Origin of the sequence: Streptomyces sp. HNM0574 (assembly GCF_012726235.1) — a bacterium.
In the GTDB taxonomy this organism is placed as follows: Bacteria; Actinomycetota; Actinomycetes; order Streptomycetales; family Streptomycetaceae; genus Streptomyces.
Genome location: NZ_JAASAH010000002.1, coordinates 115,343 through 173,013, shown reverse-complemented (window position 1 = coordinate 173,013; position 57,671 = coordinate 115,343). Strand labels below are relative to the sequence as shown.

Genomic DNA, 57,671 nt, shown 5'->3' with positions numbered 1-57,671 from the left:
CTTGCCAGTCGAGCGGGGCGACGGTCAGGCAGATGTGGTCGACGTTCCCGCCCTGAGGCGCCCCGCCGGGCGCGCGGACGAGGTCGATGATCGTCGTGGCGCTGACCCGGACGGACGGGAAGGGGACCTCGCCCGCCCGCCATTCCGCCAGCCGTACCGGCGCGAGGCCGAGCCTGTCCCGGTAGAACGCGAGCGAGCGCTCGACGTCGGAGACGTTGAGGACGAGGTGGTCGAACCCGGTGACACGCATGCTTCCTCCACAGCCGTGATGCCCTTGGCACGCCGGCGGCACCGCGCCGGCCGACCCGTAGATGGTGCCCGTGGCGCGAAGCACACGCCGCACGGGGAAGACCGGGACCCGGCGCGCGGTTGTCGTCCCCGGAAGCAACGGACGCAGCAGACGCATCAGGGGAGAGGCAGGGCCACGGTGGGCGACGACGCACAGGGCACGAGCACCGGAGCGGCAGACGGCGGGCACGGCACGCACCGCGGCCCGGCCGGAGAGCGGCACGACCCCGTCCGCGGACGCGCGAAGGGCACCGCACCGGCCGCGCTGTCCGTCCTGGACCTGGTGAACGTCGGCGTCGGGCAGAGCGCGCGGGACGCGCTGCGCGCCTCCGTCGAGATGGCGCGGACGGCCGAACGGCGCGGCTTCACCCGCCACTGGGTCGCCGAGCACCACTCCATGCCGGGCGTCGCGAGCTCCTCGCCCGCGGTGATCCTCTCCCACCTGGCCGCCCACACCGACCGCATCCGGCTCGGCTCCGGCGGCGTGATGCTGCCCAACCACGCGCCGCTCGTCGTCGCCGAACAGTTCGGGACGCTGGAGGCGCTCGCGCCCGGCCGGATCGACCTCGGCCTGGGCCGCGCCCCCGGCACCGACGGCGCCACCGCCGCCGCGCTGCGCCGCACCGACCGGCTGAGGGAGGGCGCCGACGAGTTCCCGCAGCAGCTCGCCGAGTTGATCCGGTTCCTCGACGACTCGTTCCCCGACGGCCACCGCTACGCGCGCATCCACGCCGTGCCAGGACCGGTCCAGGGCGGGGACACCGGCCGGCCCTCGGTCTGGCTGCTCGGCTCCTCCGGCTTCAGCGCCCAGCTGGCCGGCAGCCTCGGCCTGCCGTTCTCCTTCGCGCACCACTTCTCCTCGGCCAACACGCTGCCCGCGCTCGACCTGTACCGGGAGCACTTCCGCCCGTCGGCCGTCCTCGACGAGCCGTACGCGGCGATCGGGGTGGCCGCGCTGGCGGCGGAGGACGAGAAGGAGGCGCGGCGTCAGACGCTCACCGGCGCCCTGTCGATGCTGCGGCTGCGCACCGGACGGGCCGGTCTGATGCCGACGCCGGAGGAGGCGGAGGCGTACGAGTTCAGCGCCGCCGAGCGGGAGTTCGTGGACAGCTGGTCGGGCAACGTCGTGCACGGCACCCCCGACGCCGTGCGCGAGGGGCTGGACGCGCTGACCCGGCGCACCGGGGCCGACGAGCTGATGATCACGGCGAACGTGCACGCGCCCGAGGCCCGCGTCCGCTCCGTCTCCCTGATCGCGGACGCGTACGGCATGCCGCACGAGGACTGAGCCGGCCGGGCGCCGGACGGGGCGCGGACGGCTGCGCGGGCCGGGGCCTCGCTCAGGGGGCCTCGGGCCCGGGCGGCGCGGGGTGTTCCGGCGGTGCGGGCTGGACGGCGAGCAGGGCGGAGACGCGGCGGGCCGCCATCGGCTTCGCGTAGTGCCAGCCCTGTCCGGTGTCGCAGCCGATCCGGCGCAGCCGTTCGGCCTGCGCGGGGCCCTCGACGCACTCGGCGGTGACGGTCAGCCCCAGCTGGTGCGCGAGCTGGACGAGGGCCGTCACGATCGTCTCGTCCGCCGGGTTCTGGTGCCGTGCGGCGCGGAACCCGCGGACGAACATGCCGTCCAGCTTCAGCACCCGCACCGGAAGCCTGCTCAGGTAGGCGAGGTTGGAGTAGCCGGTGCCGAAGTCGTCGATGGCGATGCGTACGCCCATCCCGCTCAGCGCCTGCAGGGCCTGGAGCGGCCGGCCCGCCGAGCCCATCACCGCCGACTCGGTCAGCTCCAGCTGGAGCCGGTCGGCGGGCAGCCCCGTCTCCTCCAGGACCCGCGCGACGTCCGCGACCAGATCCGCGTCCCACACCTGCCGCACGGCGACGTTGACGCTGACGAACAGCGGCACGTCCGGCCGCTCCCGCATCCAGCGCCTGGCCTGGCGGCAGGACTCCTCCAGCACCCAGCGGCCCAGCGGCACGATCGCGCCGTTCTCCTCGGCGAGCCCGACGAACCGGTTCGGCGGCAGCACCCCGAACTGCGGGTGCTGCCAGCGCACCAGGGCCTCGACGCCGCGCAGCCCGTCGTCGTCGAAGCCGACGATCGGCTGGTACTCCAGCAGGAACTCGCCCCGCTCGACGGCGCCGCGCAGCGCGCTGGAGAGCGCCTGACGGGTCATCCGGTGCGCGTTGCGCTCGGGGTCGAAGAGCGTCCACCGGGCGCGGCCGTCGGCCTTCGCCCAGTACAGCGTGGTGTCGGCGGCCTGCATCAGCTCCGTCGGCGTCGTGCCCTCGGCCTCGCGCTCGACGACGCCGACGCTCGCGGAGACGGCCATCCGCTGTCCGGCCAGCTCGAAGGGCGGCTGGAGCGCCAGGGTCACCGCCTGCGCGAGGCCGGAGAGCTGTTCCGTGCCGGTCGAGTTCTCCACCAGGATCACGAACTCGTCGCCGCCGAGCCGCGCCACCAGATGCCCCTGGCCGCCGCCGTCGCCGCTGTGCTCGTGGTCCTGCGAGCAGAGCCGCAGCCGCTGCGCGACCGCGTTGAGCAGCTCGTCGCCGACCCGGTGCCCGTGGGTGTCGTTGACCGCCTTGAAGCCGTCCAGGTCCAGGTAGCAGACGCCGATCCGGCCGGTCGCCGTCTCGGCCAGCGCCGTGGCGAGCCGTTCGAAGAACAGCGTGCGGTTGGGCAGCTTCGTCACCGGGTCGTGCATCTCCAGGTGCCGCAGGCGCTCCTGGAGGTCGCGGTGCTCGCTGATGTCGGTGACGGCGAGCAGCGCCTCGCCCTCCCGTTCGGTGGGGGTGACGGTCACCTCGGCCCAGAGGGTGTGCCCGTCGGTGTGCTTCAGGCGCCGGGTGCAGGTCATCCGGCCGCCGCGGCCGAGCAGCGTCTCGTGGTACCGGCGGCGCATCGGGTCATCGCCGCCGAGGCCCGTCAGGTCGGAGACGGTGGCCGAGGTGAGGGACTCGGGGCTGGTGCCGAGCAGCGTGCCGAGCGCCCGGTTCGCGGTGACCACGCGGCCGTCGCGGTCGACGATGGCCATGGCGAGCTGGGCCGCGCCGAACGCGGCCCGGAAGTCGCTCTGCGTGATCCGGGAGCCGCGGTCCCGGCGGCGTTGCCTGCTGCCGTTCCGCGGCGGTTCACGGTTACTTTCCGTTGTGTCCTGCGGTGCTGTTCGGGGTGTGTCGCCGGCGTTGTTGCCCGGTCCTTCGAGGGGTCCGTTCACCAATCGCTCCCGCGGGGGATTCGACTCGTACGGATCGGCCGGCCCCCGTCGGGGAGGAACGCCGTGCGGCGTCAGGAGGCGGATCCGCGCTGGAAATGTGCCGATCATAGAGGTTCGTGCGATCGCGGAGCCAGTGCCTTGGATGCGGGAAACGGCCATTGATGTCCGTGGGGCAAACGGGTCGGCCCACGGCTGAACATTTCTGCCCGGGCGGCGCCACAAGCTGATCGAAAGCCACGGAGAGTAGTGGAGTTAGTCGTACCGCGTGTGACTCACCCGGCCTACCGGAACAGGACTTCACGGGACATTGGCGACAGCGTGGGGGTCGTCCCTGCTTCCTGAAACGGTGAGGTCGAGACGTGGCGCGATCGCACATACCCGGGGGAGTGCACTGGGGGCGCGGCTGGCGCCGGACGGCGACGCTCGGGACCGCGCTCACCGCGTTCACGGGTATGGCCCTCGTCGCGGGCCCGGCCTCCGCCGCCACCGGAACCGTCCCCTGCGCGCTCCCGCGCACCGAGGCGCACCACTCGCTCGGCACCGACACCTGGAACGCCGACTACCCCCGCCCCGAGGGCTCGCTCGACGCCGCGATGATCTTCCTCGCGTTCCCCGACGCCCGCCCCTCCGTGCGCCCCCGGCAGCTCGCCGCCGACCACTTCCCGGCCACCTCCGACTTCTTCGACCGCGCCTCCTACGGCCGCTTCACCCTGCGCCCGCACACCTTCGGCCACTGGATCCGGATGCCCGCCGCCTCCACCTCGTACGGCATCCACCGGGACTGGGAGCCCGAGCTGCGCGGCAGGTACCTGCGGGACGCGGTCGCCGCCGCCGACCCGTACGTCGACTTCAGCCGGTACGACGTGATCTACCTCGTCGCCGACCCGGACGCGCGCGGCGTCAACTCGGACGCGACCAAGGTCGTCAATCTCGACGAACCGCTGGAGGCCGACGGCTCCGCCATCAAGCGGCTGGTCACCGTCTTCGAGCAGAGCCCGCCCGACCGGCACGTCCTCGCCCACGAGACCGGCCACGTCTTCGACCTCCCCGACCTCTACCACCGGCCCGACGGCGACGGTGCCGGTACGGGGACCGGCGACTGGGACACCTACGTCGGCGACTGGGACCTCATGGGCAGCCAGTTCGGCCTCGCGCCCGAACCCTTCGCCTGGCACAAGTGGAAGCTCGGCTGGCTCGGCCGCCCCCACGTCGACTGCGTCGCCGAGGCCGAGGGCAGCAGCACCCACACCCTGTACTCCCTCGACCGCACCCCGCTCGGCACCGGGGGCGAGGACAAGCGGCTCGCCGTCGTCCGCACCGGCGCCCGCGAGGCCCTCGCCGTCGAGGTGCGCGGCACCCGGAGCGCCGAGAGCGGGATGTGCCACGGCGGGGTGCTCCTGTACTGGGTGCGCAGCGACCGGGCGTCCACGCGCGGGCCGATCGAGGTCGTCGACGGCCACCCCGGCACCCGGAGCTGCGCCGACGGCTCCGTCTACCCGGCGCTCGCGGACGCCCCGCTCGGCGAGGGCGAGAGCTTCGCGACGGAACGCGGCGGGGGCGTACGGGTGGAGGTCACCGGCCGGGGCCAGGACGGCGGCTGGGACGTACGGATCACGCGGGGCCCGCTGGGGGAGGCCCGCGACTAGCGGCCCCGGGAACGACGAAAGCCCCTCGCTCTCACGAGGGGCTTTCGCCTGTCTGTACGCCGTCAGGGACTCGAACCCCGGACCCGCTGATTAAGAGTCAGCTGCTCTAACCAACTGAGCTAACGGCGCCTGCTGACGTCGTAGACATTAGCACCACCACCCGCCGGGATAAAAATCGATAGTCCTCCCGGCCCGGAGTCGTGACCCACGCCACGACCTGCGCCGACGGCCGGCACCCGCCGCGCGGCCCCGTCCCGGGCCTCCGGCGGGCGGTCCTCGCGGGAGAGCTCGGCGCGCAGGCACGCGCGCAGCAGCGCCTCGGCGCCGGGCAGCCACGGGTGCCGGACGTCCGGGGCGACCAGCCAGCGCGAGCCGGAGGCGGGGCCCGGGTCCTCGGGCGGGAGCGGCGACGGCACCGTCACCGCGTCCCCCCGGCCGTGGCAGAGCAGCGAGGCCAGGCCGGAAGCGGAACCGGGGGTGGCCGGTCCGGGGCGCGGGGTGCGCCACTCCTCCCAGTCGAGCAGCGCGGGCAGCCGGTGGGCCGTGCCCGGCTCGGCGAACAGCAGCATCCGGCCGCGGTGCGTGGCGACGGGGCCGCTGCCCGGGCCCGCCGACCACAGCCGGTCCAGCAGGCGGCGGCCGAACACCGGCGCGACGCTCACCACGTCGAAGGCCCGGCCGCAGGGCAGCACGCCGGGCGCGCCCGGGCGCAGCCGCCACAGGGCGTGGACGCTGCGGGGGAAGACGCTCGCGGAGGCGAGCCAGTCGGCACCGGCCGGGGTGACGCGCGCCGGCTCGGCCGCCGCGCCGCCGCGCCCGGCGGCCGTACGGGGACGGTCCGCCGTCCGGCCGGCGAGGTCGTGGACGTCCGGGTGCGCTCGGGAGGGACGCTCCCGGTCAACAGTGCTCATGGCACAGAGTTATCGGCCGCTGCGGGGCCGTTCGCCCGGAACGGCGGAAACCGGGACAAGCGGATCCGGCATCGGGTACCGTCCGCGCGTCCGGGCCGTGCACGGACGGGAGTTACTCCGCCGCGCCCTTGTCGGCGAGGAGTTCGCGGCCGAACTCGATCATCTTGCGCGCGTAGTCCTCGGTCCACTCCCCGCGCTCCGCGATCGCCGCCTCGGAGAGCCGGTCGAAGCGCTTCGGGTCGGCGAGCTGCGCGGCGGCCACCGCCTGGAACTCCATGGCGCGGTCGGCCGCCGAGCGGAAGGCGAGCGTCAGATCCGTCGCGCGGCCCAGCAGCTCCTTCGGGTCCTCGATCGACTCCAGGTCGAAGAAGTGTTCCGCGTCGGCCTCCGCCTCGGGCGGCTCGAAGAGCAGCGAGGCGGGACGGCGGAAGTGCTGCGCGCGCGGGGTGCCGCCGCGCGCGTCCTGAGCCGGTTCCGGCTCGGGCATGGGGACCTCCTCTGGTCACCGGTACGTCGTTCGGTCACGGACGGGCGTCCGTGGCCGTGGGGCTCGGGCCGCGTGGTGCCGCGCCTTCCATTGTCCTCCCCGGCGCGGGGGTCAGCGGCCCGGTTCGGTGCGCACGGTGTGCGCCGAGAGGTGGGACAGGACCGCCTGGTTGGCCTCCCAGCCGTCCGGGAACGCGACGGGCACGCCCAGCGCCAGCGGCTCCGTCGACGGGTGGTCGTCCAGCAGCTGGGGAACTCCCGCGCGGCAGACGACGACGCAGGCGTGCCGGTGCCGTGAGGTGAGCACGCACAGGCGGCCCGTCTCCAGGTGGAACGCCGTCGCGTCGGGGCGTCCGGAGAGCGGGTGGAGCACCACCGTGACGTCGAACTCCCGTCCCTGGAGCCGGTTCGCGGTGTCCACGGTGACCTCCGCCAGACCCTCGGGGGCGTCCTCGCCTTCGCACGCGGCCAGGGCGGCGCGGACGGCGGCCGCCTGGTCCCGGTGCGCGGTGCCGACGGCGACGCGGTCGGCGCCCAGCGGCGCAGGGACGTCGGAACGCTCGCTGGTGGACGCGCCGTTGCGGGCGAGCAGGCGGCGGACGACGTCGGCCACCGCGGCGACGGCCTCCGGGTCGGTGCGCGGGGTGCGCCGGGCCGGGAGCTCCAGCAGACCCCAGCCGGTACGGGCCGCCTCGTCGATCACGGCGTCGGTGGCCGAACCGTCCGCCGGCGTCGCGAAGGAGAGCGCGCGGTCGCCGGGTCCGGTGCCGCTGCGGAACGGGGTGTACGGGTAGAAGGCGTCCGAGACCAGGGGCGCGGCCGAGGCGGGCAGCCGCCAGGAGACCGGCAGCCGGTGCTGCGGCAGGTGCGGGTTGTGGGAGAGCAGGGTGGCCACGGCGCTGGCCGAGGGGTCGTACGTCAGCCCGGCCCACTGTTCGGCGCCGACCTGGCTGAACGGGTCGAGCTGCCCCGGGTCGCCCACGAACAGCGCCCGCTCGAACAGCCCGGCCACGGCGAGGAGCGCGTCGGACCGCATCTGGTACGCCTCGTCCACGATCGCGTGCGGCCAGGGCGAATCGACCGACACCCAGGCCCACTTGGCGGCGGTGGAGACGACCACCGGGAGCTGGAGCAGATCCGCCGGCTTGGCCGAGGTGACGACGGAGGCATGGCTGTCGAGCACCGGGTCGTACGGCCGCGCGTCGCTGCTGTGCAGGCGGCCGACGGGCAGTTCGGGGTCGGCGGTGGCGAGACGGTCGACGAGGTCGTCCACCTGCGCGTTCGTCTGCGCGATGATCATCAACGGGTGTCCGGCGGCGGCGAGTTCGCGGGCCGCGCGGACGACGAGCGTGGACTTGCCCGCGCCCGGGGGCGAGTCGACGACCACGCCGCGGTGGGTGCCGTGCAGGGTGTCGTGCAGGATCGCCGTCGTCGCGCGGCCGGCGGCCTCGCCCGGGGCCGGGGGCTCCGGGTCCGTGGCGTCCGTGGGGGCGGGGGCTGTCCGCGTCACCGGGTGTCCTTCCTCGTGCTGCGGTGGGTGCCGGGGCTCACAGCAGGTCCTCGGCGGTGACCGGGTCGGGCGCCAAGGCGCCCTGTCCTGCGGCCGGTTCGGGCGGCGGGCCGCCGTGCGTCCAGGGGGTGTCCTCGGGCTCGGGGAGCCCCGGGCCGCCGCGCGGCGCGTGCTCGAACAGCGTCCAGCACACCCGCTCGCCCGGCACCGGAACCGTGCCCGGGGCGGGCTCCTTGGCCCGGCCCATGCCGTTCACCAGGCGCAGCGTGAACAGCCCGGCCCCCGGGCTCGCCACGAACTCGGCGCTCTGCTGCGTCCCTTCGCCCGGCACCCCCAGCGCGCGGTGCACCTTCTCGCCCTCGGCCAGCAGCGGGCTGTCCTCGGTGCGGAGCGTGACCAGCGGGCGCGGCATCGGCCGCCGGCCCTCCGACCACGCCTCCTCCACGGACTCGACCACGCCCTCGAACGCCTCGCCCGTCAGCCGCCGGGCCGCCATCACCAGCGGATCGTCCAGCGCCTCCTCGGCCTCCAGCCTGGCCTGCGCCTGCTCGCGGGTGGCGAGCTTGTTCGCCGCCGTGACGGCGTCGTCCCGGCGGGGCTGCGGCGGCTCGCCCGCGCGGACCTTGTCCCGGTGGCCGGTGTACGACCAGCGGTCGCGCTTCCAGCGGCCCTCGACGCGCGGCCCCTCGGGCAGCGCACGCAGCAGGTCGACGCCCCGCCACATCGCGTCCCAGGTCGGCCGCAACTGCCCGGCGACCAGCTCCCGCACCTCGTCCTCGGCGCCCGGCACCCGCGCGTCGTACCGGGCGATCGCGGGCGCCAGCAGCCGGTTGTCGAAGGCCGGGTCCGTGGCGGGCCCGGCGGGCGGGAGCAGCAGCTGGCCGGAGGCGTCGCGGGCCGTCTCGGCGCGGAGCGCTGCCGCGGCGCCGTCGCCGTCCTCCGGCGGGTCCGTCCAGGCGAGCAGGGCGCCCAGGTGCTGGTCCTCCAGGCCGCTCTGGCCGGTGGCCCAGTGGCGGGACAGCAGCTCCGTCATCGACAGCAGCAGCGAGGCGCCCGGCACCCGGGCCCGCTCGCCGTAGTGCGTGAGCCAGCGGCCGAGCAGCGGTACGTACGGCGGCGCGGGGTGCGCGGCCTCCGGGTCGTCCTCCGCCGTGCGCCGGAAGCGCATCGAACGCCCCAGCAGGCGGACGAAGTCGACGCCCGGCGCGTTCGGCACCAGCAGCTGCGGCGCGTTCCGGCACAGCTCCACCTCGACCGGGACCTTCTTGCCCGTCTCCGGGTCCGTCTCCTTGCGCTGCTCGAACTCGACGTCGTCCGCGGCGGATGCGAAGTGCGGCAGCAGGACGTCGGCGAGCCGGGCCAGGAAGGCGAAGCGCAGGTCACGGTCGCGCGGCTGGGGCACCACCAGCAGCTCGGGCGCGTCACGGTCGCACCCGGCCAGGGCGCCCAGCGGCGCGCCCGTCTCACCGGCCGTGGTCAACGGGACGAGGACGAGCGGGTGTTCGGCCAGCCGGCGGTGCCGGACCGTGGCCAGCGGCTGGGCGCGGCCCGCGGCCACGGCCTCCATGCGGGCCAGCGCGGACATCAGCGACACGGGGCGTCCTCCTCGGTCTTCTCTCCTCCGGCGGCCGCGCCCGCCAGGGCCTCGGCGCGCAGCCGCGCCGCGCGGCGCAGGGCCGCGACGGCCGGGTCCGGGTGCGCGGCCTCGCCCTGGCCCGGGGCCGCCGCCTCCAGGACCTGGCCGACGGTGCGCAGCCCGCCCAACTCGCCCCGCACCGAACGCCCCAGGGACTCGACGGCGCCCTCGGCGCGCGCCCCGGAGCGGCAGTGGAACGCCAGCTCGCACCCGGCCAGGCACTCCGGCGCGTACGCGGCGGGCACCGTGTCCACCGCGGCCCGCAGTTCCTCGGGCGGGCGCGCGGGGTCGAAGGAGATCCCGTCCGGGAGGGCGGCCGCGATGTCCTCGACGCGGGTGAGCCGGTCGAGCTGGCGGCGGGTGGCGGCCCGGGGCTTGCGCAGGTCGACGTGGTCGGCCGTGGGCACGTTGGAGAAGTCCTTCGGGCAGACCAGGAGCGCCTGCTCGCGGACCCGGAGGCGCAGCCCGGAGCGCTCCAACGCCAGGGCGTACACGGCGGCTTGGCGGGCCGCGGCGCCGACCTTCGCCGGGTCGGCCGCGCCGTCCAGGATCGGGAAGGACTTGATCTCGACGACCGTCAGACTGCCGTCCGGGTGCACGGCGAGCGCGTCCGGCTCCAGGTACGCCGTCGTCCCGGCGACGTCCAGGGCCAGCATCGGGTGGTCCAGCAGCGCCCAGCCGCCGGCCGACTCCTCCAGCGCGAGCCTGGTGCGCTCCGTGCGGCCGGCCGGGCCGTCGGCCGTGAGCTCCGGAACCCTCACCTCCGAGGGCTCGGGGCAGGGCTCCCCCGTACGCGCGCACAGCAGCGCCATCAGCCCGGCGCTGCCGTCTCCCTTGACCTTCGCCTCGAAGGCGTTGCCCCGTACCAGCGCGAACTGCGACTGGCCGAAGGAAGCGGGCGCCCCCATGGCCTCGGCGACGGCGCCCTTGTCGACCCCGGCGCCGTCCAGCAGGGCGCGGCGGTGGCAGCCCGGATTGGCGGCGAGCGCGGCCAGGGCGCGGGCGTCCAGCGGGCGGGGCGGGACGGAGGGGCCGCCGCGCAGCTCGGCGAGCCGCCGCCGCAGCCCGGGGGCGCGGGGCGCCGGGACCGGCTGTGCCGTGGTGGCCGCTGTGCCGCTGTCGGGGTCGGGGGAGGGGTTCATCGGTGTGAGCCTCGCGGGAGAGTGCAGTACCGGCCGAAGTCTGGCATCCCCCGCCGACAACCGGGGCCGGGAGACCGGCCCGGCGCGCTGTATCCGCGTGCGCTGCGCGAAGATGGACGGGACAGAAGCGGAAGAACAGGCTGAAGAGGTTCCCCCATGGCAGCGCGCGTCCTGCTCGTCCGGCACGGTCAGACGGAGTGGTCGGTCACCGGCCAGCACACCGGCCGTACCGACATCCCCCTGCTCGAGGAGGGCCGGCGCGGCGCGAAGCTGCTCGGCGAGCGCCTGCACCGCGCGCCCTGGGACGGCCTCCCGGACGTCGAGGTGCGCACCAGCCCCCTGGTGCGGGCCGCCGAGACCTGCGAACTGGCCGGCTTCGGCGAGGCGGCCCGCCCCTGGGACGCGCTCATGGAGTGGGACTACGGCGCGTACGAGGGCCTGACGCCCGCGCAGATCAAACAGCGCGCGGGCGAGGACTGGTTCATCTGGCGCGACGGCGTCGAGGACGGCGAGGCGCTCGCGTCCGTCGCCGCGCGCATGGACGAGGTCGTCGAGTGGGCCCGCTCGGCCGACCGCGACGTCCTCCTCTTCGCGCACGGCCACGTGCTGCGCGTCCTCGGCGCCCGCTGGCTCGGCTACGACCCGTCCTTCGCGGCCAGGCTGCGCCTCTCGCCCGCCTCCCTCTCCGTCCTGGGCTGGGCGTACGGCGCCCCGGCCGTCGAGCGCTGGAACGACACCGGGCACCTGGACTGACCCGGGAGCCGCCCGTCAGGCCGTCTTCGCCCGTTCCAGGAAGGCGGCGACGGACGGCTCGGCGCGGTAGGGGCGCAGCCGCCGTGCCGTGGTGCCGAGCATGCCGCGGATGCGCGAGGACGTGACGGGGCCGAGCAGCGCGAGCGCCCGGGTGCCCGCCTCGGCGGCCTCCTCGGGGCGCCGCTGCGCCGCCAGGTCGCCGGAGAGCTCGGCCGTGAACAGCGCCTTGTTGCGCACGAAATGGGGGTCCTGGAGGGCCACCGCGCGGCGCGCGTGCTCCACCGCGCGGCCCCAGTCGCCCAGCGCCGACCAGCACTGGGCCTCCAGCCCGGCCTGCTCGGCCTCGCCGAAGAAGGACATCCACTCCGGGTCGCCGTCCGCCGGGCCCCGCTCGAAGTGGTGGTGCGCCCGGGCCAGCGCCTCCTGGCAGCCCGTACGGTCGCCCAGCCCGGCCCAGCCGCCGGCCTCGCGCAGGCTGAGCAGCGACAGCAGCCGCGCGGAACCCAGCTGCGCCGCCGCCGACTGCCCGGCCTGCGCGGCCCGTACGGCCTCGCGGGGGCGGTCCGCGTCCCGCGCGAGGAAGGCGGTGTTGCAGAAGGCGTGCGCCTCCAGCGCCGCGTCGGAGGCGACGCGGGCCGTGGCGAGCGCCTCGGCGTAGTGCGAGCGCGCGTCGTCGAACCGGCCGGAGTCGTGCGCCAACCAGCCGACGGAGATGGCCAGTTCGCCCGCGCCGTTGTGCAGCCGGTCGGAGACGGAGCGGCGGTGCGCCGTGGACTCCAGCAGCTCGTACGCGGCCCGGAGCGAGTCCCCGGCGCGGCGGAACAGGCCGTCGGCGCCGTGCCGGTCGTCGAGCAGCCGGATGCGGCGGACGGCGCCCTCCACGGCGCTCGCCTCCGCCTCGCCCGCGCGGTGTGCCGCGACGGCGGTCCGCTCGGCAGCGGCGGCGGGCCGCGCCCGCACGGCGTCCAGCAGGGGGGCGCCGATCGAGGCGGCCGCCAGGGCGGCCGGGCCGCCGGTCATAAACGCGCGACGTAGCACGTCGCTCTCCTCATGCATCTCGGGACAGTCGGTGAAGCTGTGATGGGCGTCGGCGGAAAGCGGTTCCGCGCGGCGCAACGGGGCCTGCGGGGGCGCCTGTTCACCTCCGTGAGCGCGACGGTCGCGCGCCGCGCGGCCGCGCACCGTCTCCCGTGGGGCGAAGCCCATGTCGGCGAGCGAGGAGCCCGGGAACATGTGCAGGAACACCCGCTCGTACGCGTAGTTGGGACACCGGATCTCTCCGGCCTCCACGCGCCCGATGTACCGGGCGTCGCACGAGACCTGTTCGCCGATCTCACGTGCCGACCGGCGTACGGCCGCCGCGAATTCGCCCGGGGAGAGGGCGCCCCGCAGCCGGCGAAAGGCGGTGTTGGGTCCGCGCCGCGGGCCCTGTGACGCAGAAGGTGACGACGCCATGGCGGGACCGTACAGGCTGTGACGACGGTCACTGCGTGGAGTTTGGCTACAAAACGGATATCTCACCCAGCATTTGCCATGAAGTGCCATCCTTTGCGGCGTTCCGCCGCCGTAGCCCTTGACACGTTGCTCCGTTGAACTCGGTATGACCGCCGCGGAGGAGCTCGGAGGAGGCGTCCCCATGCTGGACACCGGTGCACACGCCGACAGTTCGGTCGGCCGGGCACCCTGCGATCTGGTGACCGTCCCGGCCCGCCAGGGGCTCGAAGCCGTCGACATCCTGCGGCTGCGCGACGGCGTGGGCCCGGTGCTGCACGACAGAGCGGGCGACACCCTGGGCTTCCTCGTCCCGCCCGGCACCGCCGAGCACTGGGACCTGCCGGGCAGCGCCTGCACCGAGACCTGCGTACGGCCCCGCGCCGCCGCGGGCGACCCGCCCGTCACCGGCACCCGCTGGCTGGTCCCGCCCGAGGGCGCGCACGTCGCGGCCAGCGAACCGGCCGGGCTGCGCGCCGCGCTGTCCGAGGCGGCCCGCACCATCGAGGCCGCCGACCGCTGCCGCTGAACCGCCGCCCCGGTGGCCTGCGGCGATGCGGGATACTGGGGCCGTGGCGAAGGGCAGGAAGCGGGAGCGGAGCGAGGCCGGCGCACGGGAGAACTCCCGGACGCGGCGGACGCGGCAGGCACGGCAGCCGGTGGGCGCGGCCGTCGACGGCGGGTACGCCGAGCTGCTGCCCGACCCCGAGCGGCCCCGCGGCTGGACCCTCGCCCTCGACGGCGCGCCCCAGTCGTACGTCGACCTCGACGACCCGGCGTACCTCGACTTCGCCTACCAGCGCAGGCTCGGCCACATCGCCGACCTCGCCGCGCCGCCCGGACGCCCGCTGTCCGTGCTGCACCTCGGCGGCGGCGCGCTGACCCTGGCCCGCTACGTGGCGGCGACCCGCCCGCGCTCCGCCCAGCAGGCCGTGGAGCGGGACGAGCGGCTGGTGCAACTGGTGCGCGCGGAGCTGCCGTTGGACCGGAACTGGCGCATCCGGGTACGCGGCGGCGACGCCCGCGAGGCGCTCGCGAAGCTCCCCGACGACTGGGCCGGGCTCGTCATCGCCGACGTGTTCAGCGGCGCCGTCACCCCGGCCCACCTGACGACCACCGAGTTCCTCGGCGAGGTCCGCCGGGTGCTGGCGCCCGGCGGGCAGTACGCGGCGAACATCACCGACGGGCCGACCCCGTCCCGTACGCCCGGCTCCGGCGGCGGTCAGCTGGAGCATCTGCGGGGCCAGATCGCCACCGCGCGGGCGGTGTTCGGCGAGGTCTGCGCGGTGGCGGACCCGGCGGTGTGGCGCGGGCGGCGCTTCGGCAACTGCGTCCTGCTGGCGGGCGACGGCGCGCTGCCCGTCGCGGAGCTCACCCGCCGCGCGGCCGGCGACCCGCACCCGGCCCGGGTGGAGAGCGGCCGCGCGCTCGCGGACTTCGCGGGCGGCGCGGCACCCGTGACGGACGCGGCGGCCCGCCCCTCGCCCGAGCCGCCGCCCGGCGCCTTCGACTGACGCCCGGGGCGCCCGTCAGCCGTTGAAGGTCTCGATGCGGGGCGCGGACTCGTCCCAGCGGCAGAAGACCGTCGAGGCGCGGTCGCCCTGGGTGAACGTCACCCGGATCCAGGTCTCGGTCTTCCACACCTGCATCGACCAGCCGCCGTGCGGGGTGGCCGAGACGAGCGTCGCCGCGTCCTCGCCGACGTCGAAGACGGCCCGGCCCCCGGTCACCGACGCGCTCCGCACCTCACCGCTCGCGTCCCGGGACCCGCCGCCCGTACCCGGGCCGTCCGGACCGTCGTCGCCGCCGTCGGGGCTCGCGCCGCCCGGCGGCTCGGCGCCGGTGCTCCCCGGGGAGCGCGTGGGTGCCTCGCCCGAGGGGGAGGCGTCCGGCTTCTCGTCCCGGTCCGGCGCTGAGGGGCCGGGGGAGCGGGAGGGCTCGGGGCGGTGGGTGGACGAGGCGCGGGGCGGGTCCCCGCCGGCGCCGGGGGTGCCGGAGACGGGCATCGCGCGCGGCGGGTCGTACGCCGTGCCCGCCACGACGGTGTGCACGCCGAACCAGGACACGGTCACGGAGGCGCACGTGGCCAGCACCCACGCCCCGCTCTGCACCCACTGTCGTCGTTGCATCCGGCTCACCCTAATGGCGTACGGTTCCGCCCATGCCAAGTGTGCTCGTCGTCGAGGACGACCAGTTCGTCCGGTCAGCGCTCATCCGGCACCTCACCGAGGCCTCGCACACCGTGCGCAGCGTGGGCACGGCGCTGGAGGCGCTGCGCGAGGTGGCACAGGTCGGCTTCGACGTCGTCATCCTCGACCTCGGCCTGCCGGACCTCGACGGTGCCGAGGCGCTGAAGATGCTGCGCGGGGTCACCGACGTCCCCGTCATCGTGGCCACCGCGCGGGACGACGAGACGGAGATCGTGCGGCTGCTCAACGACGGCGCCGACGACTACCTCGTCAAACCGTTCTCGGTGGAGCACCTGTCCGCGCGGATGGCGGCCGTGCTGCGCCGGTCGCGCCCCGGCTCCGCTGCGGGCGCCGGGGAGGACCGGGCACTGCGGGTGGGCGGCCTGGCCGTCGACCCGCTGCGGCGGCAGGCCGAGCTGGACGGGCGGCCGCTGGACCTGACCCGGCGCGAGTTCGACCTGCTGGCCTTCCTCGCCGGACGCCCCGGCGTCGTCGTGGCCCGGCGGGAACTGCTCGCCGAGGTATGGCAGCAGAGCTACGGCGACGACCAGACCATCGACGTCCACCTCTCCTGGCTGCGCCGCAAGCTCGGCGAGACGGCGGCCAGCCCGCGCTATCTGCACACCCTGCGCGGAGTCGGGGTGAAGCTGGAGCCCCCGGGTGACGTGAGCGCCCGGCCGTGAGATGGGCCCTGGTCAAGGTCTGCCTCGCGGTGACCGTGATGGTGGTCATCGCGTTCGCCGTGCCGCTCGGCCTCGTCGTCAAGGAGATGGCCGCCGACCGCGCCCTGTCGAACGCCGAACGCCAGGCCGCGGCCGTCGGCCCGGCGCTGGCCATCACCACCGACCGGCAGCAGCTGAAGCGGGCCGTGGCCAGCACCCAGGCGGGCTCGGACGGACGCATCGCCGTCCACGTCCCCGCCGCGCCCGCGGACGCCCGCGGCTCCGGCGCACGCGCGCAGCCCGCCGTCGAACTCGGCGACCAGCGCGTCCCGCAGGACCGGCTGGACCGGGCGCGGGAGCGCGGCAGCAGCGCGACCGTACGGGTGCCCGGCGGGCTCGCGCTGCTGCTGCCGACGGCGGTGGCCAGCGGGGAGGTGGCCGTGGTCGAGGTGTTCGTGCCGGACGCGGAGATGACCAACGGCGTCACCACCTCCTGGGTCGTGCTCGCCGGGGTCGGCCTGGCCCTGATCGCCGGCTCGGTCGCCGTCGCCGACCGCTTCGGCACCCGCATGGTCCGCCCCGCCGAGCAACTCGCGGACGCGGCACACGAGTTGGGCGAGGGGCGGCTCGGCGTCCGGGTGCCCGAGGAGGGGCCGAAGGAGCTGCACTCGGCGGCCGTCGCCTTCAACGCCATGGCCGACCAGGTCGTCCAGCTGCTCGCCAAGGAGCGCGAGCTGGCCGCCGACCTGTCGCACCGGCTGCGCACCCCGCTGACCGTGCTGCGGCTGAACGCGGCCTCGCTCGGCGAGGGCGACGCGGCCGATCAGACCCGCGAGGCCGTGGCCACCCTGGAGGGCGAGGTCGACCAGATCATCCGCACCGCACGCGACCGCAAGGCCGCACAGCCCCCGGGCCCCGGCGTCCCGGCGGGCTGCGACGTCGCCGAAGTCGCCCGCGAGCGGATGGCGTTCTGGTCGGCGCTGGCCGAGGACGAGGGCCGCGAGGTCCGGCTGTCCGGGGTGGAACGCCCGGTACGCGTGCCGGTGGCCCGTACCGAACTCGCCACCGCGCTCGACGCGATGCTCGGCAACGTCTTCCGGCACACCCCCGAGGGCACCGCCTTCTCCGTCGACGTCCACCACGGCGGCTCCGCCACCGACTCCGTGATCGTCCTCGTCTCCGACGCGGGGCCCGGCATCGCCGACCCGGACGCGGCGCTGCGCCGCGGCCACGGGGACGGCAGCCGCGGCTCCACGGGGCTCGGGCTGGACATCGTGCGCCGGGTCGCCGAGTCGACCGGCGGCGACGTCCGCGTCGGCCGGTCCGTGCTGGGCGGCACCGAGGTGCGGATGTGGCTGGCGCTGCGCCCGGCCGAGACCCGCGGCGCGCGCCGCCGCCACCGGGTGCGCCGGCACGGCCGCCGCGCCGCCACCTGATGCCCGTCCTTCGTCCGCCTTAAGCGGGCCATAAGTCCCGCTGCCCGCGCCCCGGTTGGTCCCCTTCGCCCGTTTCGGCGGCGCTAGCGTGCTGCCCGGTCGACCACACCCCCCACGGGATCGCGATCCGCGCACCGGACCCCACACAAGAGGCAGCACTCATGACGAACACCGGCACCCACCGCCGACGCGTGCACCGCAAGGTGAAGCTCGCCGGCGCGGCAGCGGCGGCGGCGACGGTCGCGGCCGGCGGACTGGCCCTCGCCGGGAACGCCAGCGCGGGCCAGGAGGACGCGCCCCGCGCGGCGGGCCCCGCCTTCGCGCCGTACGTGGACACCTCCCTCCAGCCCTCGTACGACCTGGTGAAGAGCGCGGGGAAGACCGGCGTCAAGGAATTCCACCTCGCCTTCGTCACCGCCGGCGACGGCAGCTGCGTCCCCAAGTGGGGCGGCACCCAGGACCTCGGCGAGAACGCCGTCGCCCGGCAGGTCGACGCGCTGCGCGCCAAGGGCGGCGACGTACGGATCTCCTTCGGCGGCGCCAACGGCTCCGAACTCGCCCTCGCCTGCGACTCGGTGGCCGAACTCACCGCCGCCTACGGCAAGGTCGTCGAGACCTTCGGCCTGAAGAAGGCCGACTTCGACATCGAGGGCGGCGCCCTCCCCGACACCGAGGCGAACACCCGGCGCGCCAAGGCCGTCGCCGCGCTCCAGAAGGAGCACAAGGACCTCGACGTCTCCTTCACCCTGCCGGTCATGCCCGAGGGCCTCACCCCCGACGGCGAGCGCCTGCTGAAGGACGCGAAGCGGAACGGCGTCCGGGTCGACGCGGTCAACGTCATGGCGATGGACTACGGGCCCTCCTACGACGGCGACATGGGCGCGTACGCCACCAGCGCGGCCAAGGCCACCCAGAAGCAGGTCAAGAGCGCCCTGGACATCACGGACGACGCGGAGGCCTGGGCCACCGTCGCGATCACCCCGATGATCGGCGTCAACGACGTCCCCGTCGAGATCTTCACGCCCGAAGACGCCGCCGAGGTACGAAAGTTCGCCGAGGCCAAGGGCATGGCCTGGGTCTCGATGTGGTCCGGCACCCGCGACAAGCAGTGCCCCGGCGGCGCCAAGGACCAGGCGGACCCGACCTGTTCGAGCGTCGAGCAGCAGCCGTACGAGTTCACCGAGGCATTCACCGGCTGACCCGCGCGACCCCACGGAACAACCCCCCACACAACCCCCCACAGCGGGGCCACCCCATGGGCCCCGCCAGGACGGGGCACGGCGGAATCCATCCCCCCACCCGCCGTGCCCCGTCCTCTTCGTGCTCGCCTGTGTACGCTCCGGAGCGACGCGCCCGGGTTCCGGCCGCCAACCGGCAGGCACACGGGTGTAGTTCAATGATCACGGATGTGCTCGGACGACAGAGGTCCGCTGGGCCGACGGGGGAGGCACAAGCACCATGGCAGCAACAGGCGCCGCACGGGACAGGGACGGACGCGTCGGCCGTGGCGAGGGCGGGGCCCGCAGGGCCACGCGCCCCGGAGCGGGCACCCGGCCGACGCTGGAGCAGGTCGCCGCGCTGGCGGGCGTCGGCAGGGGCACCGCCTCCCGGGTCATCAACGGCTCGCCCCGGGTCAGCGACCACACCCGCGCGGCGGTCGAAGCGGCCGTCGCCGAACTCGGCTACGTCCCCAACCGCGCCGCCCGGGCCCTCGCCGCCGGAAGCGCCGACGCGATAGCCCTCGTCGTCCCCGAGCCCGAGACCCGCTTCGCCGAGCCGTACTTCTCCGGCATCCTCCGCGGCATCAGCACCGAAGTCGCCGACAGCGACATGCAGTTGCTCTTCACCCTCATACGTGACAGCCACGAGCGCGACCGGTTCGCGCAGTACGCCTCGGCCCACCGCATCGACGGCGCCCTGCTGGTCTCCGTGCACACCGACGACCCGCTGCCCGACGTCCTGGAGAACCTCGGCACCCCCACCGTCCTGGGCGGCCGCCGGGGCGAGGACGAGACCGTCGCGTACGTCGACGCCGACAACCGCAACGGCGCCCGCACCGCCGTCGAACACCTCGTCGCCCGCGGCCGCCGCGCTGTCGCCACCATCACCGGGCCCGCAGACATGTACGCCGCCCGCTGCCGCCTCGCGGGCTACCGCGACGCGCTGCGCGACGCGGGGCTCGACGACGACGAACGCCTCGTCGAACAGGCCGACTTCACCGAGGAGGGCGGCCGCCGCGCCATGCGCGCCCTCCTCGACCGCAGCCCCTCCCTCGACGCCGTCTTCTGCGCCTCCGACGTGATGGCCTCCGGCGCCCGCGTCGCCCTGCGCGAGCGGGGACGCTCCGTCCCCGAGGACGTCGCCCTCGTCGGCTTCGACGACTCGGCCGTCGCCCGCCACATGGACCCGCCGCTGACGACGGTGCGTCAGCCCATGGAGCAGATGGGCCGCGTCATGGCCCGCACCCTGCTCGACCGGATCGCCCAGCCGACGCGCGCGGGCGCGGGGGCAGGGGTGCCCCAGCTCGTCCTGCCGACCCGGCTGATCCCCCGCGCCTCCACCTGACCGCGCCAACACCCCACGCGAGCAGGGGAGTTCCGCGCGGCAGGCGCTCCGTCCGGCGGCTTCCGGACCGTCAGCCCGCGCGCGGGCCACGGACATGACGGGCAGTGAGACATCCCCGGCGCTTCACTCCTGTGGACACCGCCCGCGTGCGTACCGGTGCCGGGTGCCCTTTGCTTCACAGGTATGACTGCAACAACTCGGCACGCAGCGCAGACCGCCCGCCGGATAGCCGCCGGCACCCTCACCGCGGCCCTCCTCGTCGGCGGCCTCACCGCCGCCTCGGCCGCCCCGGCACCGGCGGCGGACCGGGGCCGGGCAGCACTGTCGAACGCGACGGAACGCGGCGCGGACGCCGCACAGGCCCTGGGGCCGCGACAGCGCGCGGCCGCCCCGTCCGGCGGCTGGGCCCGCCCCGTGACCGGCAGATACCCCGTCTCGCAGAAGTACGGAATCCGCGGCAAGTGGGCGGCCGGCCACCACACCGGCGTCGACCTCGCCGTCCCCAGCGGCACCCCCGTCCGGTCCGTCGGCAAGGGCCGGGTCGTCTTCGCCGGAACCTCCGGCGACTACGGCAAGGCCGTCACGATCCGCATGGCCGACGGCAAGTACACCCTCTTCGCGCACCTTTCGAAGATCTACGTACGCGCCGGCGCCCCCGTCGGAGCCGGGACGCTGATCGCGAAGTCCGGGAACACCGGCCGCTCCTCGGGCCCGCACCTGCACTTCGAGGTACGGGCCAAGCGCGGCTACGGCTCGGACATCGACCCCGTCGCGTACCTGGCCCGCAAGGGCGTACGGCTGACGTGAGAGCCACCCGGCGGGACGTGTGACGTACGTCATGCGGCCGCCGCCGGGCCGAGGTTGGTCCCCGGCGCCGCGCGGCGCTTTCCCTGAGAAGGCGCGGCGCCGGGGGCCACCGCACATCTACGGCCGCACACACGAAGAAGGCCCGGTCCGTTTTCCCGGACCGGGCCTTCTCCCTGAGGGTGAATGACGGGACTTGAACCCGCGACTTCCTGGACCACAACCAGGTGCTCTACCAACTGAGCTACATCCACCGTGACCCGCGCTTTCCTGCGCGGCCAAGAGAGAGTCTACATGCTCCGAGGGGGTGCTCGCTGCCAGGTTTCCCCGGCCCCCCTCGGAAGGGGATCATTCCGCGCGGGGGAGCACGTGCTTCGCCGCGATCTTCTTCGCCGTCTCCGAGTCCGGGCCTGGCTGCGGCACGAAGACCGACTCCCGGTAGTAGCGGAGCTCGGCGATCGACTCACGGATGTCCGCGAGCGCGCGGTGGTTGCCGTTCTTCTCCGGGCTGTTGAAGTAGGCACGCGGGTACCACCGCCGCGCCAGCTCCTTCACGGAGGACACGTCGACGATCCGGTAGTGCAGATGCCCCTCCAGCTCCGGCATGTCCCGGGCCAGGAAGCCGCGGTCGGTGCCGACGGAGTTGCCGCAGAGCGGGGTCTTCCCCGGCTCCGCCGCGTACTCCTTGATGTACGCCAGGACCTGCTGCTCGGCGTCGGCGAGCGTGGTGCCGCCCGCCAGCTCCTCCAGCAGGCCCGAGGCCGTGTGCATCTGCCGCACCACCTCGGGCATCGTCTCCAGCGCCTCGGCGGGGGGGCGGATCACGATGTCCACGCCCTCGCCGAGGATGTTCAGCTCGGAGTCGGTGACCAGGGCCGCCACCTCGATGAGCGCGTCGTCGGACAGCGAGAGCCCCGTCATCTCGCAGTCGATCCACACCATGCGATCGTTCATACGTTTCACCCTACGTCGCTCAGCCCCGGCCCCGGCCACGCTGTCCCGGCAGCCTGGAGGTGTACAGGTCGGATTCGGGCTTACCCGGAGTTCCCGGGCTTCCCGGCACCCTTCCGGCCTCCCTGGCGTCCCGGAGATCCCGCGCGTCCCGGGGCTCGCGGAGATCACGGGGATCCCGCAGCTCCCGGCCGTCCCTGGCCTCGCGGCCCTGGACCGGCTCCCGGTACTCCCGGCCCTCCGGACGCGGCGCCAGGGCGGACTCGGCGCGCGACGCGGGGACCGCGCCGTAGCCGTGCCCCTGCGGATACCCGGGCAGATGACCGCCCTGCCCCGGGATGCCCGCCTGGGCCACGCCCGCCGGCTCGGTGTGCGCCTCGTCACCGTTGCCCCCGCTGTCGGGCCGCCTGGCCCGGTACGCGGCCCGGTACGCGGCGGGCGAGGAGCCCAGCTGACGCCGGAAGTGCCCGCGCAGTGCCACCGGCGAGCGGAAGCCGCAGCGGCCCGCGACCTCGTCGACGGAGTAGTCGGAGGTCTCCAGCAGCCGCTGCGCCTGGAGCACCCGCTGTGTGATCAGCCACTGCAGGGGAGCGCTCCCGGTGAGCGAGCGGAAGCGGCGGTCGAAGGTCCGGCGGGACATGTACGCGCGTGCGGCGAGGGTCTCCACGTCGAACTGCTCGTGGAGGTGTTCCAGGGCCCACGCGACGACTTCCGCCAGCGGATCGGAGCCGATTTCCTCGGGTAAGGAGCGGTCGAGGTGGCGTGCGTGGCCACCCGACTCCGCGCCGTTGCCGCGCCGCGGCGGGACGACCAGGCGGCGGGCGAGCGCACCGGCCGCCTCGGCACCGTGGTCGGTCCGCACGACGTGCAGGCACAGGTCTATCCCGGCGGCCGTCCCCGCGGAGGTGAGGATGTCGCCGTCGTCGACGAAGAGTTCACGCGGATCGACGTGGACGGAGGGATAGCGCTTGGCCAGCGTCGGCGCGTACATCCAGTGCGTCGTCGCCGGGCGGGTGTCCAGCAGTCCGGCCGCGGCGAGCACGAACGCGCCGGTGCACAGCCCGACGATGCGGGCACCCTCCTCGTGTGCGCGGCGCAGCGCCTCCAGCGCCGCGGCCGGCGGGGGCTGGGTGATGGAGCGCCAGGCGGGGACCACGACGGTTCCCGCCCGGGAGAGCGCCTCGAGCCCGTAGGGCGCGCTCAGTTGGAGCCCGCCGGTGGTGCGCAGCGGGCCGTCCTCCCCGGCGCACACCAGCAGTCGGTAGCGGGGAACTCCCGCGTCCTGCCGGTCGATACCGAAGACGGACAGCGGTATGGAACTCTCGAAGATGGGACCACCGCTGAAGAGCAACACCGCCACGATCTCGCGCCGGCGGCGCGCGGCCAGCTTGCGGGTCGTCGTCGCCGGGCCGTTCGTGGAGTCCTGGCTCATTGGAACTAAGCCCCCCTCAATCGTCGCGTCCTCTCGGTCCTGCACGTTTCCCCCGCGGCGATAGCCAAGATCGAATCTACTGCGTCGGATGAGGTCGGCGGGACAAGTTCGACACCCGGCGCTATGTCGATAAGGCAACTTGGCGTGAAGCATTCGATCACGAAGCGTTCCACTCGGCGGCTCCGCTGGGAAGTGCGCATGCCGTCCCTGCCCCGTCCCCGTAGGGCCCACACGTGCCCGGCGGTCCTTTCCTGCCTGGTGACAAGGGGGTTGCGGGGCCTCCGTGCAACAGGTGCCGGGCTTCCGGAAGTTGGCTGAAAATAGCGGGGCGCACATATGGGATCCGGCCGTCGGGACGTGCCGCCAGGATGCCGAACTCCGTGATTTAACGGCGACTTGACGCTCCGTCGGGTCCGCCGGACGAGTTCCCGCGAGCGGTCCGGGACGTCCAAGTGGTGGCTTGTCGGCCCCCGTTCGACGCGATCACGCCTCGCCGGCCCGGCGGCCCCCTCCCCGGCCGCCACCACGCGCCCCGGTGTGCCCGTGCGCCGCGGACGCGCGGCCCGCCCCGCGCCCCCGCCGGACGCCCCGCGCCCCCTGCCCCGCCGTCCCGCGCGGCCCCTGCGTACGGGACGGCGGCGTACGGCCGGGACCGCGCGTACGGGCGGGACCTGCGCGTACGGGGAGGCCGGCGGGGCGGGAGGCGCCGAGGGGGTGGCCGGGGGAGCGGTGTGCGCGAAGGGTGGGCGGGGCGGGTGGTGGTGCGGGGCGGCGCCCGGGCCGGGCGGGTGTGCGTCCGCGGTCACCTCCCGTGCGGGCGCGCGCGAGGAGCGTGACAGGAGGGCCCCGCACCCCGCGCGGCTCCGGGGCGGCGTCGCACGGACGGGTGGCCGTCGGGGACGGTGCCGGGGGCCGGGTGTGCGCGTGGTGGGGCGGAGATGGCCGGATTCAGGCCCGGGAACGGCTTCGGAGGGCCGTGTAAGGGGCGTTGCGGGGCATTGCGCAAACCGCGGGGCTGAGGCATGCTCCGGGGTCAGCGCGTGACCGGTCACCGCCCGCCGAGCCCTGGGCGCGGGGGGGGGAGTGCAGCCGTACCCTTGGGGTAGCAGCCAGGAGAGCATCCTTGGCGGATGCCCCCGAGGCTGTGCCCGTGAGCGCACGAGCCAACCGCCGTTCCCTCCGCACAGAGGCTCCCTTCGCCGAGATACCGATGGCCGGACACGAGATCCCTGACCCAGCGGACCGCAAGCGGGTCGCAGACGACCCGACGGTGGGCCCCGAAGCGGTGGACGACGCGCGCCATTCGTGCGACCCCGCCTTCCAGCACGGCGTGGTGGTGGGCTTCGACGGCTCCATGTCGAGCGAGCGCGCCTTGGCGTATGCCATCGGTATGGCCCACCGTTCGCATTCGGGACTGATCATCGTCCACGTCGCCAACCGGCTGCCGACGACGGTGTGGGCCGGCTGCGAGCCGCCCGTCTTCGTCGACGTGCCGGACCACCGCACCGAGGTGCTCGGCTTCGAACTCGCCTGTGCGGACCACCTGTCCGAGGTGCCCTGGGTCCTGGTGGAGCGCGGCGGCGACATCTGCCACGAACTGGAGGAGGTCGGGCAGGAGTACGAGGCGGACGCGATCGTCGTCGGCTCGACGCACGGCCTCGTGGGCCGGATGTTCGGCTCCGTCGCGGGACGCCTCGCGCGCAGGGCGCAGCGGCCCGTCGTGGTCGTCCCCTGAGCGGTCCGCCCGGCCGCCCCTCCCGTCCCGCGTGCGGCGCCGCTCACCCAACTCCCGTACTCCGGCGGGGTGTCCGGCGTGCGGTGGGTGTCACCCGAAGGTTCCGGTGTGTTCCCTGTGGGCAAATCCGTCCGGTCCCGGAGGTGGAATGTGCGTTTGTGAGGGGCATACAGGAAACACGAACGGCGTGCTGCGGAAGGGGAGGTGACGGTCCCCGGACGCAGCCACCCGCCGGCGTAATGGGCGACGCCGGCACAGGGGAGGCGGAATCCCGCACGGTTGGTGGCCCGTGCGGGATTCCGCCTTCCGCCTCCCCTGCGAAGGTCACTCGACGGTGACGGACTTCGCCAGGTTGCGCGGCTTGTCGATGTCGCGCTCCAGCTCCAACGCCGTGTGGTACGCGAGGAGTTGCAGCGGGATGCCCATCAGGATCGGGTCCAGCTCGACCTCGTTGCGCGGCACGATGAAGGTGTGGTCGGCCTTCTCCTGCTCCTGGTGCGCCACCGCGAGGATCTGACCGCTGCGGGCCTTGATCTCCTCCAGCGTGGCGCGGTTCTTGTCGAGCAGGTCGTCGTCCGGAAGGATCGCCACCGTCGGTACCGCGGGCTCGATCAGCGCGAGCGGGCCGTGCTTCAGCTCGGAGGCGGGGTACGCCTCGGCGTGGATGTAGCTGACCTCCTTGAGCTTCAGCGAGGCCTCACGGGCGACGGGGTAGCCCCGCACCCGGCCGACGAACATCATGCTCTTGGCGTGCGCGTACTCGGCCGCGAGCTTCTTCAGCTCGTCCTCGCGCTCCATGATCTCCGCGATCTGGCCCGGGAGTTGGCGCAGGCCGGAGATGATCCGCTTGCCGTCGGCGACGGACAGGTCGCGGATGCGGCCGAGGTGCAGGGCCAGCAGGCCGAAGGCGACGGCGGTGTTCGTGAAGCACTTGGTCGACACCACGCAGACCTCGGGGCCCGCGTGGACGTACACGCCGCCGTCCGTCTCCCGCGCGATGGCGGAGCCGACGACGTTGACCACGCCGAGCACCCGGGCGCCCTTGCGCTTGAGCTCCTGGACGGCCGCGAGGGTGTCGTAGGTCTCGCCGGACTGGCTGACCGCGATGTACAGCGTGTCCGGGTCGACGACCGGGTTGCGGTAGCGGAACTCGCTCGCGGGCTCGGCGTCCGCGGGGATGCGGGCCAGCTCCTCGATCATCTGGGCGCCGATCATGCCCGCGTGGTACGCGGAGCCGCAGCCGAGGATCTTCACCCGGCGCATCGAACGGGCCTCGCGCGCGTCCAGGTTGAGGCCGCCGAGGTGGACGGTCGCGAAGCGGTCGTCGATCCGGCCGCGCAGGACGCGGTCGACGGCGTCGGCCTGCTCCGCGATCTCCTTGTGCATGTAGGTGTCGTGGCCGCCCATGTCGTAGGACTCGGCCGCCCACTCCACGGTCTCCGGCGCGGCGGAGGTGCGGGAGCCCTCGGTGGTGTAGGTGCGGTAGTCGTCGGCCTTGATGGTGGCCATCTCGCCGTCGTCGAGGGTGACGACCTGGCGGGTGTGCGACACCAGCGCGGCGACGTCGGAGGCGACGAACATCTCGTGCTCGCCGATGCCCAGCACGACGGGGGAGCCGTTGCGGGCGACGACGATCCGGTCCGGGAACTCGGCGTGCAGCACGGCGATGCCGTACGTGCCCTCGACGTGCCGCAGCGCCTCCTGCACGCGCGCCTCCAGGGTGTCGGCCTGGGCGCGGGCGATGAGGTGGGTGAGGACCTCGGTGTCGGTGTCGGAGACGAACTCGACGCCGTCGGCGGTCAGCTTGGCGCGCAGCTCGGAGGCGTTGTCGACGATGCCGTTGTGCACGACGGCGACCTGCTCGCCGGGGTCGACGTGCGGGTGCGCGTTGACGTCGTTCGGGGCGCCGTGGGTGGCCCAGCGGGTGTGCGCGATGCCGGTGGTGCCCGCGAAGCGCTTCGGCAGGCGGTCCTCCAGGTCGCGGACGCGGCCCTTGGTCTTGGCCGTCTTCAGGCCCGCGCTCTTGCCCGTTCCGCTGCTGTGGATGGCGATGCCCGCGGAGTCGTAGCCGCGGTACTCCAGGCGCTGGAGCCCCTCCAGGAGAAGCGGGGCAACCTCACGCTTGCCGATATATCCGACGATTCCGCACATGTTGGCTGTCGCCTCTCCTTCTGTCCTGTGTGGTGCTGGTGCCGGTACCGGATCTTGCGGTTCCGGGGTGTGCCGTTTTCGGGTTCTGTGTTCCGGACTCGGGTTCCGGGTGCCGCGGTTCCGGTCCTCCGGTGCGCCGGGCTCCGTGCCGACGGTCCGTTCGGGTGCCGGGCGGCCGTGGTCCGACGGTGGCTGTTGTCCGGGCCCGGTGCGGTGTGCCACGCCGGGGCGGGGGTGCCCGTCGTCCGCGTCAGCCGTAGACCATGCGGCGCAGCTGGCGGAGCGAGAGCGAGGGTGGCGCCACGGCCCGGCGCGGCAGCTCGTCCGCGATCCGCTCGAAGGCGTCGGCGTTCGTCACGCCCCTGGACTGCAGTTCGCGGTGGCGGCGGCGGACGTATTCCTCGGTGGTCTCGTCGAAGTACGCCAGCACGTCGAGGACGACCCGGGCGGCTTCACCGCGCTGGAGCGGGGTGGAGCGGACCAGGTGGTCGATGAGGTCGTCGTGGACCGGCGTTCGGGCTTCGAGCACGCGTCGATACTGATCCTTCGCGGCGGGTTATGCAAGAAACCTGCCCGATATCGGGCAGGCGGGCGGCGAAAGGTGGCCGGGTGGCGCTCGGGAGAACGGGTGAGCGGCCTCGGGTGCTGGTCTATACCCTTGACCCTCCCCGAGGGGGCGGCCACAGTGTGACCGTTCGGTCGCAGCACGTACACACCTCCCGCATGCGTCGCGCACGTCGGCCCGTGACCGGCGCCGGTGCCCCACGGCTCGTGCCCACGCCATGCACGCAGCCCACCGAAGGGACCGCTCGTGAGACGACTCAGACCACTGCTGATCTGCGCAGCGCTGCTGGCCACCACCGTCCCCGCCTCCGCCGCCGCCGCGCCCCCGTCCTCCGGCGGCGCGGGGGAGCGGGTCAAGGGACTGGACCGGGTGATCCCGGCGCCCGCCTCCGTCACCCCCGCCGACGGGCACTTCACCCTCGACGAGGACACCCCCATCCGCCTCGGCGGCACCGGACGCGCCAGGGCCGAGGCGCGCGGGCCCGCCGGCCAACTGGCCGCGCTGCTGCGCCCGTCCACCGGCTACGCCCTGCCCGTCACCGCCGCACACGGCGAGGACGGCCTCCGGCTCCGGATCGTCGACGAACTCCCCGCGCCCCCGGGCGGGGCGAAGCGGGACGGCCTCGGCGCCGAGGGGTACCGGCTGACCGTCGACGAGAACTCCGCCGACCTCAGCGCCACCACCCGCGCCGGACTCCTCAACGGCATCCAGACCCTCCGGCAGCTGCTCCCCGACCGGGCCGAGTCCCGCACCGCGCAGGACGGGCCCTGGCGGATCGCCGCCGGCACCGTCGTCGACGAGCCGCGGTACGCCTACCGTGGCGCCCATCTCGACGTATCCCGGCACTTCTTCGGCGTCGGGACGGTGAAGAAGTACATCGACCGGATCGCGATGTACAAGCTGAACAAGCTGCACCTGCACCTCTCCGACGACCAGGGCTGGCGGATCGCCGTCAAGTCCTGGCCGCGGCTCACCGAGCACGGCGGGAAGACCGAGGTCGGCGGCGGGCCCGGCGGCTACTACACGCAAGCGCAGTACCGGGACATCGTCCGCTACGCCGCCGCGCGCAACGTGACGGTCGTCCCCGAGATCGACATGCCCGGGCACACCAACGCGGCGCTCTCCTCGTACGCCGAGCTCAACTGCGACGGCGTCGCGCCCCCGCCGTACACCGGGATCGAGGTCGGCTTCAGCTCCCTGTGCGTCGGCAAGGAGATCACCTACGACTTCGTCGACGACGTCGTCCGGGAGATCGCCCGCCTGACGCCCGGCCCCTACCTGCACATCGGCGGCGACGAGGCGCACTCCACCGACAAGAAGGACTACGCGGCCTTCATGGCACGCGCCCAGCGGACCGTCGCGAAGTACGGCAAGACCGTCGTCGGCTGGCACCAGTTGACCGGGGCCGGGCCGGCCGAGGGCGCCATCGCCCAGTACTGGGGCACCGAGGGCAAGGAGAAGGAGGTCGTGGAGGCCGCGAAGAACGGCACCCGGCTCATCCTCTCCCCGGCCAACCGCGCCTACCTCGACATGAAGTACAACAAGGACACCCCCTACGGGCTGGACTGGGCCGGACACGTCGAGACCCGGCAGTCCTACGACTGGGACCCCGGCAGCTACTTCAAGGGCGTGCCCGAGGAGGCCGTCCACGGCGTGGAGGCGGCGCTGTGGACCGAACGCATCGAGAGCATCGAGCAGATCGACTACATGGCCTTCCCCCGGCTGCCCGGCATCGCCGAGCTCGGCTGGTCCCCGGCGGACACCCACGACTGGGCCGACTACCGCGAGCGGCTGGCCCAACAGGCCCCGCGCTGGGACGCGTTGGGCATCACCTACTGGCGCTCCCCGCAGGTGCCCTGGCCGGACGCCTGACGTCCGCGTCCGATTCCCGACGCGGGAGCCGATTCAGGAGCAGGGCCGGGCGGTGGTCGCGGAGGCGGCCGCCGCCCGGCCCGCTCACGTTCCGGCGGTGAACGGGCCGCCGGAGTCCGTCAGCCGACGCCCAGCTCCCGGGCGATCAGCATCCGCTGCACCTCGCTCGTCCCCTCCCCGATCTCCAGGATCTTGGCGTCCCGCCACATACGGGCCACCGGGTACTCGTTCATGAAGCCGTACCCGCCGTGGATCTGGGTGGCCTCGCGGGCGTTCGTCACCGCGCACTCGGAGGTGTAGAGCTTCGCCAGCGCCGCCTCCTTCTTGAACCGTTCGCCCGCGAGCAGCCGCGAGGCCGCGTCCCGCCAGGCCACCCGCGAGGTGTGGGCCCGCATCTCCATGTCGGCCAGCTTGAACTGGATGGCCTGCTGGGCCGCGATCGGCTTCCCGAAGGCCTCACGGGTCTTCGCGTACGCCACGGACTCGTCGACGCAGCCCTGCGAGAGGCCCGTGGCGAGGGCCGCGATGGCGATGCGGCCCTCGTCCAGGATGCGCAGGAACTGGGCGTAGCCGCGGCCCTCTTCGCCCAGCAGATTCGCCTCGGGGACGCGGACGTCGGTGAACGAGAGCTCGCGGGTGTCCGAGGCGTTCCACCCGACCTTCGAGTACGGGGCCGCGACCTGGAAGCCCGGCGTCCCGGACGGGACGAGGAGGGTGGAGATGTGCGGCGAGCCGTCCTCCGCGCGGCCCGTCACCGCCGTGACCGTGACCAGTCCGGTGATGTCCGTACCGGAGTTGGTGATGAAGCACTTGCTGCCGTTGATCACCCACTCACCCGTCGCGGTGTCGCGTACGGCGGTGGTGCGGGTGCCGCCCGCGTCGGAACCCGCCTGCGGCTCCGTCAGGCCGAACGCGCCCAGCATCTCGCCCGCGCACAGCCGGGGGAGCCACTCGCGCTTCTGCTCCTCGGTGCCGAAGCGGAACACCGGCATCGCGCCCAGCGAGACGCCGGCCTCCAGGGTGATGGCCACCGAGGAGTCGACCCGGGCGAGCTCCTCCAGGGCGATGCCGAGCGCCAGGTAGTCGCCGCCCATGCCGCCGTACTCCTCGGGGAACGGCAGCCCGAAGAGGCCCATCTCGCCCATCTGCCGGACGATGTCGTACGGGAACTCGTGCCGCTCGTAGTGGTCCCCGATGACGGGGGCGACCACGTCGTGCGCGAACTGCTCGACCGTGCGGCGCAGTTGCTCGTGCTCGGTGGTCAGACGGTGGTCGAGGGACATGACGCTCACTGCTCCTTCTGCTCGCCGTCCCCGCGCCTCCCCGGGCGCCGGAGATCGTCCGGGCCGGGCGGGAGGCAGGAGGGGACGGCCGGCGGGGGCCGGGCGGGACGGGTGGTCGGGACGGTCAGGCGGGGTCCGGGGGCGACTCCTGGCCGGCGGCGAGCGCGCGGACCGTACGGGAGGGGCTGGGGCGGCCGAGCTGCCGGGCCATCCAGACGCTGGTGGCGGTGAGCCGGGCGAGGTCGACGCCCGTGTCGATGCCCAGGCCGTTCAGCATCCAGACGAGGTCCTCGGTGGCGAGGTTTCCGGTGGCGCTCCTGGCGTACGGGCAGCCGCCCAGGCCGCCGGCCGAGGCGTCCACCGTCCGCACGCCGTGCTGGAGGGCGGCGAGGGTGTTGGACAGGGCCTGGCCGTAGGTGTCGTGGAAGTGGACGGCGATCCGCCCGTCCGGCACGCCCGCCTCGTTCAGCGCCGTGAGCAGGGCTGTGACGTGGCCCGGGGTGGCCACGCCGATGGTGTCGCCGAGGCTCAGCTCGTCGCAGCCGAAGGCGAGCAGCCGCCGGCAGACGTCCACGACCTGGGCGAGCGGGACGGGGCCCTCCCACGGGTCGCCGAAGCACATCGACACATAGCCGCGGACCCACTGGTCGTGCTCCCGCGCGCGCTCCACCACGGGACGGAACATGGCGAGCGACTCGTCCAGCGAACGGTTGAGGTTCGCCCGGGCGAAGGACTCGGTGGCGCTGGCGAAGACGGCGATGTCCCGGCAGCCGTGGCCGAGGGCGCGCTCGTGCCCGCGCGCGTTCGGCACCAGGACGGGCAGCCGCAGCCGCTCGCGCTCCCGGGGCAGGTCGTCGAGCAGCGGGATCAGCGCTTCCGCGTCGGCCAGTTGGGGCACCCACTTCGGGTGGACGAAGCTGGTCGCCTCGACCGTGGTGAGGCCGGCCGCGTACAGCCGGTGGATGAACTCGGCCTTCACCTCGACCGGGACGGTCGCCTTCTCGTTCTGCAGGCCGTCCCGGGCGCCGACCTCGTGGATCCGCACCGAGGACGGCAGGCCCTCCCCGGCCGGGACCCGCATGGGCAGCCCCGAGGGGGCGCCGGCGGCGGGGCCCTGCGCGGGGGCCGTGCTCGCGGGGTTCTCCGTCACGATGCGCTCCTCTCCGGCCCGGGAGCCGCTCCGGCCGAGGGCTCCACGACCACCAGCACCTGGTCGATGGCGACGGCGCTGCCCGCGGTGACGTCCAGCTCGGTGACCGTCCCGTCGAAGGGGGCGGTGATCACGTGCTCCATCTTCATCGCCTCGACGACGAGCAGGCTCTGGCCCGCGGTGACCTCCTCGCCGACACCGGCCTTGACGAGGGTGACGGTGCCCGGCATCGGCGCCGTCAGGGCGTCCGCCCCGTGTGCCGTGGCGCTGCCGCTGAGTGCCGCGGCCACCGGGTCGTGGTCCTGGAGGTGCCAGCTGTCGCCGTCGAGGCCGATCCAGACGTCCGCTCCCTTCGTGCCCTGGGCGTGGTCCAGCCGGACGGTGGTGCCGTCCCACTCCAGGCTCGCGCTGGTGCCGTCCGGATGCCTGCGCAGCCGGGCGGGACGCACCACGGCCTCGTCCGGGCCCGCGTCCCCCGCCGAGCCGGGGCCGGGCTCGGGTCCGGAATCCGGGGCGGTGTCCGGGCGGGTGTCGTCCGGCGCGGTCGGGCGGATGCGGACCTCGGGCCCGTCCGGGCCGGTCCGTACGCCCACGGCGACCGGGTCGTGGCCGGGGACGCGGAGGTGGTGGACCGTCCAGGCGGGGGTGCCGCCGAGCCGCCAGCCCGTGGGCGCGGAGAACGGGTCCGTCCAGCCGGAGGGCTCGCGGTGCGGCTCCAGCGCGTCCTGCCGGAGCAGCGCGGCCGCCGCGTACACCGCGTCGGGGACGCGGCGCTCGACGAGCGAGGCCGCGTCCCGGTCGACGAGGCCGGTGTCCAGGGCGCCGGAGACCACGTCCGGGTGGGCCAGCAGGCGGCGCAGGAAGGCGGTGTTGGTCTCCACGCCGAGCACCGCCGTCTCCGCGAGCGCCGCCCGCAGCCTGCGCAGCGCGGTGGCCCGGTCCGGTCCGTGCGCGATGACCTTGGCGAGCATCGGGTCGTAGAGGGTGCCGACCTCGGTGCCCTCGGCGAGCCCCGAGTCGGTGCGGACGCCCTCCTTGAGCGGTTCGCGGAGCAGGCGGACGGTGCCGGCCGAGGGCAGGAAGTCGACCCGTTCCGTGCCGTCCGGCTCTGCGCCGACCAGGGCCGTCTCGGCGCAGAGCCGGGCCTCGACGGCGTGGCCGGTGAGGGTGATGTCCCGCTGGGCGAAGGGGAGTTGTTCACCGGCGGCGACGCGGAGCTGCCACTCCACGAGATCCGTACCGGTGATCATCTCGGTGACCGGGTGCTCCACTTGGAGGCGGGTGTTCATCTCCATGAAGAAGTGCGAGGCGGGATCGCGGCCGGGGACGATGAACTCGACCGTGCCGGCGCCCCGGTACCCGCAGGCGCGGGCCGCCTCGACCGCGGCCTCGCCCATGGCGGCGCGGGCCGTCTCGTCCAGCAGGGGGCTCGGGGCCTCCTCGATGATCTTCTGGTGGCGGCGCTGCAGGGAGCACTCGCGTTCGCCGAGGTGGAGGACGTTGCCGTGCCCGTCGGCGAGGACCTGGATCTCGATGTGCCGCGGGCTGTCGATCCAGCGTTCCAGCAGCAGGGTGTCGTCCCCGAAGGAGCCCCGCGCCGTACGGCGGGCGGCGGCGATCTCCTCCGCCAGCAGGGCCTCGTCCCGCACCAGCCGCATGCCCTTGCCGCCGCCCCCGGCCGAGGGCTTCAGCAGGACGGGCATGCCGATCTCCCGTGCCGCCTCGGCGAGTTCGGCATCGCTCAGGCCGCTGCCGGTGGACCCCGGGACCACCGGGACGCCCGCGGCGCGGACGGTGTCCTTGGCCCGGATCTTGTCGCCCATCGTCTCGATGGCGTCGGCGGGCGGCCCGATGAAGACCAGCCCGGCCTCGGCGCAGGCGCGGGCGAACGCGGCGTTCTCCGCGAGGAATCCGTACCCGGGGTGGACGGCCTGGGCGCCGCTGCGGCGGGCCGCCTCCAGCAGCCGTTCGGCCGAGAGGTAGCTCTCCGCCGCGGCGCTCGGGCCGATGCGCACGGCAGTGTCCGCCTCGCGTACGTGCAGGGCGCCGGCGTCGGCGTCGCTGTGCACCGCGACGGAACGGACGCCCATCCGCCGCAGGGTGCGGATCACGCGTACGGCGATCTCGCCGCGGTTTGCCACCAGGACGGTGTCGAACATCGTCATCTCGGCCCCCTCACATCCGGAAGACGCCGAAGCCCGGCGCGGTCGGATCCTTCTGCGGCAGCGGTGCGTTGGCGCACGCGGTGAGCGCGAGCCCCAGCACCGTTCTCGTCTCCAGCGGGTCGATCACGCCGTCGTCCCACAGCCGGGCCGTGGCGTAGTAGGCGCTGCCCTGCTCCTCGTACCGGGCGCGGACGGGGGCCCGGAAGTCCTCCTCTTCCTCGGCGCTCCACTCCTCGCCGCGCGCCTCCATCTGGTCCCGCTTGACGGTCGCCAGTACGGAGGCGGCCTGCTCGCCGCCCATCACGGAGATCTTCGCGTTCGGCCACATCCACAGGAAGCGGGGGCTGTAGGCGCGGCCGCACATCGAGTAGTTGCCCGCGCCGTACGAACCGCCGATGACGACCGTCAGTTTGGGCACCCGCGCGCAGGCCACGGCCGTCACCATCTTGGCGCCGTGCTTGGCGATGCCGCCCGCCTCGTAGTCCCGGCCGACCATGAAGCCGGAGATGTTCTGCAGGAACAGCAGCGGGATGCCGCGCTGGTCGCACAGCTCGATGAAGTGCGCGCCCTTCTGGGCCGATTCGGAGAACAGGATGCCGTTGTTGGCGACGATGCCGACCGGGTGGCCGTGGATGTGCGCGAAGCCGGTGACCAGCGTGGTGCCGTACTCGGCCTTGAACTCCTGGAAGCGCGAGCCGTCCACGACGCGGGCGATCACCTCGCGCACGTCGTAGGGCGTGCGGGAATCGGCGGGGACGGCGCCGTACAGGCCGGCCGGGTCGACGGCGGGCTCCTCGGGGGGCGTCACCGACCAGGGGAGCGGCGGGCGTTCGGGCAGGGTGCCGGCGATCCGCCGCACGATGCGCAGCGCGTGCGCGTCGTCCTCGGCGAGATGGTCGGTGACGCCGGAGACGCGGCTGTGCACCTCGCCGCCGCCCAGCTCCTCGGCCGAGACGACCTCGCCCGTCGCGGCCTTCACCAGCGGCGGCCCGCCCAGGAAGATCGTGCCCTGCTCGCGGACGATCACCGCCTCGTCGCTCATGGCCGGGACGTACGCGCCGCCGGCCGTGCAGGAGCCGAGGACGGCGGCGATCTGCGGAATGCCCGCGCCGGACATCCGCGCCTGGTTGTAGAAAATCCGGCCGAAGTGCTCGCGGTCCGGGAAGACGTCGTCCTGCATCGGCAGGAAGGCGCCGCCGGAGTCGACCAGATACACGCACGGCAGGCGGTTCTCCAGGGCCACCTCCTGCGCGCGCAGGTGCTTCTTGACCGTCATCGGGTAGTAGGTGCCGCCCTTGACGGTGGCATCGTTGGCGACGATCACGGCCTCGCGGCCCGCGACCCGGCCGATCCCGGCGATCACTCCCGCCGCCGGTGCCGCGCCGTCGTACATCCCGTCGGCCGCGAGCGGGGCCAGCTCCAGGAAGGGCGAGCCCGGGTCGAGCAGCGCGTCCACGCGGTCGCGCGGGAGCAGCTTGCCCCGCGCGGTGTGCCGGGTGCGCGCGCGCTCGCCGCCGCCGAGCCGGGCCGCGGCGAGCTTCTCGCGCAGGCCGGCGGCCAGTTCGCGGTGCGCCGCCTCGTTGGCGCGGTACGTCTCGGACGCGGGATCGGCCGCGCTCGTCAGCGCCGGTGCCGATCCCGCCGCCGCGGGCACCGTCTGCTCGTCCATGCCGCTGAGCCCCCTTGCTCGACCGTGCGATGTCCGGTGCGTGTTCCGCCCGCTCCGGCCGCCGCCGGACGTTAGTGGGCGTTAACTCGACGACGTCAGGTTAACGCCCACTAACGTCGCTGTCTAGAATGGATTCATGAGCACGAAGACGGCGGCGGCGAAGACGGGGGAAGCGGCCCCGACCCGGCGGGAGCAGATCCTCCGCGAGGCCGCCAGGCTGTTCGCCGAGCGCGGATTCCACGGCGTCGGCGTCGACGAGATAGGGGCCGCGGTCGGCATCAGCGGCCCGGGGCTGTACCGCCACTTCGCGGGCAAGGACGCGATGCTCGCCGAGCTGCTCGTCGGCATCAGCGAGCGGCTGCACGACGGCGGCCGGATGCGCCTGGAGGAGTCCACCGCCGCCGGGCTGCCCCCCGAGCAGGCGCTGGACGCGCTGATCCACGGCCACATCGACTTCGCGCTCGACGACCGGGCGCTGATCACGCTCCACGACCGCGAGCTGGACCGCCTCAAGGAGGCCGAGCGCAAGCGGGTCCGCAAGCTCCAGCGGCAGTACGTGGAGCTGTGGGTGGGCGCCGTGCGCGAGGTCTACCCGGATCTGACAGAGCTGGAGGCGCGGGTCTCGGTGCACACCGTCTTCGGGCTGCTCAACTCCACGCCGCACCTCGGCGGCCCGTCCACCCTCCCGGACCGCGCGACCACCGCGGCCCTCCTGCACCGCCTCGCCCGCGGCGCCCTCTCCGCGGCGGCCCCGTCCGGGCCCCTGCCGCGGGACTGACGCGCCGGCCGCGGCCGTTCCCTCGCGCGAACCCCAACCCCCGCCCGGCCTCCCCCTGTTCGGAAACGGCCGGACGGCGGGCTGTTCCGGCTCTGGACAGGGGGAGTGACCGTAGGTAGCTTGACGGCTGAGCAAGCGCTTAGACGAGGAGGCGTGCCAGTGCGTCGCACGGTGTTCAACGAGGACCACGAGGCGTTCCGTCAGACCATCCGTGACTTCATCCGGAGCGAGGTGGCGCCCCACTACGAGCAGTGGTCCGAGCAGGGCTACGTCCCCCGCTCGCTCTACAAGCAGCTGGGTGAGCTCGGGATCTTCGGTATCGAGGTGCCGGAGGAGTACGGCGGCGCGGGGGAGACGAGCTTCAAGTTCAACGCCGTCATCTCCGAGGAGTGCGCGCGGGCGGGGGTCAGCTTCGGCGGCTCCAGCGTGCACACCGCGCTGTGCCTGCCGTACCTCCTCAAGTACGGCAGCGAGGAGCAGAAGCGGCGCTGGCTGCCGTCGTTCGTCTCCGGCGAGATGATGACGGCTATCGCGATGACGGAACCGGGCACCGGGTCCGACCTGGCGGGGATGAAGACCACCGCGAAGCTGTCCGAGGACGGTACGCACTACGTCCTCAACGGCGCCAAGACCTTCATCACCGGCGGCGTCCAGGCCGACCGGGTCCTGGTCTGCTGCCGTACGGCGCCGCCGTCCGCGGAGGACCGGCGTGGCGGGATCTCGATCCTCGTCGTCGATACGAAGAGTGAGGGCTACGCCGTCGGGCGGAAGCTCGACAAGCTCGGACTGCGCGCCTCCGACACGGCCGAACTCTCCTTCACCGACGTCAAGGTGCCCGCCCGGGACCTGCTCGGCGAGGAGGGCAAGGCGTTCTCCTACCTGACGCACAACCTGCCGCAGGAGCGGCTGGGCATCGCCATCGGCGCGTACGCGCAGTCCGCCGCCGCGGTGCGGTTCGCGCACGAGTACGTCAAGGAGCGCACGGTCTTCGGCAAGGAGGTCGCGTCCTTCCAGAACACCAAGTTCGTCCTGGCGGACTGCAAGTCCGACGTCGACGCCATGCAGGCCGTCGTCGACCGCGCGCTGGAGGCGCTGGACGCGGGGGAGCTGACGCCGGCGGACGCCGCCTCGGCCAAGCTGTTCACCACCGAGCTGGCGGCCAAGGTGATCGACAAGTGCCTTCAGCTGCACGGCGGTTACGGCTACATGCTGGAGTACCCGATCGCCGGGCTGTACGCCGACACCCGGGTGACCCGGATCTACGGCGGCACCAGCGAGGTCATGCGCTCCATCGTCGCGAAGTCCATGGGGCTGTGATCTTCGCCGTAACCTTCGGTAGCCCGAGGCGTGCACAATCAGCCACATGAGCCACGAACTGACGTCCCTGCTCGACCTGCTCGATCTGGAGCGGGTCGAGCGGGACATCTTCCGCGGGGACAGCCGCGCGTCCCTCGTCCCCCGCGTCTTCGGCGGGCAGGTCGCCGCGCAGGCGCTCGTCGCCGCCTGCCGCACCGTGCCCGAGGGGCGCCTGCCGCACTCTCTGCACGCCTACTTCCTGCGTGCCGGTGACCCGGGGGCGCCCATCGTCTACACCGTCGACCGCATCCGCGACGGCCGGTCGTTCACCACCCGGCGGGTGGTGGCCGTCCAGCACGGGCAGCCGATCTTCCATCTCTCCGCGTCCTTCCAGACCTTCGAGGAGGGGCTGGAGCACCAGGAGCCGATGCCCGAGGCCCCGGACCCGGAAACGCTCTCCACGGCAGAGGAGTTGCTGCCCCGCTACACGGAGCTCTTCCGCGACGAGGAGATCCCGCGCCGGCTGATGAAGGCCCGCGCCGCGGTGGACCTGCGGTACGTGGCCGAGCCCCCGTTCGGCAGCGTGGGCAGCCCGAAGGAGCCCAGGTCGCAGGTGTGGTTCCGGACCAACGGCAAGCTGGACGGCGAGCTGGACGACCCGATGCTCCACATCTGCCTGGCCACCTACGTCTCCGACATGACGCTGCTCGACTCGGTGCTCCTCGCGCACGGGCGCGGCGGCTGGGCCGTCGGCGACGTGGTGGGCGCCAGCCTCGACCACGCGATGTGGTTCCACCGTCCGTTCCGTGCCGACGAGTGGCTGCTCTACGACCAGGAGAGCCCGACGTCCCAGGGCGGGCGCGGGCTCGGCAAGGGCCGGATCTTCACCCGGGACGGACGGCTGGCCGTCTCGGTGATCCAGGAGGGCGTCGTGCGGGTGCCGAGGGGACGGGACTGAGGGGCGCGGAATCACGAATTCCGGCCCTCCGTCCCGGCGTTGCCCCCGTTCTGTCCCGGCCGGTCCGTCAGGCCAGGTCGGCGGCCTTGAGGAGGTAGGCCGTCATCGGCTCGTAGAAGCGCGGGTCGGTGACGTGGTCGTCGAGGGGGACCGCGACGGACAGGGTGTCCTCGGCCTCGCCGAGGAACAGTGCCGGGTCGTTGCAGTCGGCGAAGCCCACGGTGGTGATGCCGCGCTGCGCGGCGCAGCCCGCCCAGCCGTGGTCGGCGACGACCAGGTCGGGCAGCTTCCGGCCCGCCCCCTCCAGCGCGTTCAGGACCCGGGCCATCGGCTCGGGCGAGTGGGTGTGCCACAGCGAGGCGCCGCGCTCGTACACGGCGACGCCGCCGAACTGCACGACCACGCCCTCGTCCGCGAAGACGCCCAGCGGCACCCGGACGACGGTGCACCCGGCGGCGTCCAGCGCCCTGGCGACCGCGCCGTGCATGTCGAGCAGCGCGCCCGGGTGGCCGGTGGCGAAGAGGACGGTGGCGCGGGTCTCGGCGGCCTTGCGGAGCTCGGCGGCCGCGCGGTCCAGCGCGCCGACGGTGAGTTCGGGGTCGATGGTGTCCTGCCCGGCCCGGTGGTCCGCGTCGTCGACGACGCCGCAGCGTTCCGCCATCACGGCGAGGACGTCCTGCTCGTCGGTCCACCTGTCGCCGAGTTCGAGGCCCAGCCAGTAGTGGCGGTCACCGTTCGAGAGCTTGCGGTAGTGGGAGAGGTTGTTCTCGCGGGGAGTGGCGACCTCGCCCGCGATCCGGGTGCGGACGAGATGGCTGATCAGCTCGGAACGGGAGGGCGCTTCGGGCACGGCGAATATGGACATGCGGTCATTGTCACCCGTCCGTGCCCGCGGCGTGGGCGGTACCTCCCTCCCGGGGAGCGCCGTGCGGCCGCCGTGACCCCATGTACACATGGGTGCAAAGCCCGTCCGCGGCCTCGCTGAACTGTCCAAATGGTGGCGCTGTACAGGGCACTTACGCTCACTCCCATGACGAGCTCCGAGTCCGAGAACCAGTATCCGCAGTACGCGTCCTCCCTGTCCTCCACGCCGTCCGGGGTACCCCGCGGGGCGGCCGACGGGCCGCAGGGCCCGGTGGACTCCTCGCGCGTCCCGCGCTACGCGGGCCCGTCCACGTTCGCGCGGCTGCCGCGGATCGACGAGGTCGGCGGGCGCACGGACGTCGCCGTCGTCGGCGTCCCGTTCGACACGGGGGTGTCGTACCGGCCCGGCGCGCGGTTCGGCGGGAACGCGATACGTGAGGCGTCCCGGCTGCTGCGCCCGTACAACCCCGCGCAGGACGCGTCGCCGTTCCGGCTCGCGCAGGTCGCGGACATGGGGGACATCGCGGCGAACCCGTTCGACATCAACGAGGCGGTGGAGACCGTCCAGGAGGCCGCCGACAGCATCCTGGACACCGGCGCCCGGATGATGACCCTCGGCGGCGACCACACCATCGCCCTGCCGCTGCTCCGTTCCGTCGCGCGGCAGCACGGTCCCGTGGCGCTGCTCCACTTCGACGCCCATCTGGACACCTGGGACACCTACTTCGGCGCCGAGTACACCCACGGGACGCCGTTCCGGCGGGCCTTCGAGGAGGGCCTGCTGGACACCTCCGCGCTCTCCCATGTGGGCACCCGCGGCCCGCTGTACGGGAAGCGGGACCTGGACGAGGACGCCCGGATGGGCTTCGGCATCGTGACCTCGGCCGACGTGATGCGCCGCGGCGTGGACGAGGTCGCCGACCAGCTGCGGCAGCGGATCGGTGACCGGCCGCTGTACATCTCCGTCGACATCGACGTGCTCGACCCGGCGCACGCGCCCGGCACCGGAACCCCCGAGGCCGGCGGGCTCACCTCCCGGGAGCTGCTGGAGATCCTCCGTGGGCTGGCGGACTGCCACCTGGTCTCCGCCGACCTGGTCGAGGTCGCCCCGGCGTACGACCACGCGGAGATGACCTCGGTCGCCGCCTCCCACACGGCCTACGAGCTGACGACGATCATGTCGCGGCAGATCGCCGAGGCGCGCTCCGTACAGGACTGAGCCCCGTGCGCCGCTCCCGTACCGCACGCCGTGCCGAATGCGCCCTGTCACTGGTTGATTTCCGGCCGTGTTCGGGGTGGGCGCGGAGCGGCGCACGGCCCCCCGTGCGGGTACGACGCCGCTGTAGAGCTGCGAAACCCGCTGGTCCGTGCGGTGCGCGAAGAGGCGGCGACGATCTCTGAGGATTACTGTGCGAATCTGATTTAACACACAACGTTACTGATTCTGTTCGGTGGACGTGCATTTCGTGGAGGTAATCGACAGACTGCGGAACGCGATCCCGCGGGATGGGGGCGTCGCATGACGGCGACAGTGCCGGCCTCGTGGGGGGTGCCTGCCTGTCTGCATCCATGGACGTCCCCGTGGCCGGGGCGGTCCTGGGGAGTCGCCCGTTCCCCAGGGCCGTCACCGGCCGTTCTCCTCCAGCCGCCCGAGGCGGCCCCCGCTCCGTTCCGTGCCCCGTCCCCGTCTCTCCGGTCGCGCCGTGTTGCGGTGGGATGAAAACTCCGTTGCAGGACGTTGGGGCTCACGCAGACAGGGACGGTCACAACGAGGGCGAGGGACGCAGCGTGGCGGGTACGGCGACGACGACCGTGACCAGGGGAGAGACGGAACCGGAGAGCGGCCGCTCCGAGCAGCGGCCGACGGGCTGGGCGCGACGCCTCGCGTCCTACTGCTGGCGCTACAAACGCAGCGTGGTGCTGGCGCTCGGCGCCTCACTCGGCGGCATGGGCGTCATGGCCCTCATACCCCTGCTGACCAAGGTCATCATCGATGACGTGGTGGTCGGCGGCAGCGGCCGGATGCTGCTCTGGATCAGCCTGCTGATCGCCGCGGCAGCCGTCATCTACGTCCTCACCTACGCCCGCCGCTACTACGGCGGGCGGCTCGCGCTCGACGTCCAGCACGATCTGCGCACCGAGATGTACCGGGCGATCGTGCGGCTGGACGGCCGGAGCCAGGACGAGCTGTCGACCGGACAGGTCGTCGGCCGGGGCACCAGTGACCTCCAGCTCGTGCAGAGCCTCCTGTTCATGCTGCCGATGATGATCGGCAACGTGCTGCTGTTCGCCGTCGCGCTCGTCGTGATGATCGCCCTCTCCCCGCTGCTGACCGTCGTCTCGCTCGCCGTCTTCCCGCTGCTGTGGTGGATCGCGGGCCGCAGCCGGGCCCGGCTCTTCCCGGCCACCTGGTACGCGCAGCAGCAGGCCGGCTCGGTGGCCTCCGTCGTCGACGGCGCCGTCACCGGCGTCCGGGTGGTCAAGGGCTTCGGGCAGGAGGAGCAGGAGTCCCGCAAGCTCCGCGACATCGGACGCGAACTCTTCGCCGCGCGCCTCCGCACCGTCCGGCTCAACGCCCGCTACACCCCGGCCCTCCAGGCCGTGCCCTCGCTCGGGCAGGTGGCCATGCTCGCGCTGGGCGGCTGGATGGCGACCCAGGGGCAGATCACCCTCGGCACCTTCGTCGCCTTCTCCACCTACCTGGCCCAGCTCGTCGGCCCGGTCCGGATGCTCGCCATGATGCTGACCGTCGGGCAGCAGGCACGCGCCGGCGTCGAGCGGGTCTACGAGCTCATCGACACCGAGCCGCAGATGACCGAACGGGAGGACGCCCGGGAGCTGCCCGAGGACGCCGACGCGTCGGTCGAGTTCGACGGCGTCAGCTTCGGCTACCGCGCCGACGCCCCCGTCCTCGACGGCTTCAGCCTGCGCATCGAGCCCGGCGAGACGGTCGCCGTCGTCGGCACCAGCGGCAGCGGCAAGTCCACGGTCTCGCTGCTGCTGCCGCGCTACTACGACGTCACCGGCGGCGCCGTCCGCGTCGGCGGGCACGACGTCCGCGACCTCACCCTGGACTCGCTCCGCTCGGCCATCGGCCTCGTCCCGGAGAACAGCTTCCTGTTCTCCGACTCCATACGCGAGAACCTCGCCTACGGCGCCCCGGACGCGACCGACGAGCAGATACGCGCCGCCGCGCGCGCGGCACAGGCGGACGGCTTCATCAGCGAGCTCCCCGACGGCTACGACACCGAGGTCGGCGAGCAGGGGCTCACCCTCTCCGGCGGCCAGCGGCAGCGCATAGCGCTCGCCCGCGCCATCCTCACCGACCCCCGCCTGCTCCTCCTCGACGACGCCACCTCCGCCGTCGACGCCCGGGTGGAGCACGAGATCCACGAGGCGCTGCGCGGCGTCATGGCGGGCCGCACCACGCTGCTCATCGCGCACCGCCAGTCCACCCTCGCGCTGGCCGACCGCATCGCCGTCCTGGACGGCGGACGGCTCGTCGACATCGGCACCCACGAGCAGCTCACCGGACGCTGCGACCTCTACCGCCGGCTGCTCACCGACCCCGACGAACTCGGCGGCGTCCAGCGCGACCCGGCCGGAATGGCGCACGGCGCCGACGGCACCCCCGACGAAGCGCCCGGCGACGTCACCCCCGAGCTCTGGGTGCGCCCGGCCGACGAAGACGCCGCGGACGCCCCGGGAGCCGGTTCGGGCCGTGCCGGGGTCTCCGCCGCGCAGGCGGGCCGTCCCGGCGCCTTCGGCTCCGAGCTGGGCGCGATGCCCGGCAGCCCCGAACTCCTCGCCAAGGTCGCCGCGTTGCCCCCGGCCACCGACACCCCGGACGTCGACGAGGCGGCCGCCGGGGCGCCCGAGCGGTCCTACGGGCTGCGCCGGCTGCTGCGCGGGTTCGGCGCCGCGCTCGTCTTCGCGCTGCTCTTCGCCGCCTTCGACGCGGGCTTCGGACTGCTCCTGCCCGTCCTGATCCGGAACGGCATCGACGACGGCGTGCAGCAGGCGGCGCTGGGCGCCGTCTGGGCGGCCTCCGGCTTCGCGCTGCTCGCCGTCGTCGGACAGTGGCTGGCCCAGATCCTCTCGCTGCGCATGATGGGGCGCACCGGCGAACGCGTGCTCTACGTCCTGCGCGTGAAGATCTTCGCCCAGCTCCAGCGGCTCGGGCTCGACTACTACGAGCGCCACCTGGGCGGCGCGGTGATGACGCGCATGACCACCGACGTGGACGCGCTCTCGACGTTCCTCCAGACCGGGCTGGTCACCGCCGTCGTCTCGCTCTTCACCTTCCTCGGCATCCTGGTCGCCCTGCTCGTGCTCGACGTCCAGCTGGCGCTGGTCGTCTTCGCCACCCTGCCGCTGCTCGCCGTCGGCACGTACGTCTTCCGCCGGAAGAGCGTGAAGGCGTACGAGCTGGCGCGGGAGCGGGTGAGCGCGGTTAACGCGGATCTGCAGGAGTCGGTCGCCGGGCTCCGGATGGTGCAGGCGTTCCGCGGTGAGGGCCGCGGCGCCGACCGGTTCGCGCGGCGCAGCGACCACTACCGCCAGGCCCGGGTCCGCGGCCAGTGGCTCATCTCCGTCTACTTCCCCTTCGTCCAGCTGCTCGCCTCGCTCGCCACGGCGGCCGTGCTGATCGTCGGCGCCGGACGGATCGACGAGGGCACGCTGACGGCGGGCGCGCTGGTCGCGTACCTGCTCTACATCGAGCTGTTCTTCGCCCCCGTGCAGCAGCTCTCCCAGGTGTTCGACGGGTACCAGCAGGCGTCCGTCGCGCTCGGCCGCATCCAGCAGCTCATGCGTGAGGAGAGCAGCACCCCGCAGGCCGAGCGCCCGGGCCCGGTGGACGGGCTGCGCGGCGAGATCACCTTCCGGGACGTCCACTTCCGGTACGCCACGGCCGAGGACGGGGCCGAGCCCGGCACGGGCGAGCGGGCCGCGCGGGAGGAGGCGGCGCTGAGCGCCGTCGACCTGACGATCCCCGCGGGTCAGACGGTCGCCTTCGTGGGCGAGACGGGCGCCGGGAAGTCCACCCTGGTCAAACTGGTGGCCCGCTACTACGACCCGACCTCGGGCGCGGTGCTCGCCGACGGGCAGGACCTGCGCACCCTCGATCTGACGGCGTACCGGCACCGGTTGGGCGTCGTGCCGCAGGAGCCGTACCTCTTCCCCGGCACGGTGCGGGACGCGATCGCCTACGGCCGGATGGACGCCACGGACGCCGAGGTCGAGGCCGCCGCGCGGGCGGTGGGCGCGCACGACATGATCGCCTCGCTGCCGGGCGGCTATCTGCACGAGGTCGCCGAGCGGGGACGGAACCTCTCCGCCGGGCAGCGGCAGCTGATCGCGCTCGCCCGGGCCGAACTGGTCGACCCGGACGTGCTGTTGCTCGACGAGGCCACCGCCGCGCTCGACCTCGCCACGGAGGCCCTCGTCAACCAGGCCACCGACCGGCTCGCGGGCACCCGCACCACCCTGGTGGTGGCCCACCGGCTGACCACGGCGGCCCGCGCCGACCGGGTGATCGTCCTCGACCACGGCAAGGTCGTGGAGGACGGCACGCACCGGCAGCTGCTGGAGCGGGACGGCGCCTACGCGCGGCTGTGGCGCACCTTCACCGGCGAGACCGAGCCGGCGGCCGCCTGACGGGACGTCTCACACCGGGGCGCGGCGACCCAAGTCCGGGTCGCCGCGCCCCGGTTGTGTTCCGGCGGCCCTTTTTCTTTCGGGGGTTGAACACATGACGCGAACTCTTGACTCGTCATGTTCACAACTTTAGGTTCACCGCATGCTCAGAGCCGCGCGTGTGGCCGTCCCCGTGCTCGTCTGCTCCCTGGTGACCGCCGCCTCCCTGACGACCCCCGCCGCCCCCTCCCCGGGGCCGCCCCGCCCCGCCGCCCCGCCGTCCGACGGCGGCTGGGTGCTGCGCTCCGACGCCGTGCGCGAGCGGGACAGCCACCGCCCGTACGTCGCCAACGGCTATCTCGGGCAGCGGATCGGGCCCCGCGGCGCGGGCCACTCGGCCACCGGCGAGAAGACCGGCTGGCCGCTGTTCACCCCGCGCCAGGACGGCGCGTTCGTCGCCGGCCTGTACGCGCACGACCCGCGCACCGCCGACGGCCGGCAGGTCCTGGCCGCCCTCCCCACCTGGACGGGGCTCAACCTCACGGCCACCGACGGAGGTTCGGACGGGCGCGGCGAGACCTTCTCCTCCGGCACCCCGCGCGCCCGCGTCTCGGACTGGACGCAGTCCCTCGACCTGCGCCGGGGCCTCGTCCGCACCTCGCTCACCTGGACCGCGTCGGACGGGCGCCGGACGGACCTGACGTACGAGGTCCTCGCCGACCGCGCGCACGCGCACGCCGGCGCGGTGCGCCTGCGCGTCACCCCGCACTGGAGCGGCGGGGCGCGCGTCACCGATGTGCTGGACGGGCGGGGCGCGCGCCGGATCGCCGCCACCGGCGCCGCGGACCGGGGCGCGGGCACGATGAGCGTCGGCTTCCGCGCGGACGGCACCGGGACGGAGGGAGCCGTGGCGTCCACCCTGCGGCCGGGCCCCGCAGTGCGTACAGAGGATGAACAAAAGGCAGCCACGGAACGGAAGTTGACCGCCCGGCAGAGCGCGTCCTTCACCGCCGAGCGCGGCCGCACGTACGCGTTCACCAAGTACGTCGGCGTCGACACCGCGCTGACCTCGTCCGCGCCCCGGGCCGACGCCGTCGCCGCCTCCCGGGACGCGGCGGAGCGGGGCTGGCGGCGGACGCTCGCCGGCCACACGGCGGCCTGGGAGCGGCTGTGGCGCGGCAGCATCGAGGTGGAGGGCAGGCCAGAGCTCCAGCGGTGGATCCGCTCCGCGCAGTACGGGCTGTTCTCCGCCACCCGGAAGGGCGCGGACGACAGCATCGCGCCCACCGGGCTCAGCAGCGACAACTACGCGGGCCTCGTCTTCTGGGACGCCGAGACCTGGATGTACCCGAGCCTGCTCGCCGCCCACCCCGAACTGGCCCGCTCCGTACTGGACTACCGCTACCGCACCCGCGCCGGTGCCCGCGCGAACGCGGAGAAGCTCGGCCACTCCGGGCTCTTCTACGGCTGGAACACCGGCAGCCACGGCGACCTGTGGAAGGAGTGCCACAGCTGGGACCCGCCGCACTGCCGCACCCAGAACCATCTCCAGAGCGACATCGCCCTGGCCGTCTGGCAGTACTACACGGCGACGGGCGACACCGGCTGGCTGCGCGAGCGGGGCTGGCCGCTGCTGAAGGGCATCGCCGCGTTCTGGGCGGACCGGGCCACCAGGAACGGCGACGGCAGCTTCTCCGTGCGGAACGTCGCCGGGCCCGACGAGTACAGCAACGGCGTGGACGACGGCGTGTTCACCAACGCGGGCGCCGCGACCGCGCTCCGGCACGCGGCCCGCGCCGCCGAGCTGCTGGGCGAGACGGCCCCGGCCCGGTGGCGGAAGGTCGCGGACGGCCTGCGCATCCCCTTCGACGAGAAGAACGGCGTCTTCCGGCAGTACGCGGGCTACGACGGCTCGCTCATCAAACAGGCCGACACGGTGCTGCTGATGTACCCCCTGGAGTGGCCCATGCGGAAGGAGACCGCCGCCAGGACGCTGGACCACTACGCGGCCAGGACCGACCCCGACGGCCCCGCGATGACCGACTCGGTGCACGCCGTCGTCGCCGCCGGCACCAACGAGCCGGGCTGCGCGGTGGACACCTATCTGGAGCGCTCCGTACGCCCGTTCATGCGCGGCCCGTACGCGCTGTTCTCCGAGGCGCGCGGCGAGAAGGCCGGAGCCGAGGACCCGCTGTCGGGCTCGCCCGCGCAGGACTTCCTCACCGGCAAGGGCGGCTTCCTCCAGGTGTTCACGAACGGGCTGACCGGACAGCGGATGCGAGAGGACCGGGTGAAGCTGGACCCGATGCTGCCGCCCCGGCTGGCCCGGGGCGTCACCCTCAACGGGCTGCGCTGGCAGGGCCGTACGTACGACATCGAGATGAAGGCGCACCACACCACCGTGCGGCTGCGGGAGGGCGCGCCCTTCCGCGTCGAGGGCCCGCGGGGCGAGCAGACCGTCAGCGAGTCCGCCCCCGCCGTGTTCAGGACCCGGCGCCCCGACCTCACGCCGACGGACGACGCGGCACGCTGCCAGGCGGCGCGGGCCGGCTCCGAGCAGCCGGGCATGTACGCGCGCGCCGCCGTCGACGGCAGCGACGCGACGGCGTGGGCCCCGGACGGCGCGAAGGGCACGCTGACCGTCCGGCTGGCCCGCCCGGTGCCGGCCGCGCGGATCGCGCACACCTGGTCGGGCACGAAGCCCCAAGGCCACCGGACGGAGGTCTCCCCGGACGGCAGGCACTGGCGCCCCGCGCCCCGGGACGGGCAGCGGGCACCGTTCCGCTACGTGCGCACCACGGTGACCTCGGCGGACGCGGACAAGCCCGCCGGGATCGCGGAGTTGCGCGTCACCGAGCGGTGAGCCTGCCCGCTACAGCGGGCACAGCCCGACGAGGAACTCGTCCACCGTCTGGACCAGGTGGCCGCCCGGCAGCGGCTCGTCGCCGTGCCGCCAGTGGACGCGGGAGATCTCGGCGTTGGCGGTGAACGGCACGGGGGAGGTGGTGACGGCGGTGAAGACCGCGCCGTACAGCACCTTGCGCTCGGGGCCCAGCGCGGTCTTCGCGAAGCCGTCGAAGCGGAGCCGGCCGGCGGGCACCACCTGGCCCGTCTCCTCGCGCAGTTCACGCGCCGCGGCCTCCCTCGGCGGCTCGCCCGGTTCGATGCCGCCGCCGGGAAGCTCCCAGCACGCGCGCTCGCACTGGTACGCCATCAGCAGCCGTTCCCCGTGCCGCAGGATCACGACGGCGTAGCCGACCTCGGCGTCCTCGAAGCGGTGGTCCTCGGTGAACTCGGCGGCCGGGTGGAAGGACAGCAGGGCCATGTCACGCGGACCGGTGGCGAGCGGGCTGGGCGCGGCGTCAGTCATGGCGGCCAGCGTAGGCGGCCCGCGCGGAGGGCGTCAGGGGCGGTGCAGTGGAGTGGCTCGGGGGCCAACTGGGTCTGGCGGGAGGGGAGTCACGGCTATAGGTTCACTGCGACCTTTGCCGGATCCAGGGGAGAGCACATGCGCAGAGCGCTCAGATGGTTGTTGTCGTTCGTGGTGCTGATCGGTGTCACGGGCGTCGGCGGCTCGTCGGCGGGGGCCGCCACAGCGGCCGGGACCGACATCAAGGACCGCATCCTCGCCATTCCCGGAATGAGCCTGATCGAGGAGAAGCCGGTCGACGGCTACCGCTTCTTCGTCCTCAACTACGAGCAGCCGGTGGATCACCGGAACCCCGACGAGGGGACCTTCCAGCAGCGGATATCCCTCCTGCACAAGGGAGAGGACCGGCCCACCGTCTTCTACACGGGCGGCTACACCCTGAACCCGGAACCCAAGCGCACCGAACCGACGCAGATGGTGGACGGGAACCAGGTGTCGATGGAGTACCGCTACTTCACCCCGTCCCGCCCGGAACCGGCCGACTGGTCGAAGCTGGACATCTGGCAGGCCGCCAGTGACCAGCACCGCATCTTCTCGGCGCTGAAGCGCGTCTACGCGAAGAACTGGATCTCCACCGGAGCCAGCAAGGGCGGCATGACGGCCACCTACTACCGCCGCTTCTACCCGCAGGACATGGACGGCACCGTCGCCTACGTCGCGCCCAACGACGTGCGGAACGACGAGGACGGCGCGTACTACGACTTCTTCGAGAACGTCGGCACGAAGCAGTGCCGCGACCGGCTGAACGCCGCACAGCGCGAGATCTTCGAGCGGCGCGGCGAGATGGTCGACCGGCTGGCGAAGTGGGCGAAGAAGGGCGGCTACACCTTCGAGACGGTCGGCGGCGTGGACAAGGCGTTCGAGCTGATCGCGCAGGACCTCGTCTGGGGCTTCTGGCAGTACCACCTGGAGGAGAAGGAGTGCGGTGACGTCCCCACGCCCGACGCCTCCACCGACGCCCTCTACACCTGGGCCGACAAGATCGGCGGCTGGGACGCCGGGACGGACCAGGGCATGAAGGACTACGTGCCGTACTACTACCAGGCGGGCACCCAGCTCGGCTCCCCCGACTACGAGGAGCCCCTGCTGGACGACCTGCGCAAGTACCCGGGCCTCAACTCCCCGCGCACGTACGTCCCCAGGGACATCCCGATGGACAGCTTCGACCACGGCGCGATGAAGGACATCGACCGCTGGGTGCGGACCCGGTCCTCCGAGATGCTGTTCGTCAACGGCGAGAAGGACCCGTGGCGCGCGGAGCCGTTCCGGGTCGGCCGGGGCAGCGAGGACTCCCACGTCTACACCGCGCCGGGCGCGAACCACGGCGCGCAGATCGCGATGCTCGCCGGCAAGGACCGGGAGGCGGCCACCGAGTCGCTGCTCGAATGGGCGGGCGTGGACCGCGCCGCGGCCGACAAGGGCGCCGCGCCGAAGCGGCTGACCACGTACGACGCCGAGCTCGACCGTCCCGACCCCAGGGAGCGGATGCTGCGCCCCTGACCGGGGCGCGAGTGCCGGGCCGTCCCGCGGAGCAGGTGCGCGGGGCGGCCCGTTCGCGGTGTCAGCCCCGGACGGCCGCGAGGCCCAGCAGGTGGTCGCGGACGCCGGGCAGGAGCGCGGGCAGCTCCGGCGCTTCCGGGTGCCAGCGCTTCTCGTACTCCCAGCACAGCCAGCCGTCCCGCGCCACCAGCCCCACCGCCTCGGGCAGCGGCAGGACGCCGGCGCCGGGCGGGAGCGGTGCGGTGTCCTCGGCCGAGGCGACGTCCTTGACCTGCACATATCCGAGGTGGGGAGCGAGCGCGCGGTGGCTCCTCGCGGGGGTCTCGCCGCCGAGCCAGGTGTGCAGCACGTCCCACAGTGCGCCGGCCGCCGGGTGGCGCACGGCGTCGAGGACGCGGGCGACGTCCTCGCCCCGGCGGTGCGAGTCGTGGGACTCCAGCAGAATCCGCACCCCCAGATCCGCGGCGACGGGCGCGGCCCGCGCCAGCCGCCGCACCGCGTACGCGTCGCCCTCCCCGGACCCCGCGTCCCCGCCGCCGGGGAACACCCGGACGTACGGTGCGCCCAAGTCGCGGGCCAGCTCCAGCAGTTGCCGCAGTTCGGCGAGCACCTCCCCGTCGTCCCCGGGCGCGGCCACGCGGACGTATCCGGCGAGGGCGAGGAGGCGGACCCCGGCGGACGTGAACTCCTGGGCCGCCTCGGCGCGTTGGCGCGGGGAGAGGCCGGGGTGGACGGGTTCCTCGGGGTGGGTGCGCAGTTCGACGCCCTGGAAGCCGCAGTCGGCGGCGAGGCGGACCACCTCGGGCACGGGGAGGCCGGGGACACCGAGGGTGGAGAAGGCGAGTCGCATCCGCTCACCGCACCAGACGGCGGCGTGCGCCACAAGCACCGCGTGGGGGCGAGGGGGCCGGGTCACCGGCCGGCCCCCTCGAAGCCCGGGCGGGTCAGGAGAAGCGGTCGACGTTCTTCTGCGTGACGACCTTCACGGGGACCTTGATCTGCTTGTCCACGTCGTTGTCGTTCGCGAGTCTGACCGCGTTCCGTACCGCCATTCTGCCCAGTTCGTCGGGCTGTTGGGCGATGGAGCAGGTGAGCTTGCCGCCGGCGATCGCCTTCAGGCCCTCCGGCGTCCCGTCGAAGCCGATGACCTTCACCTTGGTGCCCGCGTCGCCCTTGAGGGCCTTGACGGCGCCGAGCGCCATCTCGTCGTTCTCGGCGAACACACCGGTGATGTTCGGGTGGGACTGGAGCGCGTTCGTGGTGACGTCGAGGCCCTTGGCCCGGTCGAAGTCGGCGGGCTGCTTGGCGACGACCTTGATGCCCGGGTACTTCTTGATGCCCTCCGCGAAGCCCTTGCCGCGTTCGCGGGAGGCCGAGGTGCCGGACTGGCCGCGCAGGACGAGGATTTCGCCCTGTTCGTCGAGCTCCTCGGCGAGCTGCTTGGCGGCGAGCCTGCCGCCCTCGACGTTGTCGGAGGCGACGGTCGCCTTCACGTCCCCCGAGTTGATGCTGCGGTCGGCGGCGAGGACGGGAATGTCCGCGTTGGAGGCCGCCTTCACGGCGGGGGCGGCGGCCTCGGAGTCCACGGGGTTGATGATGACGGACTTCATGTTCTGACTGGTGAAGTTCTGCACCTGGTTCACCTGCCGTGACGCGTCGTCCTGGGCGTCCTGGACGCTCAGTTCGACCCCCTGGCTCTTCGCCTCGGCCTCGGCGCCCTTCTTCATCTCGACGAAGAAGGGGTTGTTCAGGCTGGATATGGCCAGCCCGAGTTCAATCTTGTCTCCACTTGTGGAGTCAGTGCTTCCGGTTCCACACGCGGTCGCCGTGAAGACCAGTGCCGCAGTGGTCAGTGCGGCGGACGTGCGCTTGCCCTTGCTCATTGCTGCATTCCTTGCAGTCGACGGCAGATGAAACGAACACGTGCTCCCCCCATCGCATAGAGATCATGCGCGGCGACGCAGTGTATCGATAAGCACGGCGAGCGCAATGACTGCTCCGATCACGACTTGCTGCCAGAAAGCCGACACGTTCAGCAGGTTGAGACCGTTCCGCAGGACGGCCAGGATCAGCGCTCCGACCAGCGTCCCCGAAGCCTTCCCGACGCCCCCGGACAGGCTCGCGCCGCCGATCACCACCGCCGCGATGGCGTCCAGTTCGTACCCCGCGGCGGCCTGCGGCTGCGCCGAGGCCAGCCGGGACGCCAGCACGATGCCCGCGACCGCGGCGAAGCCCCCCGACAGCGCGTAGACGACGAGCTTCTGACGCCCCGTCCTGATCCCCGAGAGGCGGGCCGCCTCCTCGTTCCCGCCGATCGCGTACATCGCGCGTCCACTGAACGTCCGCGTGAGCACCACAGCTGTGACGACGCCCATCGCCACCATCACCAGCACCGGTACGGGCAGCCAGCCGCCGAGCGTCTCGCCGAGCGAGGCGACGGAGTCGGGCAGCGTGATCGGGCTCCCCTCGGACATCACCAGTGCCAGCCCGCGCCCCACCGAGAGCATGGCCAGCGTGGCGATGAACGGCGGCAGCTTCCCGTACGCCACCAGCCCGCCGTTGACCAGGCCGCAGGCGACACCCGTGGCCAGCGCGAGAAGCACCGACAGCCAGACGGGCAGGCCCTGTTCGGTCGACATCCAGCCGAGCATGATGGCGGCCAGCGCGGCGACGGAGCCGACGGACAGGTCGATGCCGCCCGCGACGATCACGAAGGTGACGCCGAAGGCCAGCACCGCGGTCACGGCCGCCTGGACGCCGACGTTGAGCAGGTTCTGGGTGCCCAGGAAGTCCGGCGACATCACCGCGAGCACGGCGACCAGGACGACCAGCGCGCTCAGCGCCCCGTTCTCCGCCAGCAGCCGCCGCGCCGTCGCGGCGAAGTCCCCGCCGCGCGGCCCGGCTTGGGCCCCGCCGGACCCCTTGCGGTGGTCCCCGGCGGCACCGCTCTTCCGGGTCTTCCGGGTGTCAATGGCCACGAGGGGTCTCCCTGTCCTTCGCTTCGTCCGTGTTCCGTTCCGAGTGGTGCGCCGTGGTCCCGACGGCCAGTTCCATGACCGCGTCCTGGGTGGCGTCGCGCCGGGTCAGCTCCCCGGCGATCCGGCCCTGGGACATGACCAGGACCCGGTCGCTCATGCCCAGCACCTCGGGCAGATCGCTGGAGATCATCAGCACCGCGTGCCCCGAGGCGGTCAGTTCGTTGACGAGCTCGTAGATCTCGACCTTCGCGCCGACGTCGATGCCCCGGGTGGGCTCGTCGAGGATCAGCACCCGGCTGCGGGCCAGCAGCCACTTGCCGATGACGACCTTCTGCTGGTTGCCGCCCGAGAGCGTGCGCATGGGCTGGCGGGGCCCGGACATCCGCACCGCCAGCCGATCGGCGATGCGTGCCGCGTCCCTGCGCTGGCCCGCGCGGTCGACGAAGCCGCCGCGGGTGGCCGAACCGAGCGTCACCAGGCCGAGGTTGTCCTCCACCGAGGCGTCCAGCAGCAGCCCCTGGCCCTTGCGGTCCTCCGGCACCAGCCCGACCCCGGCGGCCAGCGCCGCCTGGACGTCGTGCCGCGCCAGCCTCCGGCCGTCCACCTCCACGCTGCCCGCGTCGTACGGGTCAGCCCCGAACACGGCACGGGCGACCTCGGTGCGGCCCGCGCCCACGAGGCCCGCCAGGCCGACCACTTCACCGGCCCGCACCTCGAACGAGACGTCCGCGAAGGCACCCGCGCGGGTGAGCCCGGCGACCCGCAGCAGCGGCGCCCCGGAACTCCCGCGCTCCGGCGCGCTGTCCGCCACCTCCCCGGCGCCTTCCGTCCGGCGCACCTGCGCCGCGTGGCGCGGGTACTGCTGCTCGATGCTGCGGCCGACCATCATGCGCACCAGGTCGTCGCGCGGTGTGGTGGCCGGTACCTGGCCGACGCTCCGGCCGTCCCGGATGACGGTGACCCGGTCGCCCAGCGCCGCGATCTCCTCCAGATGGTGCGTGATGAACACGACGCCCACCCCCTCCGACCGCAGCCGGCGCACGAGCCCGAACAGCCGGTCCACCTCGCCCGCCGTCAGCGTCGCCGTCGGCTCGTCCATGACGAGGATGCGCGCGTCCAGGCTCAGGGCCTTGGCGATCTCGACCATCTGGGCGTGTGCGATGCCCAGTTCACCGACGGGCGTGCCGGGCGGGACGTCCACCCCGACCCGGTCGAGCAGCACGGCCGCGTCCGCGCGCATCCGTTTCCGGTCCACCATCCCGAACCGCCGGGGCTGCCGTCCGAGGAAGATGTTCTCCGCGACGGAGAGCTGCGGGACGAGGGTGAACTCCTGGTGGATGGTGGCGATTCCGAGCCGCGCCGCGTCCTCGGCGCCGCCGACGCGTACGGGCCTGCCCTCGCGCAGCACCTCGCCCTCGTCCGCGCGGTGCACCCCGGACAGCACCTTGATCAGAGTGCTCTTCCCCGCGCCGTTCTCACCGAGCAGGACGTGCACCTCGCCGGAACGGAGGTCGAAGTCGACGCCGTCCAGGGCCACGACGCCGGGGAAGGTCTTGCGGATGCCCCGGGTGCGCAGCAGCTCGCGGGCCGGCCCTCCGGGGGGCGGGCCCCCTCGCCTGCCGGGGTCGGGGGTGGTCACGTGGGGCTCCCTTCGTCTTCGCCGCAGGAACGGCGCGCTGTGAGGCGGGCGGTGAGCGTGACGGAGTCCGCTCCGCGGCCCTCGATCAGGCCGGTGAGGGCGTGTACCGCGCGGTGCCCGAGCTCCTCCGTGGGCTGGGCGACCGCGGTGATCGGCGGGTCGGTGTGCAGGAACCACGGGACGTCGTCGAAGGCGGCGAGGGCCATGTCGCGGGGGACGCGCAGGCCGCGGGAGCGGAGTTCGTCCATCGCGCCCAGGGCCATCAGGTTGTCCGTGGCGAAGATGACCTCGGGGGGCTCCTCCAGCGCGAGGAAGCGGGCCGTCGCACGGCGTCCGCTCTCGGCCTGGAAGTCGCCCTGCCCCACGTAACGGGCGGGCAGGGACAGGCCGTGCGCCGCGAGCGCGTCCCGGAACGCGTCGACGCGTTCGTTCCCCGTGGTGGTCTCGCTGGGCCCGCCGATGATGGCGATCCGGCGGTGGCCCAGCGCGCGCAGGTGGCCGACGAGCGCGTGCACGGCGGCGGAGCCGTCGGTGCGGACCACCGGCACGTGCGCGAAGGCGGCTTCGTCGATCCAGCGGTCGACGAACACCATGGGTGTGCGCGCCTGCGCCGCCTCCCGGGTGAGGGCCGTGCCGCCGTGCGTGGGGGAGACCAGCAGGCCGTCGATGCGGCGGTCGAGCAGCGTGCGGATGTGGTGGTCCTGGAGGTCGGGCCGCTCGTCGGCGTTCCCGATGATGACGCTGTAGCCGCGCTCCCGCGCCGCGTCCTCGACGGCGCGGGCCAGCTCGGTGAAGAACGGGTTGAGCACGTCGCTGATGACCAGTCCGAGGGTGCGGGTCTGGTGCGTACGCAAGGAACGGGCCACGGCGTTGGGCCGGTAGCCGAGGTCGGTCACCGCCGACAGCACGCGCGAGCGGGTGTCCTCGCGGACGGCGGGGTGCTCGTTCAGCACGCGCGAGACGGTGGCGACCGAGACACCGGCCCGGGTGGCGACGTCCTTGATGCTCGTCATCGCAGGGACTCCCGAGGGGAAGATCGTGCGCCGTGGTAACGATTACATCCGTCATGAGAAGCGACGCCCGCCGCGCGGCACAAGGGGTCGACATCCGATCGTGACCATGCCAGCGGCCCCTGGTTCAGGGGGAGTTGGGTGTACGGGGGGCGTGGCCGACGGCGCGGACGAGCGGGCAGGCGCGTACGCGGTCACCCTCCGGCCTTCCAGGGGAGCGAGTCCCCCGCAGTGGTGATTCCTGTCACGACGCGTGCAGGAATGGTGCTTCAGTGCAATCCGCCGCATACCGCCGTGACCCGGGCGAAACGTCCTCCGGTGCCCGTCGGCTCCCGGAGGGCTCCGGGCCAGGCTGTTCGCGCGGTTTCCGCGGGTCCGCGGCGCACCGTGCTGACACCCCGTCTCGGCGGCGCGTCGTCGCACGCCACGGGCGCGGGGGGTACCGGGGGATGACCGGTGGAGCTCCGAGGGTGCAGGATGTTCCCTTGGGCGGCACTCCGTGCCACCCAGGAGCCCTTTGGCCGACCCCGAGTGCACCGCACTGCACGGAATGGGGGACAGTGGAGAGAGTCAGGGCACCTCGAAGAAGAGGCACTACGTCGGTGAGGGATGACGTGAGCGACAACTCTGTAGTACTTCGGTACGGAGGCGACGAGTACAGCTACCCGGTGGTCGAGAGCACGGTCGGCGACCAGGGCTTCGACATCGGCAAACTGCGCGCCGAGACCGGTCTGGTGACCCTGGATTCGGGCTACGGCAACACCGCCGCCTACAAATCCGCCATCACCTACCTGGATGGCGAGCGGGGCATTCTGCGCTACCGCGGGTACCCCATCGAGCAGCTGGCCGAGCGCGGTTCGTTCATCGAGACCGCCTACCTGCTGATCAACGGCGAGCTGCCGACGGTCGATCAGCTGGCCGGTTTCCAGAACGAGATCACCCAGCACACGCTGCTGCACGAGGACGTCAAGCGGTTCTACGACGGCTTCCCGCGTGACGCTCACCCGATGGCCATGCTGTCCTCGGTCGTCAGCGCCCTGTCGACCTTCTACCAGGACAGCCACAACCCGTTCGACGAGGAGCAGCGGCACCTCTCGACGATCCGCCTCCTGGCCAAGCTGCCGACCATCGCGGCCTACGCCTACAAGAAGGCCATCGGTCACCCGGTCGTCTACCCGAGCAACGACCTCGGGTACGTCGAGAACTTCCTCCGGATGACCTTCTCCGTCCCGGCCGCCGACTACGAGTTGGACCCGGTCGTCACCAGCGCCCTCGACAAGCTGCTGATCCTGCACGCGGACCACGAGCAGAACTGCTCGACCTCCACCGTGCGCCTCGTCGGCTCCTCGCAGGCCAACATGTTCGCCTCGGTCTCCGCGGGCATCAACGCCCTGTGGGGCCCGCTGCACGGCGGCGCCAACCAGAGCGTGCTGGAGATGCTCCAGAGCATCCAGGCCGACGGCGGCGACGTCGACACCTTCATCCGCAAGGTGAAGAACAAGGAAGACGGCGTGAAGCTCATGGGCTTCGGGCACCGCGTCTACAAGAACTTCGACCCCCGGGCGAAGATCATCAAGAGCGCGGCGCACGACGTCCTCTCCGCCCTCGGCAAGAGCGACGAGCTGCTCGACATCGCGCTCCGCCTGGAGGAGCACGCCCTCAGCGACGACTACTTCGTGGAGCGCAAGCTCTACCCGAACGTCGACTTCTACACCGGCCTCATCTACCGCGCCATGGGCTTCCCGACCAGCATGTTCACCGTGCTGTTCGCGCTCGGCCGGCTGCCGGGCTGGATCGCCCAGTGGCACGAGATGATCAAGGAGCCCGGCTCCCGGATCGGCCGCCCGCGGCAGATCTACACCGGCGTGGTCGAG

41 protein-coding genes, 2 tRNA genes and 3 pseudogenes (2 of these 46 running past the window's edge) are annotated in these 57,671 nt (G+C 73.4%); 21 read left to right on the top strand and 25 right to left on the bottom strand.

Features of this window, described 5'->3' with window-relative positions; translation table 11 throughout:
* Positions 1 to 250, bottom strand: partial view of a VOC family protein gene (locus HCC30_RS04310; RefSeq protein ID WP_169440649.1) — the 5' portion only. It extends 140 nt beyond the left edge of the window; only the first 250 of its 390 coding nucleotides appear in the window; its start codon is at positions 248 to 250; its stop codon lies beyond the left edge, outside the window.
* A 303-nt stretch (positions 251 to 553) separates the two neighbouring features.
* On the opposite strand from HCC30_RS04310, the gene HCC30_RS04305 reads away from it, so the two are divergent.
* On the top strand, positions 554 to 1,576 hold the full coding sequence (locus tag HCC30_RS04305; RefSeq protein WP_206323411.1) for an LLM class flavin-dependent oxidoreductase: 1,023 nt from the start codon (positions 554 to 556) through the stop codon (positions 1,574 to 1,576).
* A 52-nt stretch (positions 1,577 to 1,628) separates the two neighbouring features.
* Here the strand turns inward: HCC30_RS04305 and HCC30_RS04300 are convergent, their stop codons facing one another.
* Positions 1,629 to 3,368, bottom strand: a complete 1,740-nt coding sequence (locus HCC30_RS04300) for an EAL domain-containing protein (RefSeq protein ID WP_346776518.1) — start codon at positions 3,366 to 3,368, stop codon at positions 1,629 to 1,631.
* A gap of 587 nt (positions 3,369 to 3,955) precedes the next feature.
* Between HCC30_RS04300 and HCC30_RS04295 the strand changes: the two genes are divergently transcribed.
* Positions 3,956 to 5,149, top strand: a complete 1,194-nt coding sequence (locus HCC30_RS04295; protein ID WP_169441384.1) for a M6 family metalloprotease domain-containing protein — start codon at positions 3,956 to 3,958, stop codon at positions 5,147 to 5,149.
* 55 nt (positions 5,150 to 5,204) lie between these two features.
* On the opposite strand, the gene HCC30_RS04290 is transcribed toward HCC30_RS04295, so the two are convergent.
* The 6 genes from HCC30_RS04290 to HCC30_RS04265 form a co-directional block, all read right to left on the bottom strand.
* Positions 5,205 to 5,278: transfer RNA gene (locus HCC30_RS04290), tRNA-Lys, on the bottom strand.
* On the bottom strand, positions 5,269 to 6,060 hold the full coding sequence (locus tag HCC30_RS28190) for a bifunctional DNA primase/polymerase (RefSeq protein WP_206323368.1): 792 nt from the start codon (positions 6,058 to 6,060) through the stop codon (positions 5,269 to 5,271). Before HCC30_RS28190 ends, HCC30_RS04290 begins: the two co-directional genes overlap by 10 nt.
* A 112-nt stretch (positions 6,061 to 6,172) precedes the next feature.
* Entirely contained in the window at positions 6,173 to 6,547 is a 375-nt protein-coding gene (locus HCC30_RS04280; protein ID WP_169440646.1) for a hypothetical protein, read from the bottom strand.
* 111 nt (positions 6,548 to 6,658) lie between these two features.
* Entirely contained in the window at positions 6,659 to 7,969 is a 1,311-nt protein-coding gene (locus tag HCC30_RS04275; protein WP_346776517.1) for an AAA domain-containing protein, read from the bottom strand.
* Between the two features lie 124 nt (positions 7,970 to 8,093).
* Positions 8,094 to 9,650: a hypothetical protein gene (locus HCC30_RS04270; protein WP_169440644.1), complete on the bottom strand. Its 1,557-nt coding sequence runs from the start codon at positions 9,648 to 9,650 to the stop codon at positions 8,094 to 8,096.
* Entirely contained in the window at positions 9,641 to 10,834 is a 1,194-nt protein-coding gene (locus HCC30_RS04265; RefSeq protein ID WP_169440643.1) for a hypothetical protein, read from the bottom strand. Before HCC30_RS04265 ends, HCC30_RS04270 begins: the two co-directional genes overlap by 10 nt.
* 156 nt (positions 10,835 to 10,990) lie before the next feature.
* On the opposite strand from HCC30_RS04265, the gene HCC30_RS04260 reads away from it, so the two are divergent.
* Positions 10,991 to 11,587, top strand: a complete 597-nt coding sequence (locus tag HCC30_RS04260; protein WP_169440642.1) for a histidine phosphatase family protein — start codon at positions 10,991 to 10,993, stop codon at positions 11,585 to 11,587.
* A 15-nt stretch (positions 11,588 to 11,602) separates the two neighbouring features.
* Here HCC30_RS04260 and HCC30_RS04255 read toward each other — a convergent pair whose 3' ends face one another.
* Positions 11,603 to 13,042, bottom strand: a complete 1,440-nt coding sequence (locus tag HCC30_RS04255) for a tetratricopeptide repeat protein (protein WP_169440641.1) — start codon at positions 13,040 to 13,042, stop codon at positions 11,603 to 11,605.
* A gap of 181 nt (positions 13,043 to 13,223) precedes the next feature.
* Between HCC30_RS04255 and HCC30_RS04250 the strand changes: the two genes are divergently transcribed.
* The gene (locus tag HCC30_RS04250) at positions 13,224 to 13,607 is read left to right on the top strand and encodes a hypothetical protein (RefSeq protein WP_169440640.1); all 384 of its coding nucleotides are present in this window, start codon (positions 13,224 to 13,226) and stop codon (positions 13,605 to 13,607) included.
* A gap of 130 nt (positions 13,608 to 13,737) precedes the next feature.
* Positions 13,738 to 14,592 (top strand): fused MFS/spermidine synthase, encoded by an 855-nt coding sequence (locus HCC30_RS04245; RefSeq protein WP_346776516.1) that lies wholly within the window; start codon positions 13,738 to 13,740, stop codon positions 14,590 to 14,592.
* 15 nt (positions 14,593 to 14,607) lie between these two features.
* On the opposite strand, the gene HCC30_RS04240 is transcribed toward HCC30_RS04245, so the two are convergent.
* Positions 14,608 to 15,207 (bottom strand): hypothetical protein, encoded by a 600-nt coding sequence (locus HCC30_RS04240; protein ID WP_169440638.1) that lies wholly within the window; start codon positions 15,205 to 15,207, stop codon positions 14,608 to 14,610.
* A gap of 32 nt (positions 15,208 to 15,239) precedes the next feature.
* On the opposite strand from HCC30_RS04240, the gene HCC30_RS04235 reads away from it, so the two are divergent.
* The 5 genes and pseudogenes from HCC30_RS04235 (at position 15,240) to HCC30_RS28955 (ending at position 20,737) form a co-directional block, all read left to right on the top strand.
* On the top strand, positions 15,240 to 15,950 hold the full coding sequence (locus HCC30_RS04235; protein WP_169440637.1) for a response regulator transcription factor: 711 nt from the start codon (positions 15,240 to 15,242) through the stop codon (positions 15,948 to 15,950).
* The gene (locus HCC30_RS04230; protein ID WP_169440636.1) at positions 15,947 to 17,365 is read left to right on the top strand and encodes a HAMP domain-containing sensor histidine kinase; all 1,419 of its coding nucleotides are present in this window, start codon (positions 15,947 to 15,949) and stop codon (positions 17,363 to 17,365) included. Before HCC30_RS04235 ends, HCC30_RS04230 begins: the two co-directional genes overlap by 4 nt.
* Positions 17,366 to 17,682: 317 nt before the next feature.
* Positions 17,683 to 18,564 (top strand): annotated as a pseudogene (locus HCC30_RS04225) (chitinase); the annotation flags it as partial.
* Positions 18,565 to 18,823: 259 nt separating this feature from the next.
* The gene (locus tag HCC30_RS04220) at positions 18,824 to 19,930 is read left to right on the top strand and encodes a LacI family DNA-binding transcriptional regulator (RefSeq protein ID WP_169440634.1); all 1,107 of its coding nucleotides are present in this window, start codon (positions 18,824 to 18,826) and stop codon (positions 19,928 to 19,930) included.
* A 183-nt stretch (positions 19,931 to 20,113) separates the two neighbouring features.
* A complete protein-coding gene (locus HCC30_RS28955; RefSeq protein ID WP_169440633.1) occupies positions 20,114 to 20,737 on the top strand; it encodes a M23 family metallopeptidase in 624 nt (207 codons plus the stop codon).
* Between the two features lie 178 nt (positions 20,738 to 20,915).
* Here the strand turns inward: HCC30_RS28955 and HCC30_RS04210 are convergent.
* The 3 genes from HCC30_RS04210 to HCC30_RS04200 all read right to left on the bottom strand — a co-directional run bounded on the left by HCC30_RS04210 (position 20,916) and on the right by HCC30_RS04200 (position 23,117).
* Positions 20,916 to 20,988, bottom strand: a tRNA-His gene (locus HCC30_RS04210).
* A 94-nt stretch (positions 20,989 to 21,082) separates the two neighbouring features.
* Positions 21,083 to 21,688: an oligoribonuclease gene (gene orn / locus HCC30_RS04205; RefSeq protein WP_169440632.1), complete on the bottom strand. Its 606-nt coding sequence runs from the start codon at positions 21,686 to 21,688 to the stop codon at positions 21,083 to 21,085.
* Between the two features lie 19 nt (positions 21,689 to 21,707).
* Entirely contained in the window at positions 21,708 to 23,117 is a 1,410-nt protein-coding gene (locus tag HCC30_RS04200; RefSeq protein WP_169440631.1) for a helix-turn-helix domain-containing protein, read from the bottom strand.
* Between the two features lie 1,210 nt (positions 23,118 to 24,327).
* Between HCC30_RS04200 and HCC30_RS04195 the strand changes: the two genes are divergently transcribed.
* Positions 24,328 to 24,852, top strand: coding sequence for a universal stress protein (locus HCC30_RS04195; protein ID WP_169441383.1), 525 nt, complete (start codon positions 24,328 to 24,330; stop codon positions 24,850 to 24,852).
* A gap of 324 nt (positions 24,853 to 25,176) precedes the next feature.
* On the opposite strand, the gene glmS is transcribed toward HCC30_RS04195, so the two are convergent.
* On the bottom strand, positions 25,177 to 27,003 hold the full coding sequence (glmS, locus tag HCC30_RS04190) for a glutamine--fructose-6-phosphate transaminase (isomerizing) (protein ID WP_169440630.1): 1,827 nt from the start codon (positions 27,001 to 27,003) through the stop codon (positions 25,177 to 25,179).
* 250 nt (positions 27,004 to 27,253) lie between these two features.
* The gene (locus HCC30_RS04185; RefSeq protein WP_169440629.1) at positions 27,254 to 27,532 is read right to left on the bottom strand and encodes a hypothetical protein; all 279 of its coding nucleotides are present in this window, start codon (positions 27,530 to 27,532) and stop codon (positions 27,254 to 27,256) included.
* A 282-nt stretch (positions 27,533 to 27,814) separates the two neighbouring features.
* On the opposite strand from HCC30_RS04185, the gene HCC30_RS04180 reads away from it, so the two are divergent.
* Positions 27,815 to 29,440, top strand: a complete 1,626-nt coding sequence (locus tag HCC30_RS04180; RefSeq protein ID WP_169440628.1) for a beta-N-acetylhexosaminidase — start codon at positions 27,815 to 27,817, stop codon at positions 29,438 to 29,440.
* A gap of 119 nt (positions 29,441 to 29,559) precedes the next feature.
* On the opposite strand, the gene HCC30_RS04175 is transcribed toward HCC30_RS04180, so the two are convergent.
* From HCC30_RS04175 to HCC30_RS04160, 4 genes are all read right to left on the bottom strand, one after another.
* The gene (locus HCC30_RS04175) at positions 29,560 to 30,723 is read right to left on the bottom strand and encodes an acyl-CoA dehydrogenase family protein (RefSeq protein ID WP_169440627.1); all 1,164 of its coding nucleotides are present in this window, start codon (positions 30,721 to 30,723) and stop codon (positions 29,560 to 29,562) included.
* Positions 30,724 to 30,847: 124 nt separating this feature from the next.
* Positions 30,848 to 31,804 (bottom strand): hydroxymethylglutaryl-CoA lyase, encoded by a 957-nt coding sequence (locus HCC30_RS04170; protein WP_169441382.1) that lies wholly within the window; start codon positions 31,802 to 31,804, stop codon positions 30,848 to 30,850.
* Between the two features lie 65 nt (positions 31,805 to 31,869).
* Complete coding sequence (locus HCC30_RS04165; protein ID WP_169441381.1) at positions 31,870 to 34,032, bottom strand: biotin carboxylase N-terminal domain-containing protein; 2,163 nt, start codon at positions 34,030 to 34,032, stop codon at positions 31,870 to 31,872.
* 16 nt (positions 34,033 to 34,048) lie between these two features.
* Positions 34,049 to 35,707, bottom strand: coding sequence for a carboxyl transferase domain-containing protein (locus HCC30_RS04160; protein WP_169440626.1), 1,659 nt, complete (start codon positions 35,705 to 35,707; stop codon positions 34,049 to 34,051).
* A 136-nt stretch (positions 35,708 to 35,843) separates the two neighbouring features.
* Here HCC30_RS04160 and HCC30_RS04155 point away from each other — a divergent pair, with 136 nt between their 5' ends.
* The 3 genes from HCC30_RS04155 to tesB all read left to right on the top strand — a co-directional run bounded on the left by HCC30_RS04155 (position 35,844) and on the right by tesB (position 38,739).
* Entirely contained in the window at positions 35,844 to 36,485 is a 642-nt protein-coding gene (locus tag HCC30_RS04155; RefSeq protein WP_169440625.1) for a TetR/AcrR family transcriptional regulator, read from the top strand.
* Positions 36,486 to 36,644: 159 nt separating this feature from the next.
* Complete coding sequence (locus HCC30_RS04150) at positions 36,645 to 37,802, top strand: acyl-CoA dehydrogenase family protein (RefSeq protein WP_169441380.1); 1,158 nt, start codon at positions 36,645 to 36,647, stop codon at positions 37,800 to 37,802.
* 46 nt (positions 37,803 to 37,848) lie between these two features.
* Complete coding sequence (gene tesB / locus HCC30_RS04145) at positions 37,849 to 38,739, top strand: acyl-CoA thioesterase II (protein WP_169440624.1); 891 nt, start codon at positions 37,849 to 37,851, stop codon at positions 38,737 to 38,739.
* Between the two features lie 67 nt (positions 38,740 to 38,806).
* On the opposite strand, the gene HCC30_RS04140 is transcribed toward tesB, so the two are convergent.
* Positions 38,807 to 39,604, bottom strand: coding sequence for a phosphatase (locus HCC30_RS04140; RefSeq protein WP_169440623.1), 798 nt, complete (start codon positions 39,602 to 39,604; stop codon positions 38,807 to 38,809).
* A gap of 165 nt (positions 39,605 to 39,769) precedes the next feature.
* Here HCC30_RS04140 and speB point away from each other — a divergent pair, with 165 nt between their 5' ends.
* From speB to HCC30_RS04125, 3 genes are all read left to right on the top strand, one after another.
* The gene (gene speB / locus HCC30_RS04135) at positions 39,770 to 40,822 is read left to right on the top strand and encodes an agmatinase (protein ID WP_240979325.1); all 1,053 of its coding nucleotides are present in this window, start codon (positions 39,770 to 39,772) and stop codon (positions 40,820 to 40,822) included.
* 593 nt (positions 40,823 to 41,415) lie between these two features.
* On the top strand, positions 41,416 to 45,261 hold the full coding sequence (locus tag HCC30_RS04130; RefSeq protein ID WP_346776515.1) for an ABC transporter ATP-binding protein: 3,846 nt from the start codon (positions 41,416 to 41,418) through the stop codon (positions 45,259 to 45,261).
* Between the two features lie 142 nt (positions 45,262 to 45,403).
* Positions 45,404 to 48,103, top strand: a complete 2,700-nt coding sequence (locus HCC30_RS04125) for a glycosyl hydrolase family 65 protein (protein ID WP_169440621.1) — start codon at positions 45,404 to 45,406, stop codon at positions 48,101 to 48,103.
* Positions 48,104 to 48,112: 9 nt separating this feature from the next.
* On the opposite strand, the gene HCC30_RS04120 is transcribed toward HCC30_RS04125, so the two are convergent.
* The gene (locus HCC30_RS04120) at positions 48,113 to 48,610 is read right to left on the bottom strand and encodes an NUDIX domain-containing protein (protein WP_206323366.1); all 498 of its coding nucleotides are present in this window, start codon (positions 48,608 to 48,610) and stop codon (positions 48,113 to 48,115) included.
* Positions 48,611 to 48,748: 138 nt separating this feature from the next.
* Between HCC30_RS04120 and HCC30_RS04115 the strand changes: the two genes are divergently transcribed.
* The gene (locus tag HCC30_RS04115) at positions 48,749 to 50,170 is read left to right on the top strand and encodes a S28 family serine protease (protein WP_169440620.1); all 1,422 of its coding nucleotides are present in this window, start codon (positions 48,749 to 48,751) and stop codon (positions 50,168 to 50,170) included.
* A 61-nt stretch (positions 50,171 to 50,231) separates the two neighbouring features.
* On the opposite strand, the gene HCC30_RS04110 is transcribed toward HCC30_RS04115, so the two are convergent.
* The 4 genes and pseudogenes from HCC30_RS04110 to HCC30_RS04090 form a co-directional block, all read right to left on the bottom strand.
* Positions 50,232 to 51,020 (bottom strand): sugar phosphate isomerase/epimerase family protein, encoded by a 789-nt coding sequence (locus HCC30_RS04110; protein ID WP_169440619.1) that lies wholly within the window; start codon positions 51,018 to 51,020, stop codon positions 50,232 to 50,234.
* A 94-nt stretch (positions 51,021 to 51,114) separates the two neighbouring features.
* A pseudogene (locus tag HCC30_RS28390) lies at positions 51,115 to 53,031 on the bottom strand (substrate-binding domain-containing protein).
* Between the two features lie 106 nt (positions 53,032 to 53,137).
* Complete coding sequence (locus HCC30_RS04095) at positions 53,138 to 54,787, bottom strand: sugar ABC transporter ATP-binding protein (RefSeq protein ID WP_346776489.1); 1,650 nt, start codon at positions 54,785 to 54,787, stop codon at positions 53,138 to 53,140.
* Positions 54,784 to 55,800 carry a LacI family DNA-binding transcriptional regulator gene (locus HCC30_RS04090; protein ID WP_169440617.1) on the bottom strand — a complete coding sequence of 339 codons (1,017 nt, stop codon included), beginning with the start codon at positions 55,798 to 55,800 and terminating at the stop codon, positions 54,784 to 54,786. The genes HCC30_RS04095 and HCC30_RS04090 overlap by 4 nt, the downstream gene beginning before the upstream one ends.
* Before the next feature lie 166 nt (positions 55,801 to 55,966).
* On the opposite strand from HCC30_RS04090, the pseudogene HCC30_RS28385 reads away from it, so the two are divergent.
* Both HCC30_RS28385 and HCC30_RS04085 read left to right on the top strand, forming a co-directional pair.
* Positions 55,967 to 56,250: pseudogene (locus tag HCC30_RS28385) on the top strand (ATP-binding domain-containing protein); the annotation flags it as partial.
* A 161-nt stretch (positions 56,251 to 56,411) separates the two neighbouring features.
* A protein-coding gene (locus HCC30_RS04085) for a citrate synthase (RefSeq protein ID WP_169440616.1) crosses the window boundary here: on the top strand, positions 56,412 to 57,671 show its 5' portion. It continues 30 nt past the right edge of the window; the window shows 1,260 of its 1,290 coding nt (coding positions 1-1,260); it begins with the start codon at positions 56,412 to 56,414; its stop codon lies beyond the right edge, outside the window.

Bases quoted from the DNA above. Each gene is read 5' to 3' on its own strand.
- speB (WP_240979325.1), top strand. From the start codon at position 39,770: ATGACGAGCTCCGAGTCCGAGAACCAGTATCCGCAGTACGCGTCCTCC.
- glmS (WP_169440630.1), bottom strand. From the start codon at position 27,003: ATGTGCGGAATCGTCGGATATATCGGCAAGCGTGAGGTTGCCCCGCTT.
- HCC30_RS04255 (WP_169440641.1), bottom strand. From the start codon at position 13,042: ATGGCGTCGTCACCTTCTGCGTCACAGGGCCCGCGGCGCGGACCCAAC.
- HCC30_RS04170 (WP_169441382.1), bottom strand. From the start codon at position 31,804: ATGCGGGTCCCGGCCGGGGAGGGCCTGCCGTCCTCGGTGCGGATCCAC.
- HCC30_RS04160 (WP_169440626.1), bottom strand. From the start codon at position 35,707: ATGGACGAGCAGACGGTGCCCGCGGCGGCGGGATCGGCACCGGCGCTG.
- HCC30_RS04295 (WP_169441384.1), top strand. From the start codon at position 3,956: ATGGCCCTCGTCGCGGGCCCGGCCTCCGCCGCCACCGGAACCGTCCCC.
- HCC30_RS04110 (WP_169440619.1), bottom strand. From the start codon at position 51,020: ATGCGACTCGCCTTCTCCACCCTCGGTGTCCCCGGCCTCCCCGTGCCC.
- HCC30_RS04265 (WP_169440643.1), bottom strand. From the start codon at position 10,834: ATGAACCCCTCCCCCGACCCCGACAGCGGCACAGCGGCCACCACGGCA.
- HCC30_RS28955 (WP_169440633.1), top strand. From the start codon at position 20,114: ATGACTGCAACAACTCGGCACGCAGCGCAGACCGCCCGCCGGATAGCC.
- HCC30_RS04165 (WP_169441381.1), bottom strand. From the start codon at position 34,032: ATGTTCGACACCGTCCTGGTGGCAAACCGCGGCGAGATCGCCGTACGC.
- HCC30_RS04115 (WP_169440620.1), top strand. From the start codon at position 48,749: ATGCGCAGAGCGCTCAGATGGTTGTTGTCGTTCGTGGTGCTGATCGGT.
- HCC30_RS04140 (WP_169440623.1), bottom strand. From the start codon at position 39,604: ATGTCCATATTCGCCGTGCCCGAAGCGCCCTCCCGTTCCGAGCTGATC.
- HCC30_RS28190 (WP_206323368.1), bottom strand. From the start codon at position 6,060: ATGAGCACTGTTGACCGGGAGCGTCCCTCCCGAGCGCACCCGGACGTC.
- HCC30_RS04175 (WP_169440627.1), bottom strand. From the start codon at position 30,723: ATGTCCCTCGACCACCGTCTGACCACCGAGCACGAGCAACTGCGCCGC.
- HCC30_RS04240 (WP_169440638.1), bottom strand. From the start codon at position 15,207: ATGCAACGACGACAGTGGGTGCAGAGCGGGGCGTGGGTGCTGGCCACG.
- HCC30_RS04125 (WP_169440621.1), top strand. From the start codon at position 45,404: ATGCTCAGAGCCGCGCGTGTGGCCGTCCCCGTGCTCGTCTGCTCCCTG.
- HCC30_RS04200 (WP_169440631.1), bottom strand. From the start codon at position 23,117: ATGAGCCAGGACTCCACGAACGGCCCGGCGACGACGACCCGCAAGCTG.
- HCC30_RS04220 (WP_169440634.1), top strand. From the start codon at position 18,824: ATGGCAGCAACAGGCGCCGCACGGGACAGGGACGGACGCGTCGGCCGT.
- HCC30_RS04250 (WP_169440640.1), top strand. From the start codon at position 13,224: ATGCTGGACACCGGTGCACACGCCGACAGTTCGGTCGGCCGGGCACCC.
- tesB (WP_169440624.1), top strand. From the start codon at position 37,849: ATGAGCCACGAACTGACGTCCCTGCTCGACCTGCTCGATCTGGAGCGG.
- HCC30_RS04155 (WP_169440625.1), top strand. From the start codon at position 35,844: ATGAGCACGAAGACGGCGGCGGCGAAGACGGGGGAAGCGGCCCCGACC.
- orn (WP_169440632.1), bottom strand. From the start codon at position 21,688: ATGAACGATCGCATGGTGTGGATCGACTGCGAGATGACGGGGCTCTCG.
- HCC30_RS04280 (WP_169440646.1), bottom strand. From the start codon at position 6,547: ATGCCCGAGCCGGAACCGGCTCAGGACGCGCGCGGCGGCACCCCGCGC.
- HCC30_RS04120 (WP_206323366.1), bottom strand. From the start codon at position 48,610: ATGACTGACGCCGCGCCCAGCCCGCTCGCCACCGGTCCGCGTGACATG.
- HCC30_RS04195 (WP_169441383.1), top strand. From the start codon at position 24,328: ATGGCCGGACACGAGATCCCTGACCCAGCGGACCGCAAGCGGGTCGCA.
- HCC30_RS04235 (WP_169440637.1), top strand. From the start codon at position 15,240: ATGCCAAGTGTGCTCGTCGTCGAGGACGACCAGTTCGTCCGGTCAGCG.
- HCC30_RS04260 (WP_169440642.1), top strand. From the start codon at position 10,991: ATGGCAGCGCGCGTCCTGCTCGTCCGGCACGGTCAGACGGAGTGGTCG.
- HCC30_RS04090 (WP_169440617.1), bottom strand. From the start codon at position 55,800: ATGACGAGCATCAAGGACGTCGCCACCCGGGCCGGTGTCTCGGTCGCC.